48 protein-coding genes and 4 pseudogenes (2 of these 52 only partly in view) are annotated in these 56,821 nt (G+C 74.5%); 21 read left to right on the top strand and 31 right to left on the bottom strand.

The window, feature by feature from the left end; translation table 11 throughout:
• From ACF053_RS01150 to ACF053_RS01125, 6 genes are all read left to right on the top strand, one after another.
• On the top strand, positions 1 to 55 hold the 3' end of the coding sequence (locus ACF053_RS01150) for a hypothetical protein (protein WP_391951838.1). The gene continues 137 nt to the left of window position 1, outside the view; only the last 55 of its 192 coding nucleotides appear in the window; its start codon lies off the left edge, out of view; it ends in the stop codon at positions 53 to 55.
• Between the two features lie 11 nt (positions 56 to 66).
• Positions 67 to 822: a hypothetical protein gene (locus ACF053_RS01145; RefSeq protein ID WP_391951837.1), complete on the top strand. Its 756-nt coding sequence runs from the start codon at positions 67 to 69 to the stop codon at positions 820 to 822.
• Between the two features lie 164 nt (positions 823 to 986).
• Positions 987 to 1,901 carry a DUF6895 family protein gene (locus ACF053_RS01140; RefSeq protein ID WP_391951836.1) on the top strand — a complete coding sequence of 305 codons (915 nt, stop codon included), beginning with the start codon at positions 987 to 989 and terminating at the stop codon, positions 1,899 to 1,901.
• Positions 1,898 to 2,875 carry a DUF6895 family protein gene (locus tag ACF053_RS01135; protein WP_391951835.1) on the top strand — a complete coding sequence of 326 codons (978 nt, stop codon included), beginning with the start codon at positions 1,898 to 1,900 and terminating at the stop codon, positions 2,873 to 2,875. The genes ACF053_RS01140 and ACF053_RS01135 overlap by 4 nt, the downstream gene beginning before the upstream one ends.
• On the top strand, positions 2,872 to 3,939 hold the full coding sequence (locus ACF053_RS01130) for a serine hydrolase domain-containing protein (protein WP_391951834.1): 1,068 nt from the start codon (positions 2,872 to 2,874) through the stop codon (positions 3,937 to 3,939). The genes ACF053_RS01135 and ACF053_RS01130 overlap by 4 nt, the downstream gene beginning before the upstream one ends.
• A 96-nt stretch (positions 3,940 to 4,035) precedes the next feature.
• Positions 4,036 to 4,989, top strand: a complete 954-nt coding sequence (locus tag ACF053_RS01125; protein WP_391952613.1) for an aminoglycoside phosphotransferase family protein — start codon at positions 4,036 to 4,038, stop codon at positions 4,987 to 4,989.
• A gap of 78 nt (positions 4,990 to 5,067) precedes the next feature.
• Here ACF053_RS01125 and ACF053_RS01120 read toward each other — a convergent pair.
• The 4 genes and pseudogenes from ACF053_RS01120 to ACF053_RS01105 all read right to left on the bottom strand — a co-directional run.
• Positions 5,068 to 5,703: pseudogene (locus ACF053_RS01120) on the bottom strand (DUF998 domain-containing protein); the annotation flags it as partial.
• An 89-nt stretch (positions 5,704 to 5,792) separates the two neighbouring features.
• A complete protein-coding gene (locus ACF053_RS01115; RefSeq protein WP_391951833.1) occupies positions 5,793 to 6,179 on the bottom strand; it encodes a VOC family protein in 387 nt (128 codons plus the stop codon).
• Positions 6,176 to 6,469 (bottom strand): ArsR/SmtB family transcription factor, encoded by a 294-nt coding sequence (locus tag ACF053_RS01110; protein WP_391951832.1) that lies wholly within the window; start codon positions 6,467 to 6,469, stop codon positions 6,176 to 6,178. The genes ACF053_RS01115 and ACF053_RS01110 overlap by 4 nt, the downstream gene beginning before the upstream one ends.
• 75 nt (positions 6,470 to 6,544) lie before the next feature.
• Positions 6,545 to 7,747, bottom strand: a complete 1,203-nt coding sequence (locus tag ACF053_RS01105) for an erythromycin esterase family protein (protein ID WP_391951831.1) — start codon at positions 7,745 to 7,747, stop codon at positions 6,545 to 6,547.
• A gap of 69 nt (positions 7,748 to 7,816) precedes the next feature.
• On the opposite strand from ACF053_RS01105, the gene ACF053_RS01100 reads away from it, so the two are divergent.
• Complete coding sequence (locus tag ACF053_RS01100) at positions 7,817 to 8,551, top strand: TioE family transcriptional regulator (protein ID WP_391951830.1); 735 nt, start codon at positions 7,817 to 7,819, stop codon at positions 8,549 to 8,551.
• 400 nt (positions 8,552 to 8,951) lie between these two features.
• Positions 8,952 to 10,121 (top strand): alanine--tRNA ligase-related protein, encoded by a 1,170-nt coding sequence (locus ACF053_RS01095; RefSeq protein WP_391951829.1) that lies wholly within the window; start codon positions 8,952 to 8,954, stop codon positions 10,119 to 10,121.
• A gap of 170 nt (positions 10,122 to 10,291) precedes the next feature.
• On the opposite strand, the gene ACF053_RS01090 is transcribed toward ACF053_RS01095, so the two are convergent.
• Both ACF053_RS01090 and ACF053_RS01085 read right to left on the bottom strand, forming a co-directional pair.
• Positions 10,292 to 10,777: a GNAT family N-acetyltransferase gene (locus tag ACF053_RS01090; protein WP_391952612.1), complete on the bottom strand. Its 486-nt coding sequence runs from the start codon at positions 10,775 to 10,777 to the stop codon at positions 10,292 to 10,294.
• A 35-nt stretch (positions 10,778 to 10,812) separates the two neighbouring features.
• Entirely contained in the window at positions 10,813 to 11,184 is a 372-nt protein-coding gene (locus ACF053_RS01085) for an ArsR/SmtB family transcription factor (RefSeq protein ID WP_391951828.1), read from the bottom strand.
• Between the two features lie 185 nt (positions 11,185 to 11,369).
• Between ACF053_RS01085 and ACF053_RS01080 the strand changes: the two genes are divergently transcribed.
• Positions 11,370 to 12,776 carry an NAD(P)-binding domain-containing protein gene (locus tag ACF053_RS01080; protein ID WP_391951827.1) on the top strand — a complete coding sequence of 469 codons (1,407 nt, stop codon included), beginning with the start codon at positions 11,370 to 11,372 and terminating at the stop codon, positions 12,774 to 12,776.
• A gap of 151 nt (positions 12,777 to 12,927) precedes the next feature.
• Here the strand turns inward: ACF053_RS01080 and ACF053_RS01075 are convergent, their stop codons facing one another.
• The 7 genes and pseudogenes from ACF053_RS01075 to ACF053_RS01045 all read right to left on the bottom strand — a co-directional run bounded on the left by ACF053_RS01075 (position 12,928) and on the right by ACF053_RS01045 (position 20,438).
• Positions 12,928 to 13,476, bottom strand: a complete 549-nt coding sequence (locus tag ACF053_RS01075; protein WP_391951826.1) for a phosphatase PAP2 family protein — start codon at positions 13,474 to 13,476, stop codon at positions 12,928 to 12,930.
• 300 nt (positions 13,477 to 13,776) lie between these two features.
• Entirely contained in the window at positions 13,777 to 14,883 is a 1,107-nt protein-coding gene (locus ACF053_RS01070) for a YihY/virulence factor BrkB family protein (protein ID WP_391951825.1), read from the bottom strand.
• A gap of 119 nt (positions 14,884 to 15,002) precedes the next feature.
• Positions 15,003 to 15,617 (bottom strand): hypothetical protein, encoded by a 615-nt coding sequence (locus ACF053_RS01065; RefSeq protein WP_391951824.1) that lies wholly within the window; start codon positions 15,615 to 15,617, stop codon positions 15,003 to 15,005.
• A 377-nt stretch (positions 15,618 to 15,994) separates the two neighbouring features.
• A complete protein-coding gene (locus ACF053_RS01060; RefSeq protein WP_391951823.1) occupies positions 15,995 to 16,963 on the bottom strand; it encodes an aldo/keto reductase in 969 nt (322 codons plus the stop codon).
• A gap of 128 nt (positions 16,964 to 17,091) precedes the next feature.
• A complete protein-coding gene (locus ACF053_RS01055) occupies positions 17,092 to 17,454 on the bottom strand; it encodes an STAS domain-containing protein (RefSeq protein WP_391951822.1) in 363 nt (120 codons plus the stop codon).
• A pseudogene (locus ACF053_RS01050) lies at positions 17,451 to 18,757 on the bottom strand (PP2C family protein-serine/threonine phosphatase). The gene ACF053_RS01055 and the pseudogene ACF053_RS01050 overlap by 4 nt, the downstream one beginning before the upstream one ends.
• Positions 18,758 to 19,115: 358 nt before the next feature.
• Positions 19,116 to 20,438: a glycoside hydrolase family 6 protein gene (locus tag ACF053_RS01045; protein WP_391951821.1), complete on the bottom strand. Its 1,323-nt coding sequence runs from the start codon at positions 20,436 to 20,438 to the stop codon at positions 19,116 to 19,118.
• Positions 20,439 to 20,838: 400 nt separating this feature from the next.
• Between ACF053_RS01045 and ACF053_RS01040 the strand changes: the two genes are divergently transcribed.
• The 3 genes from ACF053_RS01040 to ACF053_RS01030 all read left to right on the top strand — a co-directional run bounded on the left by ACF053_RS01040 (position 20,839) and on the right by ACF053_RS01030 (position 24,315).
• On the top strand, positions 20,839 to 22,557 hold the full coding sequence (locus ACF053_RS01040) for an ABC-F family ATP-binding cassette domain-containing protein (protein ID WP_391951820.1): 1,719 nt from the start codon (positions 20,839 to 20,841) through the stop codon (positions 22,555 to 22,557).
• Positions 22,558 to 22,996: 439 nt separating this feature from the next.
• Positions 22,997 to 23,677, top strand: a complete 681-nt coding sequence (locus ACF053_RS01035) for a DsbA family protein (protein ID WP_391951819.1) — start codon at positions 22,997 to 22,999, stop codon at positions 23,675 to 23,677.
• Positions 23,674 to 24,315, top strand: a complete 642-nt coding sequence (locus tag ACF053_RS01030) for a vitamin K epoxide reductase family protein (RefSeq protein WP_391951818.1) — start codon at positions 23,674 to 23,676, stop codon at positions 24,313 to 24,315. The genes ACF053_RS01035 and ACF053_RS01030 overlap by 4 nt, the downstream gene beginning before the upstream one ends.
• A gap of 150 nt (positions 24,316 to 24,465) precedes the next feature.
• Here ACF053_RS01030 and ACF053_RS01025 read toward each other — a convergent pair whose 3' ends face one another.
• The 4 genes from ACF053_RS01025 to ACF053_RS01010 form a co-directional block, all read right to left on the bottom strand.
• Positions 24,466 to 26,109 (bottom strand): trypsin-like serine protease, encoded by a 1,644-nt coding sequence (locus ACF053_RS01025; RefSeq protein WP_391951817.1) that lies wholly within the window; start codon positions 26,107 to 26,109, stop codon positions 24,466 to 24,468.
• Positions 26,110 to 26,746: 637 nt separating this feature from the next.
• Positions 26,747 to 27,460 (bottom strand): ABC transporter ATP-binding protein, encoded by a 714-nt coding sequence (locus ACF053_RS01020; RefSeq protein WP_391951816.1) that lies wholly within the window; start codon positions 27,458 to 27,460, stop codon positions 26,747 to 26,749.
• A 199-nt stretch (positions 27,461 to 27,659) separates the two neighbouring features.
• Positions 27,660 to 28,193 (bottom strand): chloramphenicol phosphotransferase CPT, encoded by a 534-nt coding sequence (gene cpt / locus ACF053_RS01015; protein ID WP_391951815.1) that lies wholly within the window; start codon positions 28,191 to 28,193, stop codon positions 27,660 to 27,662.
• Positions 28,194 to 28,519: 326 nt separating this feature from the next.
• A complete protein-coding gene (locus ACF053_RS01010; protein ID WP_391951814.1) occupies positions 28,520 to 28,933 on the bottom strand; it encodes an arsenate reductase/protein-tyrosine-phosphatase family protein in 414 nt (137 codons plus the stop codon).
• 94 nt (positions 28,934 to 29,027) lie between these two features.
• Between ACF053_RS01010 and ACF053_RS01005 the strand changes: the two genes are divergently transcribed.
• Positions 29,028 to 29,336 (top strand): ArsR/SmtB family transcription factor, encoded by a 309-nt coding sequence (locus ACF053_RS01005; protein WP_391951813.1) that lies wholly within the window; start codon positions 29,028 to 29,030, stop codon positions 29,334 to 29,336.
• A complete protein-coding gene (gene arsB, locus ACF053_RS01000; protein WP_391951812.1) occupies positions 29,333 to 30,448 on the top strand; it encodes an ACR3 family arsenite efflux transporter in 1,116 nt (371 codons plus the stop codon). The genes ACF053_RS01005 and arsB overlap by 4 nt, the downstream gene beginning before the upstream one ends.
• A gap of 70 nt (positions 30,449 to 30,518) precedes the next feature.
• Here arsB and ACF053_RS00995 read toward each other — a convergent pair whose 3' ends face one another.
• The 5 genes from ACF053_RS00995 to ACF053_RS00975 form a co-directional block, all read right to left on the bottom strand.
• Positions 30,519 to 30,854, bottom strand: a complete 336-nt coding sequence (locus tag ACF053_RS00995) for a YnfA family protein (protein WP_391951811.1) — start codon at positions 30,852 to 30,854, stop codon at positions 30,519 to 30,521.
• Between the two features lie 582 nt (positions 30,855 to 31,436).
• Positions 31,437 to 33,197, bottom strand: a complete 1,761-nt coding sequence (locus ACF053_RS00990; RefSeq protein ID WP_391951810.1) for an NlpC/P60 family protein — start codon at positions 33,195 to 33,197, stop codon at positions 31,437 to 31,439.
• Positions 33,198 to 33,373: 176 nt separating this feature from the next.
• On the bottom strand, positions 33,374 to 34,672 hold the full coding sequence (nhaA, locus tag ACF053_RS00985; RefSeq protein ID WP_391951809.1) for a Na+/H+ antiporter NhaA: 1,299 nt from the start codon (positions 34,670 to 34,672) through the stop codon (positions 33,374 to 33,376).
• 264 nt (positions 34,673 to 34,936) lie between these two features.
• The gene (locus ACF053_RS00980; protein WP_391951808.1) at positions 34,937 to 36,481 is read right to left on the bottom strand and encodes an alanine/glycine:cation symporter family protein; all 1,545 of its coding nucleotides are present in this window, start codon (positions 36,479 to 36,481) and stop codon (positions 34,937 to 34,939) included.
• 1,038 nt (positions 36,482 to 37,519) lie between these two features.
• On the bottom strand, positions 37,520 to 38,638 hold the full coding sequence (locus ACF053_RS00975) for a phospholipase D-like domain-containing protein (protein WP_391951807.1): 1,119 nt from the start codon (positions 38,636 to 38,638) through the stop codon (positions 37,520 to 37,522).
• Between the two features lie 280 nt (positions 38,639 to 38,918).
• On the opposite strand from ACF053_RS00975, the gene sigJ reads away from it, so the two are divergent.
• On the top strand, positions 38,919 to 39,863 hold the full coding sequence (gene sigJ, locus ACF053_RS00970) for an RNA polymerase sigma factor SigJ (protein WP_391951806.1): 945 nt from the start codon (positions 38,919 to 38,921) through the stop codon (positions 39,861 to 39,863).
• Positions 39,864 to 40,020: 157 nt separating this feature from the next.
• Positions 40,021 to 41,253: an NAD(P)/FAD-dependent oxidoreductase gene (locus tag ACF053_RS00965; protein ID WP_391951805.1), complete on the top strand. Its 1,233-nt coding sequence runs from the start codon at positions 40,021 to 40,023 to the stop codon at positions 41,251 to 41,253.
• A 244-nt stretch (positions 41,254 to 41,497) separates the two neighbouring features.
• On the opposite strand, the gene ACF053_RS00960 is transcribed toward ACF053_RS00965, so the two are convergent.
• On the bottom strand, positions 41,498 to 42,958 hold the full coding sequence (locus ACF053_RS00960; protein ID WP_391951804.1) for an FAD-dependent oxidoreductase: 1,461 nt from the start codon (positions 42,956 to 42,958) through the stop codon (positions 41,498 to 41,500).
• Positions 42,959 to 43,085: 127 nt separating this feature from the next.
• On the opposite strand from ACF053_RS00960, the gene ACF053_RS00955 reads away from it, so the two are divergent.
• Complete coding sequence (locus tag ACF053_RS00955) at positions 43,086 to 43,691, top strand: TetR/AcrR family transcriptional regulator (RefSeq protein ID WP_391951803.1); 606 nt, start codon at positions 43,086 to 43,088, stop codon at positions 43,689 to 43,691.
• Positions 43,692 to 44,025: 334 nt separating this feature from the next.
• Positions 44,026 to 44,973, top strand: a complete 948-nt coding sequence (locus ACF053_RS00950) for a GDSL-type esterase/lipase family protein (protein ID WP_391951802.1) — start codon at positions 44,026 to 44,028, stop codon at positions 44,971 to 44,973.
• A 626-nt stretch (positions 44,974 to 45,599) separates the two neighbouring features.
• On the opposite strand, the gene ACF053_RS00945 is transcribed toward ACF053_RS00950, so the two are convergent.
• From ACF053_RS00945 to ACF053_RS00920, 6 genes and pseudogenes are all read right to left on the bottom strand, one after another.
• Positions 45,600 to 47,249, bottom strand: coding sequence for a CocE/NonD family hydrolase (locus tag ACF053_RS00945; protein ID WP_391951801.1), 1,650 nt, complete (start codon positions 47,247 to 47,249; stop codon positions 45,600 to 45,602).
• Positions 47,246 to 48,439 (bottom strand): macrolide family glycosyltransferase, encoded by a 1,194-nt coding sequence (locus ACF053_RS00940; RefSeq protein ID WP_391951800.1) that lies wholly within the window; start codon positions 48,437 to 48,439, stop codon positions 47,246 to 47,248. The genes ACF053_RS00945 and ACF053_RS00940 overlap by 4 nt, the downstream gene beginning before the upstream one ends.
• Positions 48,440 to 48,907: 468 nt before the next feature.
• A complete protein-coding gene (locus tag ACF053_RS00935) occupies positions 48,908 to 50,134 on the bottom strand; it encodes a beta-ketoacyl-[acyl-carrier-protein] synthase family protein (RefSeq protein ID WP_391951799.1) in 1,227 nt (408 codons plus the stop codon).
• Complete coding sequence (locus ACF053_RS00930; RefSeq protein WP_391952611.1) at positions 50,131 to 50,403, bottom strand: phosphopantetheine-binding protein; 273 nt, start codon at positions 50,401 to 50,403, stop codon at positions 50,131 to 50,133. Before ACF053_RS00930 ends, ACF053_RS00935 begins: the two co-directional genes overlap by 4 nt.
• A gap of 113 nt (positions 50,404 to 50,516) precedes the next feature.
• Positions 50,517 to 50,870, bottom strand: a complete 354-nt coding sequence (locus ACF053_RS00925; protein WP_391952610.1) for a hypothetical protein — start codon at positions 50,868 to 50,870, stop codon at positions 50,517 to 50,519.
• A gap of 118 nt (positions 50,871 to 50,988) precedes the next feature.
• A pseudogene (locus ACF053_RS00920) lies at positions 50,989 to 51,747 on the bottom strand (aminotransferase class I/II-fold pyridoxal phosphate-dependent enzyme); the annotation flags it as partial.
• Between the two features lie 205 nt (positions 51,748 to 51,952).
• Between ACF053_RS00920 and ACF053_RS00915 the strand changes: the two are divergent.
• Positions 51,953 to 52,540 (top strand): sterol desaturase family protein, encoded by a 588-nt coding sequence (locus tag ACF053_RS00915; protein ID WP_391951798.1) that lies wholly within the window; start codon positions 51,953 to 51,955, stop codon positions 52,538 to 52,540.
• 634 nt (positions 52,541 to 53,174) lie between these two features.
• Entirely contained in the window at positions 53,175 to 53,372 is a 198-nt protein-coding gene (locus tag ACF053_RS00910; protein WP_391951797.1) for a hypothetical protein, read from the top strand.
• A 52-nt stretch (positions 53,373 to 53,424) separates the two neighbouring features.
• On the opposite strand, the gene ACF053_RS00905 is transcribed toward ACF053_RS00910, so the two are convergent.
• Positions 53,425 to 53,943, bottom strand: coding sequence for a GNAT family N-acetyltransferase (locus tag ACF053_RS00905; protein ID WP_391951796.1), 519 nt, complete (start codon positions 53,941 to 53,943; stop codon positions 53,425 to 53,427).
• Between the two features lie 862 nt (positions 53,944 to 54,805).
• Here ACF053_RS00905 and ACF053_RS00900 point away from each other — a divergent pair.
• Positions 54,806 to 55,195 (top strand): VOC family protein, encoded by a 390-nt coding sequence (locus ACF053_RS00900; protein ID WP_391951795.1) that lies wholly within the window; start codon positions 54,806 to 54,808, stop codon positions 55,193 to 55,195.
• 251 nt (positions 55,196 to 55,446) lie between these two features.
• Here the strand turns inward: ACF053_RS00900 and ACF053_RS00895 are convergent.
• Positions 55,447 to 56,821 (bottom strand): annotated as a pseudogene (locus tag ACF053_RS00895) (hypothetical protein); it runs 831 nt beyond the window's last position.

Below are 56,821 nucleotides of genomic sequence, written 5' to 3'. Positions count from 1 at the left end.
CGGCTCCGGCAGCCTGCTGCTGTCACCGCCTGCTCCCCGTCCCAAGAAGCGCTGACGGGTAACGGCATGGAGAGTCCCGGCACTCAGACGCCCCTGGCGGGCGCTGTGCAGGACCTCGCTTCCCAGGTGGTCTCCGCCCTCCGGGGCGGAGACCACTCGGCGGTGTTCGCCGGTACGGCGGCGTCCGTCACCAGCGACGAGGACCTCCTGCTCGCGGCCGTACGCGTCCTCGGCCCCGACGCCCTGCTGCCCGGCACCCTCGGCACGAGCCCACCGCACCCCGACGACCTCGCACTCTTCGAGAAGGCGGTCATCGCCTTCCCACCCGCCCCGGACGCGTCGGTCACCTCGCGCTGGACCCACTGGGGGATGACGCGCACCCTGCGCGACCTCGGCACCGCGGCCATCGTCCCGCACGACGACGAACCCGACACCGCATGGGTGGACACCCTGCCCTGGCAGTCCCTCACCCATCAGCTGGCGCTTCTCGCCGGCCTCGCGCTGCCCCCGGTGCCGGCCGCTGCCCAGGCGTCCTCCGTGCCGACCGCGCCCGCGACGGTGGAGAGCGCTCTGGTTCGCGCCGCCGGTCGGCGTACCGTCGACATCGCGCGCGGCTTCGTCCGTGCCGTACGCCGCCGGGGCTGGCTGCAGGCGGCCGGGGCGGGCCGCTGGCTGTCGGTCCTGGACGACGTCCCGGACACGCTGGGGCTCGACACCGGGCTGGAGTTCGTCGCGGCGATGGGCGGCGACGACCCCCGCGTGGCCCTGCACCTCCACGCCGCCCGGCACGGGCGGGCGCAGGCCCGGGGGGACGCCCGATGACACCGCCACCCGCGGGCCCGCCCCGCGGAGGCCCGACAGACCTGACGGGCCGGCCGGGCCGTACGCGTCCGACGGGTGGGACCGAGCCGACGGACAAGACGCGCCGGACCGATCCGACCGGCCGGACCGGCCCGACGGATCTGACCGCTGTGGCCGGTGCCGCGTTGAGCTGGCTGTCAGCCCACCGCGCCGACTTCCGTCTCGGGCCACATGCGCTGGAGCCGGACGCCGACCCCAACGCCTCGTGGAAGCGCGTCGGCGAACTGGCCCAGCTGTGCGTCTGCGTCCGCCGCAGCACGGCCCCGGGCTCGCCGTTCCACGGGGCGGCGACCGCCCTGGTGCACCACGCCTGGCACGAGGCCGGCGACGGCGCCCTCTTCCTCGACGTCCAGCGCCTCGAACCGAACGCCACGTACCCCCTGGAGGTGTACGCGGCGTTCGCCGACGCGGGACTGCGCCACCCGCCGTACGAAGAACTGGTCGGCCTGCTCGTGCGCACCCGCGGCTGGCGCACCCCGGAGCTGCTCCCCAACCGCCTGCTCGGCCTCCTGAACTCGGAGCACCGCGCCGGGCTGGCGCCGCGCCGGCCGATGGACGAGCCGCTGCGGCACACGTGGCTCGGGGCCCTCCCCGAGCCGTGGCTCTTCGAGAAGTCCGCCGCCTACACCCTCACGCACGTCGTGTTCCACCTGACGGACTGGGGCCACCACCCCGACGCCGTCCCCGACGACATCGCCGCCTACCTGCACACCTGGCTGCCGCCCTGGCTCGACACGTGCGTCGAAGCCGAGCAGTGGGACCTCTGCGGCGAACTGCTCGCCGTCGCCGCCAGCCTGCCGCGCCCACCCGATCCGGACGCCACCGAGGAGGCGTGGGCGGCTCTGGCCGCCGCGCAGGACGGGGACGGCGCCGTGCCCGAGGTCGGCCGCGGGCCGCGCGGTGAGGACGTCCCGCGCGTCTTCGTCAACTGCTACCACTCGACGCTGGTGACCGTCTTCGCCGCCACCCTGACCGCGGCCCGCCGCACCGGCCACCCCCGCGGCGACGACCGGCACACCCCCCGGGAGGCACCGGCATGAGCGGCACCACCGGCGCGGGCGGCCCGACCGGCACCGACGGCACGACGGGCACGGCCGGGATCCGTCTGATCCAATCGGTCGGCACGGGCGCGTTGGAGTGGCTGCACGCCCACCGTGACGGGTTCGGCCTCGAACCGGACGTCAACCCGGAGACCGGCTTCCTCGACCGCTTCAAGCCCGTCGGGGAACTCGCCGTCATCTGCAAGGTCCTGTTCCGGGAGGGCGTCGCCGGCTCCCGCCACGCCGCGCTCGCCCGCCAGCTCCTCGACCACGCCTGGCGGGACGTCCTGGACGGGGGCCGCATGTTGGTCCGCGGCCAGCGGATCGAATCCCTCTCGCCCATCCCCTTCGAGGTCTACCTGCCGTTCAGGGAACTCGGATACGAGCACCCCGAGCTGGACCGCCTGATCCGGCTCAACCACCGCCTCGGCAGCTGGCAGGCCGCGGAGCTCCTCCCCGCCCGCCGACTGTGCCTGAGCGCCTTCGAACGCCGCTACGGACTCACCCCGACCATGCCCGAGGACGAAGCGGCCCGCCGCACCTGGCTCGCCCACACCCCGGAGCCGTGGACGGTCGACACCCGCACCGGGTACGACATCACCCACACCGTCTTCCACCTGACCGACTGGGGCGAGAACCCCGCCGGCCTCCCCCCGGACATCGCCCGCTACCTCGACCTGTGGCTGCCCGCCTGGCTCGACGACTGGACCGACCTGGAACGCTGGGACCTGCTCGGGGAGCTGCTCGTCGTGGACGCCTGCCTGACCCGCCCCACGCTGGACGCCGCCACGTGGGAGGCGTTCGCCGCGGCCCAGCAGCCCGACGGCGCCATGCCGGCCATCGGCGGCATGCCCGAGGGCGACCCGGAAGAGGTGTTCGACATCGTCTACCACTCCACGCTGGTCGCCGCGTTCGCCTCCGTACTGGCCACCTCGCGCGCCTTCACCGCCCTGGTCGACGGGGCCCCCTCGTGACCGCGCCGACCACCGTCGACCCGGTCTCCCGCGCCCCGGCCACCGGGACGCGGGAGACCGACGCCGCACGGCTGGACGACGCCGTGCGCGCGGTCGACGCCCCGGACGTCGTCTTCGCCCTGTCCCGCCACGGCCACCGCACGGTCCGCTGCGGCGGCACCGGCCCCCCGCCACCCACGCCGCGCGAGCGCCTGCGCTACGAACTCGGCTCGGCGTCCAAGCCGTACACCGGACTGCTGCTCGCCCACCTCGTCCACCTCGGGGTGCTGCACGGGACCGACCCGGCCTCGGCCTACCTGCGCCCCGAGCACGGCACGACCGTCGGACCGCGCGGCCCCATCACCCTCACCCACCTCGTCACCCACACCAGCGGACTGCCGCCGCTCCCCGCCGACTTCTACGCCCAGGCCCTGCCCCGGTGGGGTACCGACCCGTACGCCGGCTACCCCTCCCGCAAGGTCGTCCGCGCCTTCCTGCGGAGCCGTCCGCGCCACGCGCCGGGCACACGCTGGCGGTACTCGAACTTCGGCGTCGCCGTCCTCGGCCACGCACTCGCCGCCGCCACGGCGACCCCCTGGGAGGAGCTGGTCACCGACCACCTCCTGCGCCCCCTGGACCTCACGGGGACCGGGCTGCGACCGGCCGGCCCCGGCACCGACGCCACCGGGTACCGCACCGACGGCACGACCCCCACCCCACCCCTGCGGATCGGCGGCTTCCAGGCGGCGGGCGCGGTCCGGGCCACCCCTCACGACCTGCTCACCTTCCTCGAAGCGCACCTCGCCCCCGACGGCACGCCCCTCGCCGAGGCGCTCCACGAGGTGCGCCGTCCCGTACTGCGCCGGGGATTCGGGCACCGCCACACCCACACCCTGACGTGGTTCCGGCACCCGGCGGCCGACGGCGGCACGATGTACTTCCACAGCGGCGCCACCTGCGGCCAGACCTCCTTCCTCGGCTTCCGACCGGACCGGAGCAGCGCGCTCGCCGCCGTCTGCAACCGCCGCCACGGCTCCACCAACGCCCTGATCCCGACGGCCTACGCCCTCCTGCAGAGCCTCTGACGGACCTCCGGCGCCGCCCTCCCCGGCCCGACCGGAAAAAAGGTGGACGCCCACGGCCCGCCGCCGGTCGGATGGGGTCGCATGGACGCAGCACGCATGCACCCCGGCCGGCACCCCATCGACGACGACCTCGTACGGCGGCTGGTCGCCGGGCAGTTCCCCCGCTGGGCCGGGTCGCCGGTGCGCCGGTTCCCCTCCGGCGGCACGGTCAACGCCATGTACCGGCTGGGCGACGACATGGTCGTACGGCTGCCGCTGGTCGCCGGCGCGGCCGGCGACGTGGAGCTGGAGCGGCGGTGGCTGCCCCGGCTCGCGCCGCGGCTGCCCGTCGCCGTCCCGGAGGTGCTCGGGGCGGGGGAGCCGGCGGAGGGGTACCCGTGGCCGTGGTCCGTGTACCGGTGGCTGCCGGGCGGTCCCCCCGACGAGGCGGCGCCGCCCGAACCCCTGCGGCTGGCGGAGGACCTCGCCGGGTTCGTGGCCGCCATGCGGAGCCTCAGGCTGCCGGACGGGCCCCGGGCCCACCGCGGCGGCCCGGTCTCCTCCCTGGACGCGGAGACCCGCGCGGCGATCGAGGAGCTGCGCCGCACACCGGGGGAGGAGGTCGACTGCGACGCCGCGACCGCCGTGTGGGAGGAGGCGCTGCGGGCCCCGGCCTGGGACGGACCGCCGGTGTGGCTGCACGGCGATCTGATGCCGGGGAACCTGCTCGTGCGCCGCGGCAGGTTGAGCGCGGTGATCGACTTCGGGTGCGCGGGAACGGGCGATCCGGCGTGCGACCTGTTCCCGGCGTGGAACCTCCTGCCACCCGACGCCCGGGAGGCCTTCCGCGCGCGGCTCGGCGTGGACGACGCGACCTGGGTACGCGGCCGCGGGCGGACGCTCTCGCAGGCACTGGTGGCGCTGCCCTGCTACCGCACGACCAACCCGGCCATGGCCCGCAACGCCCGACACGTCATCCGGGCCGTCCTCGGCGAGCGCCGGGCCCCGGCTGGTCCCGGCGCCCATCGCCCGGACGCCGCGGCCCCGGTCCGTGACGGCCGCTTCCCCTAGGCGTGCGGCCCCCCGCCGGGGGGCGGGCCCGTCGCCGGCTCGTGGTGCCCGGCGCCGCAGGCCGCGGACCGCGAGGGCCAGCGTCCACAGGAGGATCGGGAGCGTCGCGACCCTCTCCATGCCGCCCCTGCCCAGACCGAGGTACCGGTGGGAGAGGAAGAGCCCGAAGGCGGCGAGCGCCACGACGCCCAGCAGGCCCGTCACCCGGCGCAGCGCGCGCGGGACGTCGTCCGCCAGGCCGGAACCGGCCGCCACCAGCCCGATGTTGCCGGTGCCCATGATGAGGAGGGCGCCCAGGAGGTGCTGGTTCTCGTCGACGTCGGCGGGAGCCGGCCCGGCCGGCACGAAGCCCGCACCGGCGCCCACGGGCAGGCACCGGGCGACGGCGCCCGCGGCGCCCCGGCGCCACGGGCCGGAGGTGAGGACGGCGCCGACGACGAGGAGGGCGCCCAGGGCGACGAACGAGGCGTTCACCAGGGCGTGCTCGGGGGAGCAGACGTACCGGGGCTCGGGCTCCGCCCGGAGGGCGCAGTGCGCGCCGCCGAGGTCGCTGATGTCGTTCCGGGCCCAGCTGTACGGTCGCGCCCACGCGGACTCGACGACGACGTGGAGGACGAAGAACTGCACCACTCCCGCGATCCCCGCGGAGTACCCGACGCGAAGCCCCGACTGATCGTCCGCTCCCGGGTGTTGCCGGTGCGGGAAGTCGATCATGTGGTGTCGAGGAGGGGCACTCCGGAGCGCCGCCGGAAGGTCCCCCCACCCCCGAGGGGGCGTGCGCGGGGGCCCGGGCCGGTCCCGCCCTACGCGCTGTGGACGAGCTGGATGAGGTTGCCGCAGGTGTCGTCGAGGACGGCGGTGGTGACCGGCCCCATCTCCAGCGGCTCCTGGGTGAAGCGCACCCCGAGCGCGCGCAGCCGGTGGTACTCCGCGCGCACGTCGTCGACGGCGAAGGAGGTGGCCGGGATGCCGTCCTCGACCAGCGCCGTCTTGTACGGCTGCACCGCGGGGTGGCCGGAGGGCTCCAGGAGCAGTTCGGTCCCGTCGGGGTCCTCCGGCGAGACCACGGTCAGCCAGCGGTCCTCGCCCAGCGGGACGTCGTGCTTCCGCACGAAGCCGAGTACGTCGGTGTAGAAGCGCACCGCCTTCTCCTGGTCGTCCACGAAGACGCTGGACAGGTGGATCCTCATGGGCTGTCCTCCGATGCATCGGGCCTGAGCCACCGGTTGACGATGTGCTCGAGGGGTTCGGTGTTCACGTCGTGGAACTTGTAGCGGCCCTCGCGTCGTGGGAGGACCAGACCGGCCGCCTCCAGCACGGCCAGGTGCTGGCTGATCGCCTGGCGGGACAGTCCGATGCCGTGTGTGGTCACCAGTCGCGCGCAGAGCTCGAACAGGGTCTGGCCGTCCCGCTCGACCAGCTCGTCGAGGATGCGCCGACGAGTGGGGTCGGCCAGCGCCTTGAACACATCCTCCGCCATGACCGCCACGATAGGCAAGTAGCGACTTGCCTATCAAGTCGGGCGTGTCCGCCACCGCCTGCTCCGCCGGGCCCCTCAGCCCCCCACGACGTCCCTGACGAACACCAGTCCGTCGGTGCCGGCCAGGTGCGCCGGGTCGAACGGGGCGTAGCCGAACCAGGGGGACACGCGGGGTGCGAGAGGCACGTCACCGAGGGCGGCGGCCAGCCCTGGCGCGTCGACGAGGCACCGCTCCTCGGGCCGCGCGTACAGGATCCCTTCGACCGTGTCCGGTGGCGGGACGTCGACGCCCCGGTGCCGCAGCGTCCCGAGGGCCGTGGCCACGACGGCGTACTCCTCGCCGAGCCGGGCACTCACCAGCGCACCCGCGCTCCACCACTCCAGCGGCATCCCGCCCATCCGCATCGAGCTCTTCGCCCGCTGGAGGTGGGAGTTGTGCGCGTGGACGAGCGCCGGGCCCCGAGCGGCCAGGGCGAGGAGGTTGTCGGCCATCATCTGGTCGCGCACCCCCACCAGCCGGGTCAGGCGCGCGGATGAGGCGTCGGCCATCCAGTGGTGGTAGCGCAGCAGTCCGAGGGCGGTGCGCCCGTACAGGCGCGCCCGGTCCCAGTCGCCGCGCGAACCCGCCGTGAGCAGGTGCGGCGCCTGCGCGTCGAGCAGCGCCACCAGGTCGTCGACGACCACCCGCAGCCGACGGGCCTCGCTGGACTGCCCCACGGACCGGGACGGGTCCGTCATCGCGGCGGGGTCCGTCCACCGGTCGTCGGTGCCGAGCAGCCGGTCGAGCGTCGCCGTGGTGCAGGGGAGCAGGGCCGCGTCCACCCGGGTCGAGAGGTGGTCGTGGAGCGCGGTGAGGGCCTGCCGGGGGCTGGCGGCGCCGGTGATCTCCAGCGGTCCGTCGAAGCCGGCGAAGCGGAGCCGCTCGGACGGGGGCCGGCCGGTGTTGTGGGCGCGCATCCAGCGCACGAGCTCGCGGTTGCCCGCGTGGGCGCCCCAACCGTGGCTGAAGCCGTGCTCCATGACCCAGTCGAGGGTGCCCCCGCCCCCGGTGACGTAGTCGTCGACGACCAGGCCCTTCAGGCAGTCGCTCTCGATCGCGATGGTGCCGAAGCCCTCCTGCTCGACGAGGTGCCGGAAGAGGTCGTTGCGCAGGTCGAGGAGGGCCTCCTCGTCGTGGGTGGGCTCGCCCAGGGCGAGCAGTCGCGGTGGGGCCGGGAGCAGCGCCATGACGGCGGCGGCGTCGACCGCGTGGACGGTTTCCGTGATGTCGGTGACCATGCCTTCAACGCTATCGTTGAAGTTACGGTGGAGACTTTTCGCCGTCCGGCCCAGGGTCACGGGGGAACGATGACGCACAACCCTCAAAGTGGTCGACGGCTCCGGCCGGTCGACCTGGCGCGCCGGCACGGTCTGTCGACCCAGGCGGTCAGGAACTACGAGGAGGCCGGCATCCTCCCGGCCGCCGACCGCACCCCGAGCGGCTACCGCGCCTACACCCCGCTGCACGCGGCGGCCCTGCGCGCGTTCCTCGCGCTCGTGCCCGGCCACGGCCACCGCACGGCGGCGTCGATCATGCGGGCGGTCCACGCGGACCGGTCCGAGGAGGCGTTCCACCTCATCGACGAGAGCCACGCCCGGCTCCTCGACGACCGCCGGACCCTGCGGGCCGTGGAGGACGCCCTGCGCGACCTGGGACGCGGCGGCGGAGTCCCGCCCGGCGCGGCGGCGGCCGGGCCGGGCGGCACGTTCATCGGGCCCCTCGCGGCCGGACTCGGGATCAGACCCGCGACCCTGCGCACCTGGGAGCGCGTCGGACTGGTCCACCCGCGCCGCGACCCGCTGACCGGGTACCGGGTCTACGACGAGGCCGACGTCCGGGACGCCCGGCTGGTCCACCAGCTCAGACGGGGCGGCTACCCGCTGGAGCGGATCGCCCCGCTGATCACCCGGGTGCGGACGGCCGGGGGAGTGCAGCCGCTGGAGGGCACGCTGTCCGACTGGCACGGCCGGCTGTCCGCCCGGGGGCGGGCGATGCTGACCGGCGCCGCGGAACTGGAGGTGTACCTCCGCGAACGGGCCTGACGCGCCGGCGATCCGCCGGCGCCGGGCGGCGCGCCGGCGTGCCGCCCACCGTGCGCGTCGCGCCTCGGGGCGGCGGGGCACGCGGATCACCGCCGGCGCCGGGGCGCGGACCGTCGCTCGTCGAACGGCGCGGGCGGGCCGAGCCGACCGTACGGCGCGAAAACCGGCTGCCCCCACGGACGGGGCGCGTTACCGTGGCCGTATGCACGTCACCGGCCGAAGCACCACCGCGACCGCGCGAGCGACCAGCTCGCCGGTTGCCGCCGCCTGACGTACCCCGTCCCACCGGCGACCGGAAACGGTCCGCCGGTGGACCCGTGGCGTTCGACGCCCCGGTTTCGACGACTGCGCGGTTCCGTTGTCCGGCGCCTCCCCGCTGCGACGCGAAGGAGCCACCCCCATGCAGACCGAGCAGATCGTCCGCACGTTCGTCGAGTACTTCGAGGAGCGCGGCCACCGCCGCGTCACCGGCTCGACGCTGCTGCCGCCGCCCGGCGACCCGGTGCTGTTCACCACCTCCGGCATGCATCCGCTCACCCCCTACCTGGAAGGACGCCCCCATCCCCTCGGCAGGCGGCTGGTCGACGTCCAGCGCTGCCTGCGCACCACCGACCTGGAAGAGGTCGGTGACCCCACCCACCTGACCGTCTTCGAGATGCTCGGCACCTGGTCGCTGGGCGACTACGAGGGCCGGCAGAGCCTCGCCTGGGGGTACGAGCTGCTCACCGAGGGGCTCGGCGTCGATCCGGTGATGCTGCACGCCACGGCCTACGCCGGTGACGACCGGGTGGGACCGGACACGTCCTCCGTCGACCTGTGGGAGGGCCTCGGCGTCCCCGTCGAACTCACCGTGGAGGACAACTGGTGGTCCAACGGGCCCACCGGCCCGTGCGGCCCCGATTCGGAGGTGTTCCTGTGGACCGGCGACACCCCGCCCGAGTCGACGCCCACCCGCGACGACCGGTGGGTGGAGGTGTGGAACCACGTGATGATGCGCCACCGCCGACTCGACGACGGCTCGCTCCTACCGCTGCCCCAGCGCAACGTCGACACCGGTCTCGGCCTGGAGCGACTGGCCGCCCTCCTGCAGGGCCGGTCCTCCGTGCACGAGAGTGACGTCTTCGCCCCGTGGCGCCGCTCCGTGCCGGCCCTGTGGCCGTCACTCGACGAGCCGTCACTCCGCCTCGTCTGCGACCACCTGCGCTCGGCCGTCGTCGTGCTCGGCGACGGGGTCCACCCGGCCCCCACCGGGCGCGGGTACGTCCTGCGGCGCCTGGTGCGGCGGGTGCTGACGGTGCTGTGGCGGGACGACCCGTCGCGCAGCCTGGGCGACCTGCCGGACGAGCTGGTCCGGCACACCCTGGACCGCTTCCGGCAGGGCACGGACCCGGACTTCGTGTCCCGGACGCTCCTGGAGGAGGAGCGGCGCTTCCGCCGGCTCCTGGAGCGCGGCCGGCAGGTCCTCGCCCGGCCCCGCTTCCGGGGCCCGCTCGACGAGGAGGACCTCCACTACCTCCACGACACCCACGGCCTCCCCCGGGACCTGGTGACGCACCTGCGCCAGGAATGACGCCCACGGGCGCGGCGCGTTCGGGACGGGCGCGTCATCCGTGACGGACGTGACCCGCTCCGCGTCCTGACCGGTGACGTGCCCGCGACCGGGGCGCGGGACCGGCCGCGCACTCCCCTCCGGGGATCCGGGCATCCGAACGGTCGAACGTCCGGCCGTCCGGGCCCGGTCTAGGTGATGGCGGGGCTGCGGCGTTCGACGAGGATCACGTCGCGCCAGACGCCGTGGTGGCGGCCGATGCGTTCCCGGGTGCCGACCACGCGGAAGCCCGCGCGGCGGTGGACGGCGAGGCTGGCGCTGTTCTCGGGGAAGACGCCGGACTGGATGGTCCAGATCCCGGCCCGCTCGGTGGCGTCGATGAGGGCCCCGAGCAGGGTGGAGGCGACGCCCCGGCCGCGGGCGGCGGGGTGGACGTACACGGAGTGCTCGACCACGCCGGCGTAGGCGCACCGGTCGGAGACCTTCGTCGCGGCGACCCAGCCCAGCACCCTCCCGCTCCCGTCGAGCGCGGCGAAGCGGTGCTCGGGCGGCCTGGTCGTGGCGAACGCCTCCCAGGTGGGTGCGGTGGTCTCGAAGGTGGCGTCCCCCTCGTCGATGCCCGCCTGGTAGATCGCCAGGACCTGGTCGGCGTGTTCGGCGGTGAGCGGCACGATCAGCGTGGTCACTTGCTTCCCCTGTCCGTCGGTGGTCGTCAGGCCCCGGCCGGCGGGGCCAGGAGCTTGCCCATCGCGGCGAGCACCGACGGTTCGACGCGGTAGTAGACCCAGGTGCCGCGCCGCTCGGAGGAGAGCAGGCCCGCGTCCTTGAGCTTCTTCAGGTGGTGGGAGACGGTCGGCTGGGAGACGCCGACGTCGGAGATGTCGCAGACGCACGCCTCGCCGCCCTCGTGGGAGGCGACGGCGGAGAAGAGCCGCAGGCGGACCGGGTCGCCGAGCGCCTTGAACATCCGGGCGGCCGTCTCGGCCTCCTCGGCGGTCATCGGGCGCTCGGTCAGCGGCGGGCAGCACGGCACCGCACCCCGGGCGTCGGCTCCGAGCAGCGGCAGCGCCTTCGTGTTCGACATGTGTCTATGTTGACACGCGTCGAAGCAGACGGGGGAGGGGTTGCCGGGTCGGGGGCGCGGGGTGGCCGGGTCGGAGAGGTGGCGAGGCTCTTGTATAGACATCTGTCTATGTTGACGCCCGTCTATGCAGGTGTCATCCTGGCGGTGCAAGCCATCGACGTTCGTCGAATCAACGAGGAGTCGCCGTGAACGCGCCCGCCACCGCCGAGCTGCCCGTCGTCGTGATCGGAGCCGGGCCCACCGGCCTGGCCGCCGCGGCCCACCTGGTCGGCCGGGGCATCGAGCCCCTGGTCCTGGAGGCCGGGCCCGCCGCCGGGGCGGCGGTGCGGGAGTGGGCGCACGTCCGCCTGTTCTCCCCCTGGAGCGAGGTCGTCGACCCGGCCGCCGAGAAGCTCCTCGCCCCGACCGGCTGGACCCGACCCGACCCGGCCACGTACCCCTCCGGTGGTGATTGGGCGGAGTGGTACCTCCAGCCGCTCGCCGAGGTCCTGGGCGACCGGGTGCACCTCGGCGCGACGGTCACCGGGGTGTCCCGCGCCGGCCGTGACCGCATCGTCGACGCCGGGCGCGAGGCCCAGCCCTTCGTCGTCCACGTCACCCGCGCCGACGGCCGCGAGGAGCGCATCTCCGCCCGCGCCGTCATCGACGCCTCGGGCACCTGGCGCACACCGTCCCCGGCCGGTGGCAGCGGTCTGCCCGCCCTCGGCGAGAAGGCGGCCGCCGACCGGATCTCCTACCGGGTCCCCGACCTCAAGGACCCGGCCGTCCGCGCCCGGTACGCGGGCCGGCGCACCGCCGTCGTCGGCTCCGGCGCGTCCGCCTTCACCGCGCTCGCCTCCCTCGCCGACCTCGCGGAGTCGGACGCCGGCGCCGGGACGAAGGCGGTGTGGATCCTGCGGCGGGGCATCTCCGGCTCCACCTTCGGCGGCGGCGAAGCCGACCAGCTGCCCGCCCGGGGCGCCCTCGGCCTGGCGGCGAAGGCCGCCGTCGACCGCGGCCACGCCGACGCCGTCACGGGCTTCCGCACGGGGGCCGTCGAGCGGACGCCGGACGGCCGACTGGTCCTCGTCGGCGAGGACGGCCGCCGCCTGGACCCCGTCGACGAGGTGATCGCCCTCACCGGGTTCCGCCCGGACCTGTCCTTCCTGTCCGAGCTCCGCCTCGACCTCGACGAGCGCCTCCAGGCCCCGGTCCGGCTCGCCCCGCTGATCGACCCCAACCAGCACTCCTGCGGCACGGTCTACCCCCACGGCCATCGCGAGCTCTCCCACCCCGACCAGGGCGTGTACCTGGTCGGCATGAAGTCCTACGGCCGCGCCCCCACCTTCCTGGCCATGACCGGCCACGAGCAGGTCCGCTCCGTGGCCGCCGCGCTCGCCGGCGACCTGGACGCGGCCGACCGCGTCGAGCTGACCCTCCCCGAGACCGGGGTCTGCGGCGGCGCGGGGCTCTTCGACGCCCCCGACGCGCAGCCCGGTACCGACGGCGGCTGCTGCGCCACGCCCGAGCCCCCGCTCGTGCGGCTCGACGCGCCCGCGACCGTGCCCGTCACCGCCGAAACGGCCCCGGCGGGCGGCTGCTGCGGCTCCTGAACCCGCCTCGTGCCGCCTGTGCGGCGGGGGCCGCGACCGGAACGGGGGACCGGTCGCGGCCCCCGCCGCGTCCCGGGCCGGTCGTCATCCCCCAGGCTCCGTCGTGGTCCCCGGCCCGCGTCGTACCGCTGCGGGACCGTGCCGCCCCGGCTCACAGCTTGGCGCGCACCCACAGTGCCGGGGCCTCGTGGACGAGCCACGCGCCGGCCAGACCGATGACGGCGCCGACGGCGACGTCGCTCGGGTAGTGGGCGCCGGAGTGGACCCGCTGGACCGCGACCGCCGCGGCGGGGACGGCGCAGACGGCGCCCCACGCGGGGTGGACGAGGGCGACGCCGGTGGTGAAGCCGACGGCGGCGGCGGTGTGCCCGGAGGGGAACGACGAACTGTCCGGCCGGTCGTGGACGTCCTCGTGCGGGATCAGCTCCTCGGGAGGCCGCCGCCGTTCGTAGAGCTGTTTGCACACGGCGTTCGACACCAGCTCCGCCAGCCCCATGGCGGCCAATCCGGCCACCGCGGCCTTCCTCTCCCGGTAGCCGCCGGCCGCCGACATGACCGCCGCCGCGGCCCACCACAGCTTGGTGCGCTGCGCCGCCGTCTCGACGGCGGGCAGTACCCGCCGCGCCAGGGGCGAGGTCCAGTGGGCCGCGCGGCGGGTGAGCCGGCGGTCGCCCTCCCGCAGATCATCGAGATCCATCATGAGCGCCGGTTGCCCGGCTCCGCGACCGGCACACGCATCCGGGCGGATCGGCTGCGACGGAAGCGGGAGCCGCTCCTTCCCCCGCGGGCCCCTCCCGCCGGGCGGGCCGGCTCCCCGCCCCTCCGGCGCGGGCAGGGCCGACTGCCGTGTCCCCTCCCGCCGGGCGGGTCGGCGGCCCGCGTGCCCCGCGCCGGGCAGGGCCGGTTGCCGGCCCCGGACTCATCCGCGCAGGACGGCTCCCGGGGCCGTCCCGACGAGCGGGACGGCCCCGGGGGCGCGTGTGAGCGGACCGCCGCGCGGTCAGTCGAGACGGCGGTGGTCCTCCTCGGTCCACTTGGCCGTGTCGCGTGGCTGCACGTACGGCTCCTCCGTCGTGGGGTGGCCGCCTTCGATGGCGCGCTGACGGGCCATCTCCGCGTCGAACTCCAGACCCAGCAGGATCGCGAGGTTGGTGATCCACAGCCACACCAGGAAGACGATGACACCGGCGAGGGTGCCGTAGGTCTTGTTGTAGGAGGCGAAGTTCGCCACGTACAGGGCGAAGCCGGCTGAGGCGATCATCCACAGGAGCAGCGCGAGGAGGCTGCCGGGGGTGATCCACTTGAACCCCCGGCCCCGGGCGTTGGGAGCGGCCCAGTACAGGATCGCGATCATGATGGTGACGAGCAGGACCAGGACCGGCCACTTCGCGATCGACCACACCGTCATCGCCGTGTCCCCCACGCCGAGGGCGGAGCCCGCACGCTGGGCGAGCGGGCCCGTGAAGACGACGATCAGGGCGCTCACGACCGCCAGCACCATCAGGACCACCGTCAGGACGAGGCGCAGGGGCAGCACCTTCCAGACGGGACGGCCCTCGGGCATGTCGTACACGGCGTTCGAGGAGCGGATGAACGCGGCGATGTACCCGGACGCCGACCACACGGCCAGCAGCAGACCGACGATCGCCATGAGCGAGCCGGTCCCGCCGTTGCCCTGCAGTTGCTCCACGGCGTTCGTGATGATGTCCCTGACGGGTCCGGGTGCCAGCTTCTGCAGGTTGTCCATCACCTGCTGCGTGGCCGACTTGCCCGCGATCCCCAGCAGGGAGACCAGGACCAGCAGGGCGGGGAAGAGGGAGAGGACCCCGTAGTACGTCAGGGCCGCGGCCCGGTCGGTCAGCTCGTCGTCCGTGAACTCCTTGACCGTCCGCTTCAGCACCGCGAGCCACGACCTCTTCGGCATGGCGGTCGGGTTGTCGGGGGCGTCGCGCTCCACCTGCGGATCCGGGCCGATGCCGTCCGACTCGCGCGGGGTGTCGGGCTCGGCGCCCCGCCGGTCCTGGTCCCTGTCCCGGTACTGGTCGCTGCCGTCGCGGCGTCCGGGGACGTCGTCTCCGTTGTGCCCTGGTTCTGGTGTCCGTGCCATGTCAGTGGGGTAACCGCTCCGAAGGGATGGAAACGAGGCGCTTCTGTGGGGGTGCGCAAGGTTTCGTCCCCCACCTGGCGTGGGTCCCGCACCGGAGGGGACCGGACGGGACGGCGGCGTCAGTCCGCCGGGCGCCCGCAGTGCGACATGTGCGCCATGTGCGCCATGTGCATGGGCGGCACCATCGACCGGGCCCGCTCCCACCTGCCGCGCGCCTGCTCCTCGGGGCGCTGCTGCTCGCCGTGCAGGGCGTTGAGGACGAGCAGGCCGCCGGTGAGGGCGGGGATCACCCACTGCATGCTGGTCAGCCGGCGCTGCGCCTCGTCGGTGTCGACGGGGTGCTCGGCGGCCTTCTCCGCGTCCTCGGGACTGTCGGAGGAGGCGAGCTCGATCTTCTTGCCCAGGACGCGGCTGTACGCGGTGGCGGCCAGGGCCGCGCCGGTCAGGAGCGTCTTGGCCACGGTGGACGCGCCCACGCCCCGCTGGGTGGCGACCCGGTCGGCGTTCACCGCCAGCAGACCGGTGGCCCCGACCAGGTGGACGGCGATCGCCGCGGCGTTGACGGGCGTCCACTTCGCCCATCCGGCACTGGCGATCCGGGCGGTGTCCCGCCACGTCCCGCCCTCGTTGCGGGCCGCGCCGTTCAGGCCGACCGCACCCATCAGCGAGCCGCCGAACCACGCGGCGAGACCCAGGTCGTGCAGGCTGCGAAGCCCGGTACTGCGTTCCGACATCTCGTTCGCTCCTTGTGACCGAAACGGCCGACACCCCGCCGGCACGCACCCCACGGTTCCCCGTCCCGACCGCGCCCGCACGCCGTACTGCTGCGAACGGACCACGAGCACCCGCAGGCGGGCCCCCCGTCGGGACCGGTCACTCCGGCGGGCCGGCCGGGCCTCTCGCCGGACGCGGCGACGTACGGCCACCCGGTGCGCGGGGCCGGCCGCGGCGCCGCACGGCGCCGCGGCCCGGGGCGCCGGGAGCAGGAGCACGCCGACGGGCACGGACGGTGGTGGCGGGCGGTGGAGGCGGGTGGCCCGTCCGCCCGGCCGGCGTCACCCCCCACACGAGCGAGCGGTGCCCGCACGGCGCGCCCCCGTCCGGGCGGGCGTCACGGCAGGGCGGTGCCACGGGCGCTGAGCCAGAGCCCGTACCACTCCTCGTGGGTGAGGTCCGGCTCGCGCCGCGCCGCGTCGGCGCACGCGCGGATGCGGTCCGGGCGGGCGCTGCCGACGACCGGCGCGATGCGCGCCGGGTGCCGCTGCAGCCACCACAGGAGGATCGTCTCCGGCGTGGTGCCCTTCGCCTCGGCGAGGGCGGCGACGCGACGCGCCGTGGCGTGCTCCGCGGCCGTCTCCTGGCGGCCGGTGAAGCGGCCCTGGGCGAGGGCGCCCCAGGCCTGCAGCCGGATCCCGTGGGCGAGGCAGTGCTCGACCGTTCCGTGGGGGAAGCCGACGGACGCTGCCTGCGAGGTGTTCACCAGCACGCCGGACTCCAGCCAGTCCCTGCTGCGCAGGCTCATCTCCAACTGGTCGGCGACCAGGGGGACGTCGAGGTGTGCCTGCAGGAGGGCGATCTGGGCGGCGCTCATGTTGGACACGCCGAACGCCCGCACCAGCCCCTGCCCGTGCAGCGACATCAGCGCGCGGGCCACGTCCTCCGGGTCGGCCAGCGGATCCGGCCGGTGGAGCAGCAGGACGTCGATGACGTCGGTGCGCAGACGGGCGAGGCTCTCCTCGACCCGGCGGACGATGCTGTCGCCCCGCAGGTCGTACATGCCCGGCCGGTCGCCGTCGGCCGGCCGGATCCCGCACTTGGTCTGCACGACGATGCGTTCCCGCAGTCCCGGTGCGCGGGCGAGCACCTCCCCGAACACGGCCTCCGCCTTGCCGTGCCGGTAGATGTCGGCGTGGTCGAACACCGTGATGCCGCTGTCGAGGGCGGCCGCGACCGCCTCCTCGGCCTGCTCGATGTCCGCCGTGCCGTACGGGGCGGTGTCCCAGCTCCCACCGAGACCCATGCACCCGTACAGCAGCCGCTCCTTGCCCGTGTCCCGGGTCGTGTCCGCCGTCGTCGTCACGGCGCCCAGCTTTCCACGGGGGGCGCTGGCGGCCCAAACGACGTCGAGGGAACCGCACGACCGCGCCCAGGCGCGGGCTGCGGCCCGGGGATCGGGCGGCCGACGGCGGCCCGTTCCGCCGCCGTCCGTCAGGGGCGGGCCGTCTCGTGGTGGGCGGCCAGGGCCGCGGCCGGGCTGTCGTACAGGGCGAAGACGGTGTCCGCGCCGGTGATGGCCAGCAACCGTCGCATCTGGTCGGGCACGGCGGCCAGCGCCAGGCCGGCGTCGGCGGTACGGGCGTGTCGGAGCAGGCGCAGCAGCGTGCTGAGGCCGGAGGAGTCGCAGAAGCTCAGGTGGGTCAGGTCCAGCACCAGGTGGTGGTGGGTGGCCATCGCGGCGGCGGCCTGCGCGTGGAAGCCGTCGGCCGTGTGGAGGTCCAGGGCGCCGGCCACCGTCACCACGGCCGCGTGGTCCGCGGCCTCCCGGACGGTCACCCGCGGGTCCTCGTTCACGGCGCGGCGCTCCCACCGAGACCCGGGCCCGCGGGGTCCCGGGACGGCAGACCGGCCAGCGCCGCCGCCCGGTCGGTGGGGTGCGCCGCCGGCCCGAGCCATTCGCAGAACAGCACGGTGGCGTCGTCCTGCAACCGGCCGTCGTGGTACTCGAGCACGGCGTGGACGAGGCGGCGCAGGGTCTCGGGCACCGGCAGGCCGTCCGCGTGGCGGCGGACGAGGAAGTCGGTGAAGCGGCGCAGCCCGAACTCCTGGTCACCGGCACCCCGGGCCTCGGTGATGCCGTCGGTGTACAGCACGAGCCGGTCTCCCGGCTCCAGCTGGTCCTGGCACAGCGTGACGGGCAGGCCGAGGTCGGTGCCCATCGGGTTGCGGGGCGGCAGCTCAGATGGGTGCCCCAGCGCCCGCCGCGGATGATCACCGGGGGGTGGTGGCCCCGGTTGACCCAGGTCAGCACGCCGGTCCGGGTGTCGAGATCGGCGAGGATGCCGGTGGCGTAGCGCCTCTGGTGGTACTGCTCGATCAGCGCCTCCTCGATCCGCTCCGAGATCTCGACCAGCCCGGCGCCCTGGCGCCGCGCGTTGCGGCAGGCGCCCATGGCCAGGTGGGCGGTCAGGCCGGCGGCGGTGTCGTGGCCCATCGCGTCCAGGATCGACAGGTGCACCACGTGGCCCGCGGTGGCGTAGTCGTAGGCGTCACCGCTGATGGCGTAGGCGGGCTCCATCGCGGCGGCGATCATCACCCGGCCGTCGGCGTAGCTGCGCGGCGGCATCAGGTGCCACTGCATCTCGGCGGCGATGTTCAGCGGCTGGGTCCGCGTCAGCCGCGCGTGGGAGTCGCTGCTGCGCCGCTTGCTGTCGATGATCAGGGCGAGCACCGAGGCGAGCAGGATCATGTCCTCGCGTGCGCGCGCGTCGGCGTGCGCGGTGGTGACCCGCAGCACGCCCAGCCGCTCGGTGCCGTCCAGGAGGGGGACCCACCAGTGGTTCCCGTCCTGGCCCGCCGGGCCCGCCTGCAGGATGTCCCCGTGCTGGTAGGCGCGCCCGGCCACGGTGCCGTCTATCTTCAGCTCGCTCTCCTCGCCCACGGCCCCCCGCCCGGCGTCGAGGCCCTCACCGGTCAGCAGCCGCAGCACCTCCCGCTGCAGGTCACCGAGGTAGACCAGCACGTGGCTGAAGCCCACGGCCGCCGCGTGCTCGGCCGTCTTGGACGGCAACAGTTCGAGGGGCATCAGGTGGCTGGCGGTCAACAAGCCGGCCAGCATCCGCCGGCCGTCCGTGTCGCGGTACTGGTCGCTCATCAGCAGCGTCCCGTCCGTGGAGAAGCCCGCACGCCGGTCGTGCGCGGGTACCCCCGGGTCCCAGTGTCCTCCCGTCCCGTCCCGCCGGCCACCTCCTCCGGCCACGACCACCGGGGGCGCGGCGGGAGGTGCCGCCGGGCCCGCGCCCACCGGCACACCGCCCGCACGCCTCTCGCACCTCGGAGTCGCCCCGGACGCGGTGCCACCCCCGTGACACGCTGACACGCTCCGGGGCACGGGGCCGCCCGTGGCAGGTCCGTGGGCGCGGGGCCGCCCGTGGCAGGGGGCGCGGGGCCGCCCCGGCGCCGACGACCCCCGCGCCCGTCGCCGGCGGTCGCGACGGCCTCGCCCGGCACCGGGGTCAGGAGACGGTGCAGGAGGTCCCGTCGAGCGTCACTCGGGACGGCTTGCCCAAAGCGCCGTCGGCCGCGTACCCGACGGTCACCGTCCGGTCCCGGTCCAGCCGGGTGTTGTGCGCGACCGGCCGGGCGGTGACGGTGGCGCCGTCCTGTACGGCGGCCATGTTCCAGTGCTGCGTCATCCGCTGGCCGGCCGGGAAGGTCCAGGTGAGCGTCCATCCGTCGAGTGCCGCCCCGCCGTTGGTCACGGCCAACTCGGCGGTGTGGCCGGTCCCCCAGGACGAGCCGGGCCTGTACGCGGCCGCGCAGGCGCGGGTGCCGGGCTGCTCCGGCTGCGGGTCCGAGGGGCCGGAGCCGCCGGCCGCGTTGCGCACGAGCTGGTCGGCGAGGACCGGGTCGAACCGGCCGGCCGGCTTGTACCCGCGGCAGCTGCCGTCCGACTCGCCGGGCTGCTTGACCCACAGGTAACCGTGGACCTGCGGGTCACCGGTCGTCAGGGTGGGCCGGGTGCCGAGCGCCCGACCCTCCGGGTTGCACCACTCGGCGCTCGGGTGGGGGCCGTTGCCGTTGCGGCTGGTGTCGACGACCAGGCCGAGCGAGGGCGTGCCCAACCTGTCGAGCAGCGCCTTGCCGTAGGCCGTCTCGTCCGCCGTCGTACGGAAGTTGGAGACGTTGGTGACGATGCCGTCGCCCTGGGCCACGCCCGCCTCCAGCAGGTACCGGGGATCCACCTGCCAGCCGCTGTGCCCGGCGTCGTAGTAGACCCTGGCGTTCGGCGCGGTCCGCTTGATGGTCGCGCCGGCCTGCTTCAGTGCGGCGAGCCGCGCCGGGACGTCGACCCCCCGGCACTGGTCGCCGCGGGTGGCCTGGACGATGGCGTCCGGCTCCAGCAGGACGATGACCTCGCCACTGCCCAGCCCCTGGGCGAACTGCGTGATCCACTCCTGGTACCGCGGCAGGTCGGGGGCGCCGCCCGCGGAGTGGCTGTTGCAGTCCCGGTTGGGGATCATGTACGCGACCAGGGCGGGAATCCGGCCGGCCTGCTCGGCCGCGCCGGTCACGGCCCGCACGTCGGCCTTGACCCCCTGCGGCTCGTACGAGGCGAACCACGTGGCCCGCGGCACGTCGGCGATGTGCGCCTTGATGCGGGGAGCCCGCTCGTCGCCGGGGTTCTGCGCCAGCCACGTGCTCACCTGCGTGTGCGGGTCGAGGTACAGGCCGGACGCCGACGGGGCCGCGGAGGCGGGGCCGGGCCAGACCGCGGCGAGGGCGAGCGGTACGGCCAGGGGGGCCAAGCGGCGGCGGATGGGGGTTCGCAGGGTCACGGGGGTGTCCTTTCGCTGTCCGGTGGGAGCGCTCCCGCGCCACGGCGGGCGGACCGGAAGGCGTACGCCGGGCGGACGGTGGGGGGGCTCGGGGAGGAGGGTGACAGGGGCGCGCCGGGGGCGGGGCCCGTGGGGGCCCCTCGGGTCACCGCGGCCGATGCGGGCTGACGGCCGAGGCGCGCCGGAGCCGAACATAACCAACAACGCCCGCCGGCACCAGGGGAGTTGCGCACCTCGCGGTCCCGAGCCCCACCCGCGGCGCGCGAAAAGGCCAGGACGGCCCCGGCCCCGCCCGGCTATCGTGGGACGCATGACTTCCTTCTTCTTCGTGTGAGTCCGGGCGCGGCCGACGACGCCGTTCCTGCCGCCCGTGGACCGTCACACCCCCAGGGAAAGTCATATGCGCGACCGCGCCCGTACCGCCGTGCCCGCCTCCGTGGCACAGCTCTCCGTCAAGGACGTCACCAAGTCCTACGGCACCCGCACCGTTCTCGACCAGGTGTCCTTCACCGTCCGCCCCGGCGAGAAGACCGCCGTCGTCGGCGAGAACGGCTCCGGCAAGTCCACCCTGCTCCGGCTGCTCGCCGCGGCGGAGGAGCCGGACACCGGGGAGGTCACCGTCCGCTTCCCCGGCGGTACCGGGCACCTCGCCCAGACCCTCGACCTCGCCCCCGACCGCACCGTGCAGGACGCCGTCGACCTCGCCCTCGCCGACCTGCGGGAGCTGGAGCGCCGGCTGCGCGCGGCGGAGGAACGCCTCGGCGAGGCGCCGGACGACGCGCTCACCGCGTACGGCGAACTGCTCGACGCGTACGAGGGCCGCGGGGGGTACGAGGCGGACGCCCGCGTCGACGCCGCCCTCCACGGCCTCGGCCTCGCCGGCGTCGCCCGCGACCGCGTGCTCGGCTCGCTCTCCGGCGGCGAGCAGTCACGGCTCGCGCTCGCCTGCGTGCTGGCCGCCGCCCCGGAGCTGCTGCTCCTCGACGAGCCGACGAACCACCTCGACGCGGCGGCCGTGCACTGGCTGGAGGAACACCTGCGCGCCCACCGCGGCACCGTCGTCGCGGTCACCCACGACCGGGGCTTCCTGGAACGCGTCGCCACCACGATCCTCGAGGTCGACCGGGACGCGCGCACCGTGCACCGGTACGGCGACGGCTGGGCCGGCTACCGCGCCGCGAAGGCCACGGCCCGGCGCCGCGCGGAGCAGGAGCACGCGGAATGGCTCCAGGCGGTGGGCCGGGCCGAGGGACTGCTCGAAGCCGCCGGAAGACGCCTCGCCACGACCGGCAGGGACCCGCGGCAGGGCTTCGGCAAGCACCGCCGCTCGCACGAGGCGAAGCTCGGCGGCCAGGTCCGGGCGGTCCGCGAACGCCTGGCCCACCTCCGCCGCGCCCCGGTGCCACCGCCGCCCGAACCCCTGCGGTTCACCGCCGCCCTGACGACGGGCGCCGACGAGGGGTCCGCCCACGGCGGGGATCCCGCCGGCGGCGGGAGCACGGCAGGCGACGGATGCCCTGCCGGTGGCGCGCACGCTGCGGGCCGGCCCCTCGCCGAGCTCGACGGCGTCACGGTCGCCGGGCGGCTGCGACTGGACGGGCTGCTGACCATCCTGCCCGGGCAGCGCCTGCTGGTCACGGGCGCGAACGGGGCGGGCAAGACGACGCTGCTGAGGGTCGTCGCCGGCGACCTGGAACCCGACACGGGCCTGGTGCGCCGCACCGCCCTGACCGGGTACCTGCCCCAGGAGCTGCCCGCGCGTTCCACCCGGCTTCCGCTGGTCGCGGCGTTCGCGGCCGGCCGGCCCGGACCGCTGGAGGAGCACGCCGCACGGTTGCTGACGCTGGGTCTGTTCCGCGAGGAGGACCTGCACGTCCCCGTCGCGGAGCTGTCGGCGGGCCAGCAGCGCCGGTTGCAGCTCGCGCGCCTGGTCACCCGGCCCGCGGCCCTGCTCGTCCTCGACGAGCCGACCAACCACATCGCGCTCGACCTGGTCGAGGACCTGGAGGCGGCGTTGGCGGTGTACCCCGGGGCGGTCGTCGCGGTCTCGCACGACCGCGGCTTCCGGGAGCGGTTCGCGGGGGAGCGGCTGGAGCTGCGCGGCGGCCGGAGGCGCTGACGCACGGACGGCGGACGGACCGGCGACGCGGACGGCTCGTGCGGCCGACGGGCCGACGGGCCGACCGGCCGACCGGCCGACGCGGACGGGCGGACGCGGGCAGACGGACACGGACGGGCGGACGCGGACGAACCGAATGCGCGAGCTGACGGGTGGACGGACGGCCCGACGACGCGAACCGACGACGCGAACCGACGACGCGAACCGACGACGCGAACCGACGACGCGAACCGACGACGCGAACCGACGACGCGAACCGACGAAGCGAACCGACGACGCGAACCGACGGGCCGACGGACGGGAGCACCCCCGCGCACGAAGGCCCGGCGCCGGAGCCCCGCACACACGTCCGTTAGTGTGCCGGTGCGCCGCCGGGGCCGCGTGGCGCCGGTCGGGAGGCGCACCGCCCGTGTCCCTGCCACCCCATCGGTTGAAGGTCATGACGAAGAACCTGAAGATCTCCCTGGCGCTGGTCGTCGTCGTCCTGGCGGTCGTCGGCGCGCTGCTGGTCGGCAACCGGACCCAGGACGTCTCCGCGGAGGCCCCGGCCACGAACGGTGGGAGTGCGGGGACCCCCTCCGGCACGGCCTCGGTGCTGGTCCGCCCCGACAGTCACCGGTTGTCGACGGCGAAGGACGGCAAGGTGACGGTCGTGGAGTTCCTCGACCTCGAGTGCGAGTCGTGCCGGGCGGCGTTCCCGGACGTGGAGCGGTTGCGCGAGGAGTACAAGGGCCGCGTGACGTTCGTCATCCGGTACTTCCCCATCCCCAGCCACCGCAACGCCGAGCTGGCCGCCCGCACGGTGGAGGCCGCGGCCAGGCAGGGCCGGGTCGAGGCGATGTACAAGAAGATGTACGAGACCCAGGAGAGCTGGGGCGACCAGCAGGTGTCGCACGAGGAGACGTTCCGCGGCTTCGCCAGGGAACTCGGCCTGGACATGAAGAAGTTCGAGGCCGACTGGAAGGACCCGGCCACCGCCGAGCGCGTCGAGAAGGACCGCCGGGACGGCATCGCGCTCGGCGTGCAGGGCACGCCGACGTTCTTCGTCAACGGCAACCGGCCGCAGATCGGGTCGCTCGCCGACTTCAGGGCCGCCATCGACGCGGAACTCGCCAAGTGACCGTCACCACACGCCCCGCCGCCCCGGCCCCCACGGCCGCGGGCGGCGGCGCCGTGGGACGGCGGATGCTCGCCGTGGTCCTCACCCTCGGCGGCGCGCTCGGCTTCCTGGCCGCGTTCGCGCTGGCGGTGGAGAAGATCGCCCTGCTGAAGGACCCCTCCCACACCCCGTCGTGCAGCATCAACCCCGTCCTCAGCTGCGGTTCCGTGATGAGCACGCCGCAGGCCGAGGTCTTCGGGTTCCCCAACCCACTGCTGGGGATCGGCGGGTTCGCCGTCGTCACCACCATCGGGGTGGTGCTCCTGACAGGTGCCGCGCTGCCGCGCCCGCTGTGGTGGGGCCTCACCGCCGGGGTCGCCCTCGGCGTGGTCCTCGTGCACTGGCTGATCTTCCAGAGCCTGTACCGGATCGACGCGCTGTGCCCCTACTGCATGGTCGTGTGGGCGGTGATGATCCCGCTCTTCTGGTACACCGCCCTGCACGCCCTCACCGGTGGGCACCTGGGCGGGCCGCCGTGGCTGCGACGGGCGGCGGGTGCGGTGGCCGGCTACCACGGCGTGGTGCTGACCGCCTGGTACCTGGCCATCGGCGTGCTCGTGCTGCAGCGGTTCTGGCTGTACTGGACGACCCTGCTCTGACGGACCGCCAGGCAGCCGCGCGTCAGCAGCCGACAGCTGCCCACGCAGCCACCCGAACGGTCGCTGGGCGGCCACCGGGCAGCCGCCCGTCCGGCAGCCGTCCGGCCGTACGGCGTCGGGACGCCGTACGGCCGGACGGTCGGATGTGGATCAGAGGGTGCCGGTGATGCTCAGGCCGATCGGCGTCCCGGTGGTGCCGGCCAGGGTGACCTGGACGGTCGGGGCCCAGGTGCGGTCGGCGTGCCGGGTCGTGTGGAGGAGCTTGCCGTCGGCGGTGACGGCGGCCACCTGCAGCTCCCCGTCGACGTGGGCGGCGCTGACGGACTTCGCGGTGACCCCGCCCAGGACGGTGGAGAGGCTGCCGTACACGGTCCAACTGCCCGAAGCGCTGCGCAGGGTGTGGTACTGCTTCGTGCCGTTGTCGGTGGCGATGACGACGTGCGCGTCGGTGCCCACCCCGGCGATCGCGACGGAGGAGACGGGGCCGGTGACGCCCACCGCCTTGCTCATGTCGCCCCAGGCGGTCCACTGCCCGGCGGTGTTGCGGACGGTGTGGTACGGCTTGCCGCCGGTGACCGCCACCGTCTGGAGCTGGCCTCCGACGCTGGCGGTGGAGACGGACGTCACCGTCCCGAGCGGACCGGCGGCGCCGAGCACGTTGCCGAAGCGGGTCCACTTGCCGTCGGCGTGGCGGATGGTGTGGAACACCTTGCCGTCGGCCAGGGCGACGACGTGCAGCTCCTGGCCGATGGAGACGGCGGCCACCTGCTTCAGGTTGCCGAGGACGCCGGCGACGGCGCCCACGTCGTTGAACGTGCTCCACGAGCCGTCCGCCGCTCGAACGGCGTGGCGCAGCGTGCCGGCGCTGTCGATGGCGAGGACGTGGGTGTCGCGGTTGACGCCCGCGGCGGCGACCCCGGAGGCGGAGGCCAGCGTGTCGCCGACGCGGCCCGCCTCGGACTCCACGTCGCGGAAGTCGGTCCAGGTGCCATCGGCGAGTCGGACGCCCTGGAAGATGCCGCGGTCGGTCCGGACGAAGCTGCGGGACTTCCAACCGGGCTGCGCGGCGCGGACGTCCATGACCCACTGGCGCAGGTCGTCGACGCGGGCGGCCTCGGCGTTCCTTCGCGTCTCCGTCTCGGGGGTGCCGAGGCAACCGGCACGCCACGAGCGGCTGGAGAGGGCGACGACCTCGCCGGCGGCGTTGCTGACGGGGCCGCCGGCGTCACCCTGGCAGATGGCGTCGCCGGTCTGGCCGCCCTCGATGGCCAGGGCGGTCGCCGAGGCGGACGTGGTGGTGAAGGCCGCCGTGTGGACCTTGTCCGGGACCCAGAGGGTCTTCGTACGGCCGTGCCCCGCGGCGGTCAGCGCGGTGCCGGCCTCGGGGGCGCTGCTCGCGAGCGTGGCCGGGGTGACGCCGGTGACCGGTCGGTCGAGCCGCGCCAGGAGGACGTCCCGGTCGGTGCGGGGGAACACCTCGGCGACCGAGAAGCTCTGGGCGCCCAGGGTGACCGTCACCGCTTCCGCCGGCTTGCCGGGCGTGATGCCGGTGCCCGGCGTGGCGGTGAAGCAGCTCTGGGAGGTGAGCAGCCACTGTGCCGCCACCAGCGTGCCGGAGCAGCCGCGGGCGTCGGCCGGGCCACCGACGGTGACCTGGGCGGTGTGGGCGAACGCGCCGGTCGTGTCGGGGGTGCCGATGGCGGCGCTGGCGGTGTTGGTCGACAGCAGACCGGCGCCTATCGCCGCGGCGAGGCCGACGGCCATCCACGTGGGTCGTGGACGGGTACGCAGCATGGGTGTCCTCTTTCGTGAGTCGAGTGAAGAAACGCCGGTCGGGGGGGAGGGCAGGCCGGGGCCGTCCGCAGGTCCCCCGTCGGTGCGGCCCGTGCAGAGTATCCGAGCGGACGGACATGTGTGATCTTGATTGGTCCGGGTGTCGTCGCAGGTCGGCGGGGGTGTGGTGGCGGTCGCGGGCGGAGGCTGACGTTCCGCCGGAACGGGGTCGTATCGTGGTCACCCGGGCCGGCCGGGCCGGGGGAGCGTGGGTCGGTCGCCCGTCGGTTCCGCGTCGTCCGCCCAGACGCCGATGTGGTCCGGTTCCAGACGGAGCATCACGCGGTCCCGCATGCCGAGGCCCTCCGCGTAGTACGGCGACCTCGACGGTCCCGGCCCGCGCGGGGGCGGCCCCCGGGCGGCGCCCCGCGGTGAAGCGGACTGGGGGGCGGACTTGACGAGATCGTGACCGGATTCCGCCACGTCGACACCGGAATGCGCGCCCCCGCCTCCGACCGTCCCCGCCCCGCCCCGCCCGACGGCCCCCGCCGCCGGGCCGCCGCGCCACCCCGCGGATTCCGCCCGTGTCCCACCGGCTCCGGCCTCGACTCCCGCGGGCCCCGCCCCGAGAACCGTCGCCCCTGCGCAGCGGCCGGGGTCAGTCCGCCGTCGTGGCGCCCGCCGTCGCCGGAGCCGCCACGACCGCAGGCTCGGCGATCACGCCGTCGTGCAGCTCCAGCACCCGGTCCGCCAGGTCCAGCAGTTGGGGGTCGTGCGTCGCCACGAGCGCGGTCACGCCCTCGCCGCGGACCACGGCCCGCAGCAGTTCCATCATGGCCCGGCCCGTTTCCGCGTCCAGCTGGCCGGTCGGCTCGTCCGCGAGGAGCAGCGCCGGCCGGTTGGCGAGCGCCCGTGCGATGGCGACACGCTGCTGCTGGCCGCCGGACAGCTCCGTCGGCCGCTGCTCGGCGTGGTCGGCGAGCCCCACCATCGACAGCAGCAGCCGCACGCGCTCCTCGCGCGCGGCCGGGTCGGTCCGGCGCAGCCGCATCGGCACGCCGACGTTCTCGGCGGCCGTGAGGATCGGGATCAGCGCGAACGACTGGAAGACGAAGCCGACCCGGTCCCGCCGCAGTGCCGACGGCCCCTCCTCGCCCAGGTCCGCGAGGTCCGTACCGTCCACCGTGATCCGGCCGCCGTCCGGGGTGTCGAGGCCGCCCACCAGGTTGAGCAGCGTCGTCTTGCCCGAGCCGGACCGGCCCTTCAGCGCGACCGGTTCACCGCGCGCCACCTCGAAGGACACCCCGCGCAGGGCGTGTACGGCGGCGGGCCCGGAGCCGTACGAGCGGCGCAGGTCCTCCACCCGCACCATCGGGTGCCCGTCGCGCGCACCACTGTCCCGGTCATGAACCGCCCCCGTACGTCATGGAATGGGCCCCAGCATGCGCAGCCCCGCGCCCTGCGGCAACGCCCGCCGACCCCGTCGTTCCCCCGGCGCGCCGCCACCGCCCCGGCCTCCCGTCCCGGCCCCGCGGCACGGGAAGCACGGCAGCACGGGGCCGGACGGTCGGTCATACGACATGCGCGGCGACGACCCGCGCGCACTCCATCGCCTCGGCGTGGGTGGAGTCCACTTCCAGGTCGTACCGCACGCCCCGATGGACCGACTCCGCCTGGGAGGCGGCCATCCCGACCGTCCGGTCGCCCCGGGCGACCTCGCGGCCCGCGGCCACCGCGGCGTCGCACCGGACACCGACCCACAGCACCCGCAGCCCGTCCAGGGCGTCCTGCCATCGCCGCTGCGAGGACGCCCCACCGAGGAACACCTCGTCGACGACGACCCGGGCGCCGGCGCGGGCCATCGCGGCGACCCCCTCGATCCACGCGGCCTCCAGCCTCCGGAACTCCGGACCGACGACCACCTCGCCGTCCGGGGCGAAGTCGATGCCGCCGTCCGACGTCTGCAGGGACGCCGGCATCGCATCGACCAGCGTGTCCGTGCCGAGGGCCAGCCACGGATCGGGCAGGACCGCCTGCAGACAGCGGATGATGCCGGACTTCCCCGAGCTGGAACCACCGTTGATCACGATCACCTGAGTCTTCACCGCGCCACAGTAGGCCCGCACCCGACGCCACCCGAAGCGAATTCTCCGGCCCCGGCCCCCCAGCCCCCGGGCTCGCGCCCCGCGCCGTCACCGGCGACGGTGAACAGGGCGACGGCGAACAAGGCCGCCCTCCGGGCGCCGACGGACAAGGCGGAGGCGCAGGCGGAGTTCGTGCGGGTCCGCGGCCGGCGTCCGCCGCGCGTCCACGCCGACGCCGGTTCGCCGCCCGGCGGTGCCGGCCGCACACGGTGGGACGAACCCGTGGCGGCGGCCGGCGAGACGGGGCAGCGCGGCTCCGCCCCCGGGGGCCGGCCGGCCTGGGTCGTTCAGGCCGTCGGCTCGGGGGCGATCTCGGCGATGAGCCGCTCGACCAGGGTCCTGATCTCGTCGCGGATCGGGCGGACCGCCTCGACGCCCTGGCCCGCCGGGTCCTCCAGCTGCCAGTCCAGGTAGCGCTTGCCCGGAAAGACGGGGCAGGTGTCGCCGCAGCCCATGGTGATGCAGACGTCGGACGCCTTCACCGCGTCGACGGTGAGCACCTTCGGGACCTCGGCGGAGATGTCGATCCCCACCTCGGCCATCGCCGCGGCGGCGGCCGGATTGACCGCGGCGCCCGGCGCGGAGCCGGCGGAGCGGACCTCGACCCGGTCCCCGGCGAGGTGGGCGAGCCAGGCGGCGGCCATCTGGGAGCGCCCGGCGTTGTGGACGCAGACGAACAGGACGGACGGCTTCTCGGCCATGGTGATCGTTCTCTCCCGACGCGCGGCGGAACCGGCCGCCGATGACTTCCTCATCCGCTGGTATCAGCGGACGGTGATGTGACAGTATCAGCGCATGCTGACTTCAGTCGATCCTGATGTGATCCGGGCGCTGGGTGATCCCCTCCGCCTCCGGATCGTGGCCCTGCTGGCGCGCGAGACGCTCTGCACCACGCACCTCGTCGAGGAGACCGGAGCCAAGCAGACCAACCTGTCCAACCACCTGAAGGTGCTGCGCGAGACCGGCCTCGTGGAGACCGAGCCCTGCGGCCGCTTCACCTACTACAGGCTCAAGCCCGACCTCCTGGCCGGCCTCTCCGAGCAGTTCGCCGAGCTGGCCGCCTCCGCCCGTACCGCCTCCGAGAACAAGAGGGCCTGCCCGTGACCCCCACCGAGACCACCACCGCCGCCCCCGGTCCGGTCGGCGGCGGGGGCGAGTCGATCGTCAGGAAGCTCTCCACCCTCGACCGCTACCTCGCGGTGTGGATCCTGCTGGCCATGGCGGTCGGCCTCGGGCTGGGCCGTCTGGTTCCGGGCCTGAACGACGCGCTGGCGAAGGTGGAGGTCGGCGGGGTCTCCCTGCCGATCGCGATCGGCCTGCTGATCATGATGTACCCGGTCCTGGCGAAGGTCCGCTACGACAGGCTGGACGCCGTCACCGGCGACCGGAAGCTGATGATCTCCTCCCTGGTCGTCAACTGGGTCCTCGGCCCGGCGGTCATGTTCGCCCTGGCGTGGATCTTCCTGCCGGACCTGCCCGAGTACCGCACCGGCCTGATCATCGTCGGGCTGGCCCGCTGCATCGCCATGGTGATCATCTGGAACGACCTCGCCTGCGGCGACCGCGAGGCCGCAGCCGTGCTGGTGGCCCTCAACTCCGTCTTCCAGGTCATCGCGTTCGGCCTGATGGGCTGGTTCTACCTCGACCTGCTGCCCGGCTGGCTGGGCCTCGGCGCGGGCGAGCACCTGGACATCTCGATGGGGGAGATCGCCCTGAACGTGGTCGTCTTCCTCGGCGTCCCGCTCCTGGCCGGCTTCCTCACCCGCCGCGTCGGCGAGCGGACGATGGGCCGTACCGCCTACGAGGCGAGGTTCCTGCCGAAGATCGGTCCGTGGGCGCTGTACGGGCTGCTGTTCACGATCGTCATCCTCTTCGCCCTGCAGGGCCGGACCATCACCTCCCAGCCTTGGGACGTCGCCCGTATCGCGCTGCCGCTGCTGGTGTACTTCGCGATCATGTTCTTCGGCTCCTTCCTGCTCGGCAAGGGCCTGGGCCTGGCCTACGACCGCACCACGACCCTGGCGTTCACCGCGGCCGGCAACAACTTCGAACTGGCCATCGCGGTCGCCATCGCCACCTTCGGCGTCACCTCCGGCCAGGCCCTGTCGGGCGTCGTCGGGCCGCTCATCGAGGTCCCGGTCCTCATCGGCCTGGTCTACGTCGCGCTCGCCTGGCGGAGGAGGTTCGCCGCCGACGCGGTGACGACGGTCCCGTGACCGGTCACGGGGCCGTGGCGGTCGGCGGCGGCCGGGCCGCCGCCGGCCCCGCCGGGGAGGCGGGACCAGGTCAGTGGCCGCGGGGCGCGTACATGATCACGGCCATCCCGGCGAGGCAGACCAGGGCGCCGGTGACGTCGTAGCGGTCGGGGCGGTAGCCGTCGGCGACCATGCCCCACGCGATCGAGCCGGCGACGAAGACGCCACCGTAGGCGGCGAGCACGCGGCCGAAGTCGTCGTCGTGCTGCCAGGTGGCGACCACGCCGTAGAGGCCCAGCGCCAGGACACCGGCACCGATCCAGATCCAGCCCTTGTGTTCCCGGATGCCCTGCCACACCAGCCACGCGCCGCCGATCTCGAACAGGGCGGCGAGGACGAACAGGGAGACGGACCGCGCGACACTCACGAACGGTGAGCCTACCGCCGTACCCCCGAGCGCCCCGCCCCCGCTCGACGCACCGTCCCGGGGTGGATCCGTCACGCGGGACCCGTCTCGACAGGCGACGGCCGGACCCGCTACCGGCGTACGAGGCGGGTGGCCGGCCGCGGGGGGCGCGGTCCGCGCCCCCTCCCCTCCGCGCAGGGACCCCGACGACGGGTGCGCTGCCACGCCCGCCCGACGAGCGCCGTCCCCGGTACCGCGACCGCGGTGCCTCCGCGGCGCCGCGGACGCCCGGCCGCGTCCAGGGTGCCGTCGGGGACCGGCGAGGCAGGGCGGATCGGGACGGCGGCCCGTGGTGAGGGAGGACCGCGTCGACCTCCACCCGCACCCGCCCGGCCGGATGAGCGGGGCGGGAGCCGGGGACCGGTCGGTACCCGGGGCCTCGGGCCGGGTCCGGGCGGTGGAGACCGGAGGCGGCCCCGGCCCCTGCGCCCGGCCTGGCCCGGCCTGGCCCGGCCGCGGCCCGTGTCCCACGGAAGCCCCGCCCCGGGACCCGCTGCCCGGGCGGGTGGGGTCCGCCCGCCCGGGCCCCGGAGGAGCTAGGCGTCAGATGCGGTGGACGGTGTGCAGCTTCCTCGCGTAGGTTCCCGTGCCGTCCAGCAGCGAGGGGCCGCCCAGGTCCGACATGGTGGGCCCGTTGGCCGTCTTGCGGCTGGAGAGGAAACGCCGCTTCCCGGCCGCGTCCTTGCCCAGGTAGATGCCGACGTGATCGACCGTGACCGTCACGTGGTCGTCACCCGAGTCCGCGTTGAAGAGCACCAGGTCGCCGGGCTGGAGCAGGGCCGCGGCGGGCGGGGTCGTGCCGTCGCCGGTCCGGTCGACGCGCACGCCGGGGGCGTACTCGACCATGTCCCGCGACTTGCGCGGGATGCGGGTCCCGGACGTGTCCGCGCCCGCCGCCATCGGGACGCCCATGTGGTAGCCGTACACCATGCGCGTGTAGCCGGAGCAGTCGAGATTGCCGACCTGCTTGCTGGACGGGCCGGTGTGGGCGCCGTCCGGGAAGGTCCAGCCGACGTTCATGTACTCGTGGAAGTCGGCGCCCTCGTAGCAGTAGCCCTGCGGGTCCAGGTAGCCGTACCCGGCGGCGCCGAGGACCTGCTTGTCCTTGGCCGGCCCGGCGCCGCTCGTCACCGCGGGGGCGCCGGCGAGGAACATCGCCGCGTACGCGAGGACGTCCGGCGCCGTGGAGCCGGCCCATCCGCGGATGGTCTGCTCCAGCGCCGGGGTCCAGGTGCCGTCGAACGGCTCCGGGAGCACCCGGACCCACTCCCCGTGCGTGACGCTCGGCGGCGTCGCCCAGTTCGCGGCGTTCACCTCGAACCGGCTGACGTGCAGCGTGACGGGGAGGTTGGTGCAGCCCTGGTTGGCGAGCGCGCGGAGTCCGACGCGGCCCTTGGCGAAGGTCGCGTCGGTGACGTCCACGGCCCACGCGGACGGCTCCGCGGAGGCGGAACGCCACGCCTTCACCTGGATGCGGCTGCCCTGGCGGCGCACCCGGATCGTCCAGTCCGTGCCCGCGGGCACGCCCGTGGCGAGGGTGACGGCCGCCGTCAGCTGGGTGACCGCGTCGGCGACCTCCTTCTCGACGCGCAGCTCGACCGCGCCGGACGTGAGGAAGGACAGCCGGGCCCGGTAGTGGTTGTGGGTGTCCTGGTAGCCGAAGGACAGGGCGTACGAGCAGGCCTGGCCGGTGGGCACCTTGTCGAACCGGGCCACGGACCGCACGTCGACGTCGGTGATCTCGTCGTCGCGCAGGGTGGCGTGCCGGCTGGCGTAGTCCGTGGTCAGGGCGATGGTGCCGGTGCCCGGTATGACCGAGTAGTCGGTGTCGACGGGGCCGAGGGTGGACCATCTGCCGCCGCCCCAGGACGTGCCCCAGTACTGGCGGTCCCCGACCGGGAGGGACGTGTCCGGCAGCGTGCGCGCGAAGTCGTCCACGAACGGCTTCTTGTTCTCGGTGAAGGTGCGCGTCGGTCCGGGCAGGACGACGGTCCGGGCGCCGCGGGTGAGCACGGCGACGCGCTTGCCGCCGGAGGTGACCTCGGTACGGGCCGGGGTGCCGGCGAGCACCGTGGCGGTGAGCGGGGCTGCCAGGGTCACCGGGGCGAAGTAGGAGGCGTCGAGCGGCGGCAGCGTCACGGAGGAACGTGCCGACGTCAGGCCGACCGGGCCGGGGAAGGGGTCGACGGGGGCGGGTGTGGGCGGGGCGGCCTGGGCCGGGGTGGCGACGAGGCCGCTCAGTGGCAGGGCGGCGGCCGACGCCGCGAAGAGGGTGAGCAGGCCGCGCCGTGAAGTGTGCGTCATGGGGATCATGATCCGTGCACGCTCCGCGGAGGAACACGTCACCCCCCGTGAACCCGGGCACGGGTGGGGGCCGGCTCTCGCCCCGGCCCCCACCCGGGGCGCGCCCCCGCCCCCGCCGCCCGTTCGGTCCTCGGTGAGGGCGGGGCAGGCGGGGCGGGGGACGGTCGTCCGGTCGGTCAGCGCTCCGCCGCGCCGGCCCGCTGGTAGATGTCCGGGATGCCGTCATGGTCGTCGTCGCGGGTCTCCTCCTCGTACAGGCGCCGGTAGACGGCGTTGCGGCGCTTGATGAGGAGGGCCGCCAGGGAGGCGGCGAGCAGGGAGCCGACGAGGACGGCGGCCTTGACCTGCTCGGAGACGACCTCGTCGGGGAAGGCCAGTTCGCCGATGAGCAGGGCGACGGTGAAGCCGATCCCGGCCAGCACCGCGAGGGCGAGGACGTCCGCCCACGCCAGCTCTGGGTTGAGCTTCGCCCGGGTGAACCGGGCGGCCAGGTAGGTGCCGGCGAAGATGCCGAGGGTCTTGCCGGCGACCAGGCCGATGACGACACCGAGCGGTTCCGGCCGGGTGAAGACCTCTCCCAGGGCGCCGGCGGAGATCCCGACACCTGCCGCGAAGAGCGCGAACAGGGGTACCACCACACCCGCCGAGACGGGGTGGAGCAGATGGGAGGTCCGCTCGGCCGGGGAGGCGGCCTCGCCCTCGTCGCGGGTGGTGCGCAGGATCAGCCCGATCGCGACGCCGGCGACGGTGGCGTGGACGCCGCCGTTGTACATCAGCGCCCAGGTGACGAGACCGAGCGGCACGTACCACCACCAGCCGCGCACGCGGAAGCGCTGGAGGAGGTGGAAGAGGACGAGGCAGGCGAAGGCTCCGCCGAGGGCGGCGAGGTTCAGGTCGTCGGTGAAGAAGACCGCGATGATGAGGATCGCGCCGAGGTCGTCGACGACGGCCAGGGTGAGCAGGAAGGCCCGCAGCGCGGCGGGCAGGTGGGTGCTGAGCACGGCGAGCACGGCGAGCGCGAAGGCGATGTCGGTGGCCATGGGGACGGCCCAGCCCTCCATGCTGCCGCCGCCGGCCGTGACCGTCACGGCGTAGAGGGCGGCGGGCACGATCATCCCGCAGAGCGCGGCGATGACCGGGAGGGCCGCGGTGGCGGGGGTGCGCAGTTCTCCCACGACCAGTTCGCGCTTGAGCTCGATGCCGGCGACGAGGAAGAAGAGGGCGAGCAGCCCGTCGGCCGTCCAGTGCTCCACCGACAGGTCCAGGCCGAGGGCCGGTATGCCGAAGTGGAAGTCGCGTATCTGCTCGTAGGTCCCGCTCCACGGGGTGTTCGCCCACACCAGTGCGACGAGCGCGGCGGCCAGGAGGACCAGGCCGCCGACGGTCTCCGTCCTCAGCGCCTGGACCACGGTCATGCGTTCCGGCAGCGGGAGGAGTCCGAGGAAGGGGGAACGCTCGCGCGGGGCGTCGGCCATGAAGGGACCTCCGGGGAATCGGGGGGAGGGAGGGCATACGAGCCCTGAGGACGCCGACCAGACTTCCCGGCACACCGCGCGTCTGCGGGCCCTGGACACGGGCGTGGCGCTGACGCGTTCCTCACACCCTAACCGCCTGGTCTCTTTCCCGCCATACCCCGTTTCACCTGCGGGAATCCGGCCACCGGGCACGACGAGCGGGCCCGTGCGCACCACGGCAAGTGGTGCGCACGGGCCCGCTCGGGGGCCGGACCGCCGGGGCGGTCAGACGGTGGTCTTCACCGACTCCTGGTCCTCGTCGGACGGGGTGTCGTCGGTGATCTCACCGGCGTCGCGGGCCCGGACGAACTCCAGGAAGGAGTTCAGCTCGCGCTTGACGACCGGGGCGAGGAGGTACAGACCGATGATGTTGATGACGGCGAGCATGAAGAGCACGGCGTCGGCCATGTCGATCAGGGTCTGCAGCGTCAGCAGGGTGCCGGCGACCGCGAACAGCGTGTAGATGACCTTGAAGGTGATCTCGCTGGCCTGGCTGCGCCCGAACAGGTGCGTCCAGGCCTTCATGCAGTAGTAGCCCCAGGTCAGCACGGTCGAGATGGCGAACAGCATCACCGCGACGGTGAGGATGTACGGGAACCAGGGCATGACCGTGGCGAAGGCGTCGGAGGTGATGGTGACGCCGCCTATGGACTCGCCCGCGCGGGCCTCGGCCCAGCTGGCCGGGTTGGCGATGACGATCGTCAGAGCGGTCATCGTGCAGATGATGACGGTGTCGATGAAGGGCTCCAGCAGGGCGACCAGGCCCTCGCTGGCGGGGTGCTTCGTCTTGACCGCGGAGTGCGCGATGGGGGCGGAACCGAGACCGGCCTCGTTGGAGAACGCGGCCCGCTTGAAGCCGATGATCAGCGCGCCCAGGACACCGCCGGCGACACCCTGCGGGTTGAAGGCGCCCTCGATGATGGTGGCGATCGCGGCGGGGACGGCCGTGACGTGCACCAGGATGACGACCAGGCAGGCGGCGATGTAGATGCCGGCCATGGCGGGGACGAGCTTGCTGGTCACGTTGGCGATGGAGCGGATGCCGCCGAGCAGGACGACGCCCACGAGCGCGGCGATCAGGATGCCGAAGAACAGCGCGCCGGCCGACGAGCCCATCAGGCCGTCCTCGCCGCCGGTGACGGAGACGAGCTGGGCGTAGGACTGGTTGACCTGGAAGAGGTTGCCGCCGAAGAGGCCGAAGAACAGGACCATGAAGGACGCCATGACGGCGAGCACCTTGCCGAAGGTCTTGCCGTTCTTGCCGAAGCGCTCGGCCAGGCCCTTGGGCAGGTAGTGCATCGGGCCGCCGGAGACGGTGCCGTCGGGGTGGACCTCGCGGTACTTCACACCCAGGGTGACCTCGACGAACTTGGTGGCCATGCCGAGCAGGCCGCACAGGATCATCCAGAACGTCGCGCCGGGGCCGCCGATGGAGACGGCCACCGCCACACCTGCGATGTTGCCGAGTCCCACGGTGCCGGAGACGGCGGCGGTCAGCGCCTGGAAGTGGTTGACCTCGCCGGTCGAACCCTTCTCGTCGTACTTCCCGCGCACCACGTCGACGGCGAGTTTGAACTTGCGGACCTGCACCAGCCCGAACCAGGCGGTGAAGACGAGGCCTGCGACGACCAGCCAGGCGACGATGAGGGGGAGTTCCGTGCCGCCTACGGGCACGGAATAGAAGACGACCTCGCCGAGCCAGGTGGCAATGGGCTCGAAGAGTCCGCTGACGGCTTCGTCGACGGAAGTGGTGATGGAGTCGAGTGACACGGTGGGCTACCTCGATGGCGCAGTACCGGCGCAGAGGAGGTTGCGCCGGGAAGGTGTGCGGTCTTTGAGCGAACGCCGTTGTCCGATCGGCGACCCTGGGGGCCGCGCTCCGCGGACTCGGAACGTGATCACCCTGGTCGTGCTGCCGGTGCGTGCCGGCACTCCGCGTGGCGGCGAGGGGTGGTGCCACCTGCGGAGTTGCGTAGTTCTACCACGGCTGCCGTTGAGTGTTGAGTGATGCAGATCACATAACCGGGAGTAGTCTTCGAAAATCCCAGCGAGCGAAACAAGACCGTTATGAGCCAGGTCCGATCCGTTCATCGGACATCTATGTCCGGATGTTGAACGCGACCGCGACGGTCCGTGACCACGGGCGCCGGCGGCGACCTCTCCGCGCGCCCCGGCGGCGCCGGTCGGCGCCCGCCGCGGAGCGCGGCGCCCCCACCGAGGCTACGGCCGCGGAGCGGCGGACCGGGTCGGCGAGGGCAGGGGGTGCGCCCGCCCGGGCAGGCCGGGGGGCGGGCCGCGCCGGCAGCCGGTCGGCCGCTGACGGGGACCGGCCCCCCGGAGGCGGAAGCCTGAGTCCGGCGGGTGCCAGGGCGGCGGGGCGGCGGGGTGGCGAGAAGGGCCTTGAGGGCCTCACCGGGAACGAGCTGTACGAGCGGGCGGATGCGTGCCCGGTCGGTCGGGCAAGAGCTGCTCCAGTCCCGGAGTCCGCCGCGGCATGACGGGGACGGCGGTCCTGCGGAACCGGACGACTCCCATACGGAACGCGTCCCGCCGGTGCGGTCGACGTACGCTCCCGGCGCCGCTCCGGGGGCAGGACAGCCGGGCGAGGACGGCCGCGCACAACCGTCACACCCGCTGTGCTCTCCGGCCGCCCCGTCGGCCTCGGGGCGGCGGGACGGGCGCCGCGCGCCGGGGTGACCGGCCCGACGCGGTCCGGCCGGGCGCCGGAAGTACGGCTCCCGTCACCCGGTGAGCAAGCCACCCTCGCTGGGGAGCAAGGGCACCCCGACGGCGGACCCGACGCCGGGGTCAGTGGCTGACGCCGCAGATCCCCGTCTTGGGCGCGACCCCGTTGAGGACATCGTCGAAGTTGTGCTCGAACTTGTCGTAAACCGCCCGGTCGTCGATCCTCAGCACCGTTTCGTCGTTGCCCCGCAGGTTCGGCACCGTGTAATCGTGGCTGCCGGTGAAGACGATCTTGCTGTTGGGGACACCGTCGTACGTCCCCTCGATCAGCAGGTACTTCGAATGGAGGCCGATGGCGCGGACCGCGCCGGTCCCGTCGGTCGCGGTGCCCCGGCAGCCGCGGTACGCGTTGAGCCGGCCCGCCGTGAGGGCGCGGTCGACCTCCGCACCCAGGTTGCCGTCCTCGGCGTTGTGGAAGACGTACACCTGGCAGCCGGCCTGCCTCAGCCGCACCAGCCGCTCGGCGACCTCCCGGCGGGTGAAGGCGAACGTGCCGACACGGATCTTCGTGACCTCGGCGGCGGCGACCTTCCGGCAGTCCGCCTTGTCCAGCAGCGCAGTGATCGGGTCGCCCGTCGCACGCGGGAAGAACGTCGCCTCGTGGGGGCCCGCCTGCGCGGTGGACGCGTACTCCGGCAGGCCCGCGCCCCGGCCGTGCTTCAACTGGGCGTTCCAGTAGGACTTGTAGGCGTCGTACAGCTCGGGGCGGGAGACGGTCACGGCGTTGTCGTAGTAGACGTTGATCTGGCTGGAGGTGAGGTTCGCCGAGGTCTGGAAGACGACGTTCCGGACACCCGCGGTCTCCGAGAAGAGGAAGTACTTGTTGTGGTTGATCGGAGGCTTCGACAGGTCCGTCCGGTTCCCTATGCAGGCACGGGCGTCGTCGCAGGCGAAGGCGAAGGAGTCCTCGGCGGTGTCGACGCCCAGCGCGGTGCTCTTGGCGAGCTTCGCGTACTCGGACCCGGCCGCCGTCCTCCCGTCGCCGTCCATCAGCACCTTCACCTTGACGCCGCGGGCGTGGGCCTCGGTCAGGGCGGTCCCGAGGTGGCCGTCGGTGAAGAGATGGATCGACCCGTGGATCTCGGAGCCCGCGGGAGCGCTCGCGATCAGCCCGAGCAGCTGGTTCTTGATGGCTTCGCGTTGAGCGGCGTCGTCCGAGTCGGGCGTGTTGAAGGGCGCCACGGGCGCGGTCGGGACCGTGAAGCCGGGCGGGACGGGCTCGGCCGCGTGCGACGCGGTCGGGGGAGCAGCGTGGCGAGCACACGGTCGCGGTGAGGGTGGCCGGTCGGGAAAGGGCCTTCTTCTGCGCGAATGAGTTCCGTTCGTCAGTGGGTCACTTGGGCATCCGTGGGGGGAGGCCGTGGGGGAAGTTGATCTCAAACACGAGGGCGTCCGTTCGTCGGCGGATGCGCTGCCCTCGCCCCGCCCGTCACCGTGCCGGCGGGCCCGCTACGATCCGGCCATGCCGCTGACCATGAAGGACGTGCACCGGTTCGAGGCCGCGAGGCCCCGCCTCCTGGCCATCGCCTACCGTCTCCTCGGCTCCGCGAGTGAGGCCGAGGACGCCGTTCAGGACACCTTCCTGCGGTGGCAGGCAGCCGACGTCGAGCGCATCGAGGTCCCGGAGGCCTGGCTGACGAAGGTGCTCACCAACCTCTGCCTCAACCAGCTGACCTCGGCCCGCGCGCGCCGCGAGACCTACGTGGGCCAGTGGCTCCCCGAACCGCTCCTCGACGGCGATCCGATGCTCGGCCCGGCCGACACCGCCGAACAGCGCGAGTCCGTCTCGTACGCCGTCCTCACCCTCATGGAGCGGCTGTCCCCCCAGGAGCGCGCGGTGTACGTGCTGCGGGCCGCCTTCGACTACCCGCACCGGGACATCGCCCAGATCCTCGACATCACCGAGGCCGCCAGCCAGCAGGTGTTCCACCGCGCCAAGAAGCACCTCGCGGACGGCAGGTCCCGCACCCCGATCGACGAGGCCGCCGCCCGGCGGATCGTCGAGGAGTTCCTGGCGGCCGCCACCAGCGGGAGGACCGAGCCGCTCGTGAAGCTGCTCACCGCCGACGCCTTCTCGATCGGCGACGGCGGCGGGAAGGTCCCGGCCCGGGCCACTGCGATCGACGGAGCCCTGGCGGTCGCGAAGTTCATGCGGGGCCTGTTCAAGCCGGCGCAGTCCAAGCGCGCCATCATCGGCGGCTCCCCCGGGATCCACGTCACGACCGCCAACGGCGGCCCCGCCGTCGTGGCCGTCCTCGACGGCCGGGTCGTCGGTGTCATCTGCCTGGAGGTCACTGCGGAGGGCATCGTCGCGTTCCGCAACCAGGTCAACCCCGACAAGCTCCGGCGCGCCACCGAGGTGTGGGCGGCGACCGACCGCGGGGAGCCCCTCTTCCACGCCTTGTGACCGCCGTACGGGGCGTGCTCCCGGACCCGCCGTGAGCCGTCCCGACCTCGATGTGAGCCGCTTCACATCACGTTCCTGTCAGGAAGCGGCGGGCTGCCCGGTTCAAGGGGCGCAACCGAGCAAGAGCAGGGCCGGGCCCGCAGACAGGAGCATGGACATGCAGCACCGCATCATCGTTCTCGGCGCCGGATACACGGGAGCCATCGTGGCCGGCCGCCTCGCCAAGCGGCTCCACCGTGACGACGTCGCCATCACCCTCGTCAACGCCGAACCCGACTTCGTCGAGCGCGTCCGCCTGCACCAGCTCGCGGTCGGCCGGCACCTGGCGCCCCGGCCCTTCGCCGAGATGTTCGCGGGCACCGGCGTGGAGCCGAGGATCGGCAAGGTCACCGGCGTCGACGTCGACCGCGGGACCGTCGCCGTCACCGGCGCGGACGGCGCAGCCGAGACGCTGGCGTACGACACGCTCGTGTACGCCCTCGGCAGCAGCTGGGACGACCAGGGAGTCCCCGGCGTGGCCGCACACGCCTACGAGCTCGCGAGCCGACCCGGGGCGCTCCGCCTGCGCGAGCGCCTGGCCGGCTTGGACGCCGGCCAGCCGGTGGTCGTCGTCGGTGGCGGTCTCACCGGCCTGGAGGCCGCCACGGAGATCGCCGAGACCCGCCCGGATCTCGCCGTCACCCTCGTCACCCGCGGCAGCCTCGGCGACTGGCTCTCGGACAAGGGCCGCGGGCACCTGGGGAAGGTCTTCGGCAGGCTCCGCATCACCGTGCACGAGCACACGGCCGTCACCCGTGTCGAGGCCGACCGCGTCACCACCTCCGACGGCCGGGCCGTCCCCGCCGCGGTGACCGTGTGGACCACCGGCTTCGCGGTCCACCCGATCGCCCGGGCCACCGCCCTGCAGGTCAGCGGCGAGGGCCGGATCGTGGTCGACGACACCATGCGTTCGGTCTCCCATCCGGACGTGTACGCCGTGGGTGACGCGGCCCTGGCGATGGGCCCCGGCGACAAGCCGCTGCGCATGTCCTGCGCCTCCGGGACGCCGGCCGCGTGGAAGGCCGCCGACGCCATCGCGGCACGCCTGACCGGAGGCAAGCTGCCGACCGGGCACATCCGCTACTTCAACCAGTGCATCTCCCTGGGGCGCGGCGACGGCCTGATCCAGTACGTCACCGCCGACGACCGGTCCGTCAACGCGGCCCTGACCGGCCGGCTCGCCGCCCTGTACAAGGAACTGGTCTGCAAGGGCGCAGCCTGGGGCGTCGCCAACCCCACCCTCGGCCTGCCCGCCCGCCGCCACCGGGTCACCCGGGGGGTGACCCGGACGGGCGCGGCCACGGGTGCGGCCACGGGCGCGGCCACCGCCGAGACGCGGACGCCGGCCTGACGTGGGCGGACCGGAGGGGGCGGGGCTCGATGCCGACCGGCGCCCGCCCCCACGGACCACCCGACTCACCCCTCCGGCCCCACCACGCCCGACCGGGCACCCCGCCCCCGCTGCCACGGCGGCCCGGACCGACCGCCAACCGCTCCCATGCCAAGGCCCCACCCGCCCCGCACCGGCCTACCCGGTCCGGATGCGACCTGGCGCGTCCTCAGCCGGGCTGGGGCCCGGTAGCGACCGACGCCCCTCAGTCACGCGCCCAGGCTATGTAGCCGTCGGGGCGGACCAGCAGGGCGCCGTGGCGGTCCGGGTGCGCCCACGTGGCGCGTACGACCCTGCCGGGCGCGGCGGTGACCTCAGGCGAAGCCGGGTGATCGCCCCGCGGGGTGACCAGGACGAACGCCCCCTCGCGCAACAGCTCGTACAAGCGGCCCTCGGCGAGCGCGAGGTCCGGGGCTCGCCGTCCGGCGAGGGGATGCGCCCCGCGGGCCGCGGCGTACGAGACCCCGATCCCGCTGAGCATGTCCGTCACCCGGGCGGAGAGCGGGCGGACCGTGGTCACGAGGCCCGTCACGGCCGTCCGGGCGGTGCGCCGGAGCGGAGTGCCGGCCATGGCGAGGCGGATGATCGCCCCGCTGCCCCGGACGACGGCGGTGCCGACCGGGTGCCGTTCGGCGTGGTAGCTGTCGAGGAGCTCCTCGGGGTTGCTCGGGTCGGCGCGCAGTACGGCGGCGAGCTTCCAGGAGAGGTTGGCGGCGTCCTGCAGGCCGGTGTTCATGCCCTGGCCGCCGGCGGGCGAGTGGACGTGGGCCGCGTCCCCGGCGAGCAGGACGCGGTCCACGCGGTACGTCGGGACCTGCCGCTCGTCGCTGTGGAAGCGCGATGTCCAGCGGGCGTCGTGCATGCCGAAGTCCGAGCCGCAGGCCCGCCGCGCGATGTCGCGGATCTCGTCGAGGTCGACGGGTGCGTCGTCCGGCATCGGGCGGCGGCGGTCCCAGCCCATGACCCGGTACCAGCCGTCACCGAAGGGGGCGACGAACACGAACGCGTCGCCGGCGCCGTCCACGGTCAGCGTGTCCCCGGGCGGTCGGGTCAGTCGGACGTCCGCCAGGACGAGCGAGCGGACCACGGAGCGGCCGGGGAACGGCAGTCCCACCAGCTCGCGGACCGTGCTGCGGACCCCGTCCGCGCCGACCAGGTAGCGTGCGCGCAGTCGTCCGGCCGTCCCGACGTCCCCCGAAGGGGCGAGTTCGGCGGTGACTCCCTCGGCGTCCTGGCGCAGGGCGCGCAGTGCCGTGTCGTGACGGAAATCCACTCCGGCGGTACGGGCCCGGCGCTCCAGCAGGCGTTCCACCTCGTACTGCGGGGTGATGAGGAGGTACGGGAAGCGGGAACGCAGCCGCGAGAGGTCGAGCGTCAGGCGGCCGAACAGGCGCAGCCGGGTGAGGGCCGTGCCGCCCGCGACGAGCTCGTCCGCCAGTCCGCGCGCGTCGAGCAGTTCCAGCGTCCGGGCGTGGACGCCGAAGGCGCGTGTGAGGTTGCCGGTCGTGCGGGGGCGGCGCTCCACGAGCGTCACGCGGAGTCCTGCGGTGGCCAGGTCGCCGGCGAGCAGGAGCCCCGTGGGACCCGCGCCCACCACGACGACGTCCGTGTCCGTCTGCGCACCGACATCAGTGCTCGGCTGATCGGCCGTGCCGGTCCTGCTCATGCCTGCCTCCTCAAGCCGACCCCATGGGTCAACGACCGTTGGCCAACAGTTGTTGGTCAACGCTTGTTGGCAACGCTAAGCGGCCCGGGACTGGCATGTCAACACCTGTTGGCCTACATTCGCTGGCGTGAAGCAAGAAGCCCCCGACGCCTCGCCGGCCGCCCCCGCTCCCGGCCGCACCCCACGCCGTTCGGACACGACCCGCGCCGCGATCCTGGAGGCGGCCCGCGAGCGGTTCGCCGCCGACGGCTACGAACGCGCCACCATCCGGGCCATCGCCCGCGACGCGGGCATCGACCCGTCGATGGTGATGCGCTACTACGGCAACAAGGAGGGGCTGTTCGCCGCGGCCTCCGACATCGACCTGCGGATACCGGTCCTGGGCGCGGTGCCCACCCGGCACGTCGGCACCGTCCTCGTCACGCACTTCCTCGACCGGTGGGAGAGCGACGACGTGCTGACGGGCATGCTCCGCGTCGGTGTCACCAACGAGGCGGGCGCCGAGCGCATGCGCGACATCTTCAAGGCCCAGCTCGGCCCGATGGTGGTCGGCGTCTGCCCCGACCCGGCGGACGCCCCGCGCCGCGCCGCGCTCGTGGCCTCGCAGATACTCGGCATGGCGCTCGCCCGGTACGTGCTGCGGTTCCCGCCCGCGGCCACGATGGGACGCGACGAGCTGATCGCCTGGCTCGCGCCGACGATCCAGCGCTACCTGACCGCCGAGCGGCCCTGAGGCCCGTCCGGAAGTCCCGCCCCCGGCTCCCGGGCTTGGCCGACCGGTGATACCCCGCCCGCCCGCTCCGGGCCACCGCCCGCCACGCCCGGACACCGTGTCGGGGCCCCGCGCGCCGCGTCCGGACTGACGTGTCCGCCGCCCGCCTCTTCGTACCGGCCCCCGCACGCGCGCGGACGGCCGTGGGTCGTGGTGGCGTTGCCGTGGGCGCCTTTGATCGTTGGACGCATCGGCCGCGGGTGACAGTCCGTCGCGGCCGTGTCCGTGGCCCCGCGGCGCCGGCGAGCCGTCGTCCGCGCTCGGGCTGGTGTGCGTGTGGTGATCGGAGTTCGGGGTGCCCGGAAAGACGTGTCGGCGCAAGACGGTGCGGCACAAGGCCGTGCGCACACTGGTGCACGGGTACGCGGCGCTGCTCGTGCGGGGCCGGCTGTGGGACGGCAGGACGGTACCCCTCGTGGCGGGCCGCTACGGGCCCGAGGCCGGACCGGCTCTGCCCTTGGTGGTGCTGGGGGACTCCTCCGCTCTGACGGTCGGGGTGATGGAGGCCCGGCACACCAACGGCGCCCGGCTCGCCGGGGATCTGGTCGCGGAGTGGGGGTGCGCGGTGGACCTGGACGTACCGGCCCGCGCCGGGGTGACGACGGCGGGCATGGCCCGACAGGTGGAGGACGTGGCCGCGCGGAACAAGCCCGGGGTGGCGCTGATCCTGATCGGCGGCAACGACGTGATGGTTCCCGTGTCCCTGCGCCGCTCGGCGGCCCGACTGGGTTACTACGTACGCCTCCTGCGCGCGTCCGGATGGGAGGTGGTGGTCGGCGCGTGTGCGGACATCGGAGCGGCCCCCGCCCTGCGCCGAGCGGTGCGGGGGCCGGCGAGCCGCCGCTCGCGGGTGCTGGCGCGCCGTCAGGCCGCGGCGGCCCTGCGGGCCGGGGCGGTGGTGGTGTCACTGAGCATGGAGGACTTCCGCCACCAGCCGGAACGCCTGTACTGCCCCGACGGCTTCCATCCGAACGCCGACGGCTACCTCCTGTACGAGAGGCGGGCGGCCGTGGCGGTGTCCGCGGCGGCCGGGCGCCTGCCGGCCGTCACGCCGCGGGAGCCCGCCGGACGGCCGGACGAGGTGTTCCCCGACGGGTGGGAGGCCGCTCGGCACGTCACGCGCGAGCCGGGGGCCTGCTTCGTTCCCGCGCAGGCCGGGGGACCGGTGAGCCTGCATCGTTACCGGCCGCGGCAGCGCCGGGACGCGGCCACCTGCCCCTCTCCGGTGACGACCGCGCCGTGACGCGGGCCGTGTGCACGCGTGCGGTGCTGCCGCGCACACCGCCAGGTTCGCTGCGATGCTGTACCTGGTGCGGTTCCCGCAGGAGGGGCAAGCGCTCCGCGCACGGCGAGGCGGGCCGGCGGATCCGGCCCCGGACCGCTCTCCCGATGCTGGTCGCCCCACTCGCCGGTGTCGGCATGGGCCGCCCGGGCGCCTGCCGGGCGCCGGCCATCGGGTGAGCCTGACCACGGAGAGCTGCCTGCGCTGCACGTGCGCCCGCCCGTCCGGCAGTTCGTACCCGGCGCACCTGCCGGGCCTGCCGGTTCCACCGCCGCCGGCCAGCGGCGCGGCCCTGGTCCTCACTGCCTGCCCGCAGGCGGTGAGGGCCATGGCCCAGCCGCCCGGTGGGGCGCCGCAGCGGGCGTCGACACCGCGGTGTACGGAGGCGGTGCGGTGGCCGGGGAGGCCGTCGCCTCCGCACCGGTCACCGCGCAGCACCGCGGTCAGGGCCCACGATCCTCGTCGAGGGCCCGATCCCCGGGTGCCGTTCCGGCGTGCCCGGCGGCGGTGGTCACCGCCACCGCCGCCCTCCGGCCTCGGCCCCGTCCACGCCCACCCGGAGCCGGACGCGACCCGCCACGAGCCGGTCACGGCTCCCGCGCGTCCCTGAGGGGCGCGGTCAGTCGCACCGAACCGGGCACGACCTCGAGCGCGCGCCCCACACGGTTCTCGGTCAGGTAACGGTGGTCGACCGTGTCGAACACGACGCCCAGCCGGTGCCCGGCGGGGACGTCCCACGCGGTCGCCGGCAGCCATACGGCGAACCGGTGCGCACCGCCCGGCCGTCGCCCGGTGAAGGAGTAGGGGGCGTGCGTCAGCAGCCGTGCCTCTCCCGTCGGGGCGATGTCGTACAGGTGGACCACGACCGTCCCCTCGGGGCCGTCCGGCACCAGCACGCCCCGGATGAGGGCGTGCCCGCGCAGAGCGACCGTCCACCGCGCCGGCGGGCCGGCGTAGGCGGCCGCGGTCGGCGGCCTCAGGAGCGGCCACGAGGTCACCGACGCCCCACCGACCGCGTCGAGGGGCCCCGCGACCGGGAAGGGGCCGGACTCGGCGGGCGAGGGGAGCCCGGCCACCAACCTGCCACTCCCGCGCCCCCCGTCGAGGGGCACCGCCCGGTCCGCTTCCTGGAGGGCCGCCCAGCCGGCGTACTCCTCCAAGGGACCGCCCGTCCGCGGCTGCAGCGCCACCGCGGGCCATCGTCGCTGCCCCCTCCCGCCCTGCGGGTCGCGCCCGTCCTGTCCCCGGTCGCGCACGTACTGGTCGAGCCAGGCCACGGACGCCTCCCACGCCTCCGGCCGGTCCACAAGCCCGGTTCCGGCGGTGTGGCTGTCGGCGTGCCCGCCCCGGTACATGCGCAGGTGGCTGGGGCCCGCCAACCGGTCCACGAAGGCGCCCGTCTGACCGGCGGGGACGATCGGGTCCTCCCACTCGCCCACCATGAACACCGCGGTGCGGTGCCGGTTCAGACCGGCCACGTGGGACGCGGGTGATCGCTCCCGGACCCACGCCCCCGGCTCCTCGGGGTCCTCGGTCACCGCCTCGTCGAACGCCGCCTCCACCTCCGGCCCGTAGCGGCCGTCGACCCTGCCGAAGAGCTCCTGGAAGCGGACCACTCCGGCCGCCCGCGTGCCGTTGATCCGGAAACCCCCGGCCAACTCCGCCCACGCCGACAGCGCCACCACCGCCCTGACCCGGTGGTCGTGCGCGGCGGCGTTCAGGGCGACGGTCCCACCGTAGGAGGTCCCCAGGGCGCCGACGCGCGTGGCGTCGGCGGACGTGTGCGCCAGCGCCCAGTCCAGGACGCGCGACGCGTCCGCGACGTCGGCGGGTCCCGCCAGGTCCACCCGCCCACCCGACCGGCGGAAACCGCGCGGATCGTAGGCGACCACCACGTACCCCGCCCGCGCGAGCGCCCGGTAGCGCCGCACCAGTGTCACGTGGTCGAGCGGCAGGCGGATCCACGGTCCCGGCACCACCAGCAGGGGGTGCGGCCCGCGCCCGGACGGCTCGTACACCGTCGCCGCCAGCCCGGTGCCGTCCGCGGCGGGCACCGTGACGTCCCGAACCGACACCCGCCGCTCCCGGCCGGCGTCCTCCCCGCCCGCGTCCCCCGCCGTCCGTGCGTCCGGGAGGGCCGCCGGCGTTCCGGCGGCCGGGGCCGGGAGGACGGCGCAGGCGAGGACCGCCGCCACCGCCCCCGCCAGCGGCCCGCCGCCCTTCCGGAAGCGGATCAACGGGTGCTCATCGGACGGTCGGCGAGCACCTTCTCCACCACCTGCGCCGCGGCCACCGCACCACCGGCCTGCTCGATCCGGCACCGCATCCCTGCCAGCGAGGCGGCGATGTCCTCGTCACCGGCCACCGCCGTCACCGCCTCCCGCAGCGCCCGCGCGGTCGCCTCCTCCCTGGGCAGGTGCACACCGAGCCCCAGCTCGTGTACCTGCGTGGCGTTGACCCGCTGCTCCGCCATCTGTGGCACCACCACAATCGGGACCCCCACCGACAGCGCCTCCATGACGCTGCCCATGCCGCCGTGGGTGACGAACACCGAAGCCGCCGCCAGCACGTCCATCTGCGGGACGTGGGCGTGCACCTCGACCCCCTCCGGCAGGGGGCCGAGTCCGGCGGCGGCGACCTCCGCGCCGACGCTCAGCACCAGGTGGCGGCCCGGCCCGGCCAACGCCTCCACGCAGGTCCGGTAGAAGTCCGGCCGCCGGTTGAACTGCGAGCCCAGCGACACGTACACGACGGTCCCGCCACCCGCCGGGGCCCGCCACGACCCCTGGAAGGAGCGGTCGCCGATCAGGGGGCCGACCCAGTGCGCCTCGCCCGCCCGCACGGTCCGCGCCCGCCGCTGGAAGCTCTCGGGGAAGAAGGCGATGCACCTGGGCGGCGCGAGGGTAAGCGCGTGGACCCCGCCGGGCACGCCGAAGCTCGCCAGCGCCTGGGCGAGCTGGGGGAAGCCGGGGATGGCGGAGATGTCCTCCAGGCCGAAGAACTCCTGCACCAGCCCGTCGTAGGGGATGTGCGTCGGTGCCAACTGCACCACCGGCACGTCCCACCGCGCGGCCAGCAGCGGACCCGTCCACGCGTACACGTCGTACAGCACCACATCCGGGCGATCCTCGGCGAACGCCGCCTCGAGCTGCGGCAGCGCCCCCAGGTTGACGCCCAGCACCCGCGTCACGCCCTGGGCCATGTCCTCCGGAGCCTCGTCCTGGGGCGGCACCTCGTACAGCACCGGATCGGCCCCGACCGCGCGCACCTGGGACGCGAATTCGGCCGTCACCGCGTAACTCACCCGGTGCCCCCGCTCCACCAACTCCCGCACCAGCCCCAGGGTCGGCACCACGTGGCCCGCCATCGGCACGTTGAACACCGCCACGTGCGCCCCGCAGGTCCGGGAACCGTCCAGCTTCTCCATCACACACCCATCTCTCGCGGAAAGATCACTCACCCCCCTCAACGGCCCACGGCACGGCGGGAGACGCCCGAGTACCGAGATCACCCGTTCGAGCCGCCCGCGGTCCCCGCCCGCGACGGACGTCCCGCACCTCGTGGGACGCCCGTCCCCGGCACGACCCCGCGGGACCGCGACCGGCCGAGGCAGCCGGCCGTGGCCCGCGGCGTCCGGAGGGGCGGTGTCCTTGTCGGCCGCCGAGTCCGCGGCCGAGTCCGCGTCCGCGTCCGCCGCCGAGTCCGGGGGCGTGATCACTCGTGCGGGTGGTGGTCGGAGTCCGTTCCCCCACCTCCGCGCCGGGCGGCGGGCGTTGCCCCCTACCGTGCGGACGTGACGATGTCGACCACGTCCCCCCATGAGGCGGACCGGCCGCTCCTGCTCGTCCGTCTCCGCCGAGCCACCCGGGCGGTGCGGCGCCGCGCCCCCACGGGGTCACGGGACCCGCAGGACGAGGGCGGTGTTGGCTCCGCCGAACCCGTACGCGGGACTGAGCACGGTGCGCAACCGTGCGGGCCTGGGCACCTCGCGGACGACGTCGAGACCGACCGCGTCGTCCTGGTGGTCGAGGTTGACCGTGGGCGGGATGGCCTGGTGCCGCAGTGCCAGCAGCGCGCAGGCGACCTGGATGGCCGACGCCGCCCCCATCGCGTGTCCCAGGGAGCTCTTCAGTGCCGTGACCGGCGGGGGCGCGGCGTCGAAGACCTGCGTGAGGGCGCGGGCTTCGGCGAGGTCCCCGGCCGGGGTGGACGTCGCGTGGGCGGTGACGTGGTCGATGTCGGCGGGCGTCATGCGCGCGTCGGCCAGGGCCGTCCCGATCGCCTGTCCCAGGCCCCGTCCGTCCGGGTGGGGGTGCACGGGGTGGTACGCGTCGGCGGAGGCGCCGTATCCCGCGACGACGCCGTGGAGGGCGGCACCGCGGGCGCGGGCGTGGCCGGGGCGTTCGAGGACCAGGACGGCGGCTCCTTCACTCAGGACGAGACCGTCGCGGTCGCGGTCGAAGGGGCGGGAGGCCCCGGCCGGGTCGTGTCCGCGGGTGGACAGGGCCCCCAGGCGGGCGAAACTGATGGCACTGAGGGGGGAACGGCCGGACTCCGCGCCGCCCGCGAGTACGACGTCGCAGGTGCCGGAGCGGATGAGGTCACGGGCGATGCCGATGGCCTGCCCTCCGGAGGAACAGGCGCTGGAGACGGTGAAGTTGGGCCCGCGGCAGTCCAGGTGGGCCGCGACTTCCCCGGCCGCCATGCTCGGAACGCTCCGGGGCAGCGCGAACGGGGACACCAGGTGGTGTTCCGCGTTCCGGAGGTGCCGCAGGACGCGCCCGTACTCGAGGAGGCTGTTGGAGCCGACACCGAGGACGACACCGATCCGGGTGGGTTCGGCGGCTCCCGGTGTCAGGCCGGCGTCGACGGTGGCCTCCTGTGCGGCGGCCAGGGCGAAGTGGATGAAGGTGTCGGTGCGTCTGGCGGTGCGCCGCGGCAGGTGGTCGTCGGCGTCGAAGTCCCCGACCCGGCAGGAGAAGTCCACCGGGAGTCCGGCCAGCACCGGGTCACCGGCGACGGCGAACGACCGCCCCGAACACACGCCCCGCCAGGTCGCGTCGGCGCCGACGCCGGCCGGTGTGACCAGTCCGATCCCGGTGACGGCCACGTCACGGATCACGACGCGTCCAGGACGGACGGGACGGCGCCGGCGAGGCAGCCCCGCTCGGTCAGGCACCGCACGAAGTCGGCGATCGTCGTCGACGGCGTGAGGTTCCGGTCGTCCGCGAGGTGGACGCCGTGGCGCTCCGCCAGGACGACGGCGAGCTCGACGAGGAGGAGGGCGTCCATCTCGACGTCGAGCAGCGTGGTCTGCGGGCTGATCTCGTCCTCGCTCACTCCGGTGACGTCGGCGAGGATCGGGACGAGGCTGTCGTACGTGAGGGGCATGGGTGGTCTCCGGTTCGGGACGGCGTGGGCCGCGGGACGGGGGAGCGGCCGGGGGTGACGGGCGCCCCGTGACGCATCCGGGTGGTGGTGGCGGGGCGCGGGCGCCTGGCGCGTCAGGCGGGACACCGGGCCGGTCCCTCCACCTCTCCGGCCCTGCCGCCGGCCGGCAGCAGCTCGCCCGCCACCTCCACGATGCGGTCGACGTGTGCCTCCGTGTGGGCGGCCGTGACGGACAGCCGCAGCAGGGACTGGCCGGGCGGGACGGCCGGCGGCATGAACGGCGCGGTGAACACGCCGGCCTCCAGCAGTGCCCGCCAGGCACGCAGGCGCTGGTCGGCGTCGCCCGCCGGGAGCTGACGACGGGGCTCGCCCCAGTCCGGCCGGGCGTGTCCCCGTTCGGCCAGTCCGTCGTGCTGCCGGGTCGCCCGCCGCGCCAGGACGGCACGCCGCTCGGGCTCGTCGCGGATGATGCGCAGCGCGGCGAGCGCGGCGAGCGCGGCCGCGGCGGTGGGGGGGCGGGATGGATGCCGAGTACACGGTGGCGTGCGCGAACCTGCGACAGTGCTCGATCAGGTCGGTGCTCGCGGCGAGGAAGCCGCCGCCGGCACCGAAGGCCTTGGAGAAGGTCCCGGTCAGTACGTCGATGGTCCGCTCACAGCACAGGTGCTCACCGGCTCCCCGCCCCGAGCGGCCCACGACGCCGATGTCGTGCGCTCCGTCGACGACGAGCAGGGCCGCGTGCCGGGCGGCCAGTTCGGCGATCTCCGGCAGGACGGCCAGCTCCCCGCCGAGCGAGAACGCCCCCTCGGTCAGGACCACCGGCCGCAGCCCCTGCGCGGACGACTCCGCCAGCAACCGCTCCAGGTGGCGGGGGGCGTTGTGGCGGAACCGGCGGCTCCTGGCCGCTCCCAGCCGTACCGCGTCGACGAGGGAGGCGCGGTTGTGCCGGTCGGCGAGGACCGCGCGGTCCTCACCGAAGAGACCGGCCAGGGCGAGGTTGGCCTGGGACCCCGTCGTCGCCAGCAGTACCGCCGGGCGGCGCAGGAAGTCGGCCAGCTCCTCCTCCAGCTCCGCGTACACCGACCAGGTGCCGATCACCACGGGCGATCCCGAGCGGGAGGCGCCGAGCTCCAGGGCCGCGGCCGACGCCGCCTCACGGACGCGCGGGTCCGCCGCCAGCCCCAGGTAGTCACGGGCGGCCGCGTTGATGGCCCGCACCCCCTCGACGTCGACCTCGCCCGGGGCCGGGCGCCCCGTGATCCGGCGGAAGAAGGGGTAACGGCTCTCTTCCCGAGCCTGGTTGAGGCCCAGCCACGTGGCCGCCGCTCCGCTGACGTCTGACATCGTCTTCCTGCCCGTCACCTGGTGGCCCCGATCGATAGCGCAGAGTATCCGTTCCGGCGCGCTACGTTATCTTCGGTGGTGGGCTGGGTGACGCCCGCGTCGCTGACGCGCCGCCGCCGTTCGAGAAGGGGACACCCTGGCACTCGACCACGCCCGCGGCGCGGACGCGCCGCGCGCCTCGCCTCCGTCGTTCACGTCCGCCCGCGTGGACCGCCTGACCCGGACCCATCCGGCCGTTCCCGCCCTGCTCCACGGGCCGGTGGCGCTGATTCTGGCCACTGCCGGCGTCGTGACGGGAGGATGGCTCGCCGGCGCCGTGTTCATGCTTTCGGGGTACCTCGTATGGACCCTCACCGAGTACTGGCTTCACCGCATCGTGTTCCATTACGTCCCGCCCGGCCGCTGGGAGCAGCGGCTGCACCGGACGGTCCACGGCGTGCACCACGAGCACCCGAACGACGCCCTGCGTCTCGTCTTCCCGCCCGTCGTCAGCCTCCCCGCCGCCGTGGCGGTCGTCCTGGGCTTCCAGGCTCTCCTGGTAGCGCACCGCGGCTACGCCGCGGCGTCCGGCTTCCTCGTCGGGTACGTCGTCTACGACACGCTCCACCACCACCTGCACCACCGGCGGCCCACGACCCGCCTCGGCCGCCACCTGCGACGCCGTCACATGCAGCACCACTTCCGCGACGACAGCGTCGGGTTCGGCGTGAGCTGTCCCTACTGGGACCTCGTCTTCGGAACGGCGCACAGCAAGCGCGGCAACACCGTCCCCGCCACCCGCTCGGCCACATGAGCAGCACGGTGCGCGTGCCGGCCCGGCCCGCCGGGCGACCCCCCCGCCGGGCCGACGCCCACGGGGCCGACCCCTGCCGGGCCGGTACGCGCACCGTCCCGGACGGACACCCGGAGGCCGCCTCGGCTGCGCCCGGTCGAGAAGGTCACCCCCGGCTGCCTCGCGCCGGCCGGGCCGGCGGTCACCCTCGGCCGCCACCACGTGCCCGGCGCGGCGCCGATCCTGTGCCTCCAAGCGGTCCTCGCGCCTTCGTCACGGGCTGCGCGTACGCCCCGGGCCGCTTCCCCTCGCGCGTCCTCGCCTGGTTGCGGACCCTCCACCCGCTGGCCTGCGGGCCGCTGCTGTTCCACGCGTCCGGGCCGCAGTCCCTCGCACTACGTCCTCGCGAGGTGCACGGCGAGCTACCTGTGCTGCCTCGGTTTCCTGCTGCTGCCGCTCGTCGGCCCGGTGGTGACCCTGCACGGCGCGTTCACCCCCGAGCACCTCCAGGGCTGCGTGGCCCATCCCCTCCAGGCCCGGAGGGTGGCGGCGACGGACCCGCCCGGCACCTGCTTCCCTCCTCCCCCGTGGCGGGGGCCTGGGCCGCGGCGCTCGCGGTGCGCGCGTCGGCCGCCCCGGCGTGGGCCAAACGCGCATGGCCGCGGTCACCGGTCTGCTCACCGTGGCGGTGGTGTACTGCCGCTACCACTACGTCCTCGACGCGGGGGCCCGGGTGGTGACCGCAGTCCTGGCCGTGGCGCCCGCCCGGTACCTCACGGGCCGTGACGAAGCTGCCCGTGACGTGTCCGGGGACCGGGCGCCCCGGCGGATCCCGCTGATGAGGACGGGCTGAGGGCGGCCGGGGACGCGGGGACGCTGCGACTGTCCGCTCCCACCGTCGGCGGTCACCCCGGCGTGCGGACACGCGGTGGGGCGACGTACGAGAGCAGCCGCGCGGCGCGGCCGTCGGCCGTGGTCCAGTCGCCCACCGTACTGCCGACGCGGGACCACCCGGTGCGTTCGTACAGCTCGATGGCGGAGGTGGCGCCGGCTTCGACCTCCAGAACGGGCGTGAGCCGCTGCGCCACGGCCACCTCCGCCGCCTCTTCCAGCAGCCGCGCGGCCACCCCGCGCCGGCGGGCACGGGTACCGACGAAGAGCCGCGCGACGGCCACCAGACGTCGGGCGGGCAACCCCACGGATGCCGCCAGCGCCTCCGTGGGGCGGGTGAGGGCCATGTGTCCCAGGACGCCCGTGCCGTCCACGGCCACCCACGCTCCGACCAGGCTCGGGGGCGTCAGCCACCCCTCGGGGTCCGCGGGCCAGTCGACCGGATACCGGTCGGCCGCGTGGACGGTGGCGAGGGCCTCGACGCAGCCCGGTATGTGGTCGTCGGTGCGGGGACGGACCGTCAGTTCGCTCATTCCCGGATCTTGGCACGCCGACGGAATGGCGGGCCTCCCGTCCCGCCGGGGCCGGGCCGCGCGGCCGTCAGCCGTAGCTGCGTCGGCAGAGGGCCACGATCGCCGGGTCGACGGTTCCGTGGGCCGCCGTGCACAACTCACGCATCGGGACGCTGCTGCGGGGCTCGGGCCGGCTTCGGCCCACCGGGCCCCGCGGGGCGGCCGGCCGTGCCGCGGCGGGCCGCGGAGGGGGCGCGGCGTGCCGCGGCCCCGGTACGTCCGCCCGCGGGGGCCGCGGTTGCTGGACGCGGCCCGGCGGAGGGGTGGGCTCGTCGGCCCGGCCGACCTTCGGACGGGGGAGGGGCGAGGGGGTCCGGCCGGCGCCGGCGAGCTCCTCGCGCGCGGCGGCCGGAGCCGGAGCGGGGACCGGCGGCATGGGCGCGGGGGACCCGTCGGTGACGGGTACCTCCGCGAGAACCGGCGGGGGTGCGGGGTGGTCGGCCTGGACCGAGGTGCAGCCCGCGAGCGTGAGCGTGGCCGCGGCCAGAGTCGTGGCGACCCGATAGGCGTGCATACGGCCAGAATGCCCGACCGTGGTGGCGGTACGGGCGCGCGGCACGCGCGGGCAACCGTCACGAGTGACCCGCCGGACCCCGCGTCCGCCCGGACCCGCCGAACGGCGTGCACACGTCCTGTCCCGGCGATGTCCGACGGGCTTCCTGCCGAGGGGGACACCGTTGGTTCCCGCCGCCGGGTTCCGGCCGCAGCACCGGTCATCACGCCGGTCAGCGGGTCGACGGCAATCGGACGGCCCGTCACCAGGGTGACGCGGTGCGGGTGGTGACGACGCCGAGCGGCCCGTGTGGCCTGAGAGGATCAGGGCATGACGGACGCGCCCCTGCACATCCACACCCTCGTCGTCGATGCCACTGACCCCGAGCGGCTTGCCGCGTTCTGGTCCGGGCTGCTCGGCAGGCCGGTCGTAGGACGCGTGGGGCCCTATGTGTGGCTGCGGCGCGAGAAGGGTGTGGGCCTGGGTTTCCAGCGCACCGACGAGCCCAAATCGGTCAAGAACCGTATGCACTTCGACATCACCTCACCCGATCCGCCCGCGGAGCAACAGCGTGTCGAAGCGCTCGGCGGGCGCCGGCTCGACGAGTACGCCGGCGGCGGGTTCCTGGTGATGGCCGACCCCGAGGGCAATGAGTTCTGCATCATCCCCGAAGGCCCCTTCGAACTCGACGACGAGGGGCGCGCGGACTACCTCGGCTGACCGGCGTCCCCGCCTGGCCCCGAGGGGCCGTCGGCGCATGCTCGTACGGGTGTGGCCACCGTCGCTCCGCCCGTCGTGGGCCCGATGCCGCGGACGGGGCCAGCGACCGGCCGGGCCGGGAGACGACGCGGCCCTCCGGCACCGTTCGGTGCGGAGGGCCGAAGTCGAGGGCGAGGAAAGCGGAGGGGCTGGTTCATGAGCGCTGTGAGGAGGAAGCCCCTTCATGGCCTCGCCGGCGCCCACGGTAACAGTCAGTCCGGGATCACGTCGCGGAGATTTCCCGGGGTGATGACCCGGGACCCGGGGTGCAACCCCTCCGGCCGTTCGAGGCCGACGTAGGTGACGGGTCCGTCCGGGACGGTCGTCCCGTCCCAGCGGATCACGGTCGTGCCACGCTCGGCCAACAGCCCGGTGAGGTAACCGACCGTCAGGTAGTCGCGCTCGACGATGCCGCGCAGCAGCGTCGCCACCGACGCCTTGTTCCCCTCGACCCGGTTGGCCTCCGGCTGGCCGTTGAGGTACAGGTGCAGCCACTTCGCCCGCCACCGGCCGTCGGGTCCCCGCAGGAACACGAGCGGCAGCGCGACGCGGCCGGTCCCGCGCAGCTCCGACTTCATCCGCACCGTGCGCGGCTCGAACGGGCGGCCCGCCTGCTCGGTGTCCCGCAGCATGAACCCGAAGAACGACTCCGCGGCCTCCTCGAACCCCTCACCCGCGAAGATGTTCACCTGGGGGACGACGAACGCGCCGCGCACGGCGCCCAGACGCAGGTTGACGAACTCCGAGGCACCGTCGGGCGCGTCCGTGATGTCCCCGGAGTGTTCGCCCTCCACCTCGGTGAGCGTGGTGTAGGACAGCCAGCCGACGCTCCCGTAGTCGGCGTCCAGCATCAGTGCCGACAGGTCGTAGTCGGTGCGGCGTTCCGTCTGCCTCCAGTACGTGAAGAAGCGCAGCAGCTCGCCGTCGACGGGGGAGAGGGAGCCCCGGGGCAGGACGCCCAGGCCGGACGTGGTGGCCTTGCCGCTGAGGGGGAGGGCCACGTCGAGCACGTCGGGGTCGACGAGCAGCCGGTCCACGGCCGGGAGCCGGCGGCGCAGCTCGTCGTCGAGCGCGGCGGTCAAGCGCTCGCGCTCCGCCGGCGGTACGGGCGGGCGGGCGTCGTCGGTGACCCGGGCACGACCCGACCGCCCCACGAAGACCCGGCGCTCCCCGGTCGCCCCGGCGCGGTTGTGCAGGTGTTCCCGCACCGACAACACCACCCGGCCCGACACCCGGCCCACGACCTCCTCGGCCGCGGCCACCACAGCGTCACGCTCCTCCTGGGTGGCGGCCACGCGCAGCAGCCGGTCCACGGACCGGAACAACCGGCCCGGCGCGGCCTTCAGCAGCCGTACCGCCCCCGCGACGTCGTCCGCGCCGAGCAGTTCCTCGACCCGGCTGTCGAAGGACCGCGCCTCCTTCTCGCCGCGCGCGACGGCGAACACGTCGGCGGCGTGCGGCCAGTGGGGGTACTCGTGCGGGTGCAGGCGCTCCCCGAGACGCTTGAAGGGCTCCCGGTGCGCCGTGACGTCGGCGAGCTTGTCGGGGGAAGCCGCGACGACCGCGTCCAGACCCGCGAGCAGCGCG

It is taken from the genome of Streptomyces kanasensis, assembly GCF_043077165.1.
GTDB lineage: Bacteria > Actinomycetota > Actinomycetes > Streptomycetales > Streptomycetaceae > Streptomyces > Streptomyces changanensis.
This window is presented reverse-complemented; position numbering and strand designations above follow the sequence as displayed.

Coding starts and splice junctions, on each gene's coding strand:
- ACF053_RS01145 (WP_391951837.1), top strand. CDS start 67: ATGGAGAGTCCCGGCACTCAGACGCCCCTGGCGGGCGCTGTGCAGGAC.
- ACF053_RS01135 (WP_391951835.1), top strand. CDS start 1,898: ATGAGCGGCACCACCGGCGCGGGCGGCCCGACCGGCACCGACGGCACG.
- ACF053_RS01125 (WP_391952613.1), top strand. CDS start 4,036: ATGCACCCCGGCCGGCACCCCATCGACGACGACCTCGTACGGCGGCTG.
- ACF053_RS01115 (WP_391951833.1), bottom strand. CDS start 6,179: ATGAGGATCCACCTGTCCAGCGTCTTCGTGGACGACCAGGAGAAGGCG.
- ACF053_RS01110 (WP_391951832.1), bottom strand. CDS start 6,469: ATGGCGGAGGATGTGTTCAAGGCGCTGGCCGACCCCACTCGTCGGCGC.
- ACF053_RS01105 (WP_391951831.1), bottom strand. CDS start 7,747: ATGGTCACCGACATCACGGAAACCGTCCACGCGGTCGACGCCGCCGCC.
- ACF053_RS01100 (WP_391951830.1), top strand. CDS start 7,817: ATGACGCACAACCCTCAAAGTGGTCGACGGCTCCGGCCGGTCGACCTG.
- ACF053_RS01095 (WP_391951829.1), top strand. CDS start 8,952: ATGCAGACCGAGCAGATCGTCCGCACGTTCGTCGAGTACTTCGAGGAG.
- ACF053_RS01085 (WP_391951828.1), bottom strand. CDS start 11,184: ATGTCGAACACGAAGGCGCTGCCGCTGCTCGGAGCCGACGCCCGGGGT.
- ACF053_RS01075 (WP_391951826.1), bottom strand. CDS start 13,476: ATGATGGATCTCGATGATCTGCGGGAGGGCGACCGCCGGCTCACCCGC.
- ACF053_RS01070 (WP_391951825.1), bottom strand. CDS start 14,883: ATGGCACGGACACCAGAACCAGGGCACAACGGAGACGACGTCCCCGGA.
- ACF053_RS01065 (WP_391951824.1), bottom strand. CDS start 15,617: ATGTCGGAACGCAGTACCGGGCTTCGCAGCCTGCACGACCTGGGTCTC.
- ACF053_RS01040 (WP_391951820.1), top strand. CDS start 20,839: ATGCGCGACCGCGCCCGTACCGCCGTGCCCGCCTCCGTGGCACAGCTC.
- ACF053_RS01035 (WP_391951819.1), top strand. CDS start 22,997: ATGACGAAGAACCTGAAGATCTCCCTGGCGCTGGTCGTCGTCGTCCTG.
- ACF053_RS01025 (WP_391951817.1), bottom strand. CDS start 26,109: ATGCTGCGTACCCGTCCACGACCCACGTGGATGGCCGTCGGCCTCGCC.
- ACF053_RS01020 (WP_391951816.1), bottom strand. CDS start 27,460: ATGGTGCGGGTGGAGGACCTGCGCCGCTCGTACGGCTCCGGGCCCGCC.
- ACF053_RS01010 (WP_391951814.1), bottom strand. CDS start 28,933: ATGGCCGAGAAGCCGTCCGTCCTGTTCGTCTGCGTCCACAACGCCGGG.
- ACF053_RS01005 (WP_391951813.1), top strand. CDS start 29,028: ATGCTGACTTCAGTCGATCCTGATGTGATCCGGGCGCTGGGTGATCCC.
- ACF053_RS00990 (WP_391951810.1), bottom strand. CDS start 33,197: ATGACGCACACTTCACGGCGCGGCCTGCTCACCCTCTTCGCGGCGTCG.
- nhaA (WP_391951809.1), bottom strand. CDS start 34,672: ATGGCCGACGCCCCGCGCGAGCGTTCCCCCTTCCTCGGACTCCTCCCG.
- sigJ (WP_391951806.1), top strand. CDS start 38,919: ATGCCGCTGACCATGAAGGACGTGCACCGGTTCGAGGCCGCGAGGCCC.
- ACF053_RS00965 (WP_391951805.1), top strand. CDS start 40,021: ATGCAGCACCGCATCATCGTTCTCGGCGCCGGATACACGGGAGCCATC.
- ACF053_RS00960 (WP_391951804.1), bottom strand. CDS start 42,958: ATGAGCAGGACCGGCACGGCCGATCAGCCGAGCACTGATGTCGGTGCG.
- ACF053_RS00940 (WP_391951800.1), bottom strand. CDS start 48,439: ATGGAGAAGCTGGACGGTTCCCGGACCTGCGGGGCGCACGTGGCGGTG.
- ACF053_RS00930 (WP_391952611.1), bottom strand. CDS start 50,403: ATGCCCCTCACGTACGACAGCCTCGTCCCGATCCTCGCCGACGTCACC.
- ACF053_RS00910 (WP_391951797.1), top strand. CDS start 53,175: ATGGCCGCGGTCACCGGTCTGCTCACCGTGGCGGTGGTGTACTGCCGC.
- ACF053_RS00905 (WP_391951796.1), bottom strand. CDS start 53,943: ATGAGCGAACTGACGGTCCGTCCCCGCACCGACGACCACATACCGGGC.
- ACF053_RS00900 (WP_391951795.1), top strand. CDS start 54,806: ATGACGGACGCGCCCCTGCACATCCACACCCTCGTCGTCGATGCCACT.